The organism is Enterobacter sp. ku-bf2, from assembly GCF_001742765.1.
GTDB lineage: Bacteria > Pseudomonadota > Gammaproteobacteria > Enterobacterales > Enterobacteriaceae > Enterobacter > Enterobacter quasiroggenkampii.
On sequence record NZ_MDVW01000022.1, the window covers coordinates 115344 to 171577 of the forward strand.

The 56234-nt window shown below is 55.5% G+C and carries 54 protein-coding genes, 1 tRNA gene and 2 pseudogenes (1 of these 57 only partly in view); 37 read left to right on the forward strand and 20 right to left on the reverse strand.

Going from position 1 to position 56234, the window contains the following annotated elements:
* Positions 1–775, forward strand: the 3' portion of a protein-coding gene (locus tag BFG58_RS21095) for a divergent polysaccharide deacetylase family protein (RefSeq protein ID WP_069720508.1). 158 nt of this gene lie to the left of the window's left edge; the window shows 775 of its 933 coding nt (coding positions 159–933); its start codon lies beyond the left edge, outside the window; it ends in the stop codon at positions 773–775.
* Between the two features lie 11 nt (positions 776–786).
* On the opposite strand, the gene BFG58_RS21100 is transcribed toward BFG58_RS21095, so the two are convergent.
* From BFG58_RS21100 to kbl, 3 genes are all read right to left on the reverse strand, one after another.
* Complete coding sequence (locus BFG58_RS21100; RefSeq protein WP_045907904.1) at positions 787–1587, reverse strand: glycosyltransferase family 2 protein; 801 nt, start codon at positions 1585–1587, stop codon at positions 787–789.
* Between the two features lie 142 nt (positions 1588–1729).
* Complete coding sequence (tdh, locus tag BFG58_RS21105; protein ID WP_024906616.1) at positions 1730–2755, reverse strand: L-threonine 3-dehydrogenase; 1026 nt, start codon at positions 2753–2755, stop codon at positions 1730–1732.
* Positions 2756–2764: 9 nt separating this feature from the next.
* Positions 2765–3961, reverse strand: a complete 1197-nt coding sequence (kbl, locus tag BFG58_RS21110; protein WP_048028122.1) for a glycine C-acetyltransferase — start codon at positions 3959–3961, stop codon at positions 2765–2767.
* A 215-nt stretch (positions 3962–4176) separates the two neighbouring features.
* On the opposite strand from kbl, the gene rfaD reads away from it, so the two are divergent.
* Genes rfaD through BFG58_RS21135 form a run of 5 tightly spaced genes read left to right on the forward strand, consistent with a single transcriptional unit; the run spans position 4177 to position 9356 of the window.
* Positions 4177–5109, forward strand: coding sequence for an ADP-glyceromanno-heptose 6-epimerase (gene rfaD, locus BFG58_RS21115; protein WP_008502707.1), 933 nt, complete (start codon positions 4177–4179; stop codon positions 5107–5109).
* 2 nt (positions 5110–5111) lie between these two features.
* Positions 5112–6158, forward strand: a complete 1047-nt coding sequence (gene rfaF, locus BFG58_RS21120) for an ADP-heptose--LPS heptosyltransferase RfaF (protein ID WP_069720509.1) — start codon at positions 5112–5114, stop codon at positions 6156–6158.
* Positions 6159–6161: 3 nt separating this feature from the next.
* A complete protein-coding gene (rfaC, locus tag BFG58_RS21125; protein ID WP_069720510.1) occupies positions 6162–7148 on the forward strand; it encodes a lipopolysaccharide heptosyltransferase RfaC in 987 nt (328 codons plus the stop codon).
* Positions 7141–8250 (forward strand): putative lipopolysaccharide heptosyltransferase III, encoded by a 1110-nt coding sequence (gene rfaQ, locus BFG58_RS21130; protein WP_023618272.1) that lies wholly within the window; start codon positions 7141–7143, stop codon positions 8248–8250. The genes rfaC and rfaQ overlap by 8 nt, the downstream gene beginning before the upstream one ends.
* Positions 8247–9356, forward strand: coding sequence for a glycosyltransferase family 4 protein (locus tag BFG58_RS21135; RefSeq protein ID WP_069720511.1), 1110 nt, complete (start codon positions 8247–8249; stop codon positions 9354–9356). The genes rfaQ and BFG58_RS21135 overlap by 4 nt, the downstream gene beginning before the upstream one ends.
* Here the strand turns inward: BFG58_RS21135 and BFG58_RS21140 are convergent.
* Positions 9335–10438 carry a glycosyltransferase family 4 protein gene (locus BFG58_RS21140; protein WP_069720512.1) on the reverse strand — a complete coding sequence of 368 codons (1104 nt, stop codon included), beginning with the start codon at positions 10436–10438 and terminating at the stop codon, positions 9335–9337. The two genes, BFG58_RS21135 and BFG58_RS21140, sit on opposite strands and share 22 nt — an antisense overlap.
* 230 nt (positions 10439–10668) lie before the next feature.
* Here BFG58_RS21140 and BFG58_RS21145 point away from each other — a divergent pair, with 230 nt between their 5' ends.
* From BFG58_RS21145 to coaD, 7 genes are all read left to right on the forward strand, one after another.
* On the forward strand, positions 10669–12039 hold the full coding sequence (locus tag BFG58_RS21145; RefSeq protein WP_069720513.1) for an O-antigen ligase: 1371 nt from the start codon (positions 10669–10671) through the stop codon (positions 12037–12039).
* Positions 12040–12182: 143 nt separating this feature from the next.
* A complete protein-coding gene (locus tag BFG58_RS21150; protein ID WP_069720514.1) occupies positions 12183–13166 on the forward strand; it encodes a glycosyltransferase in 984 nt (327 codons plus the stop codon).
* 8 nt (positions 13167–13174) lie between these two features.
* Positions 13175–14146, forward strand: a complete 972-nt coding sequence (locus BFG58_RS21155; RefSeq protein ID WP_069720515.1) for a hypothetical protein — start codon at positions 13175–13177, stop codon at positions 14144–14146.
* 18 nt (positions 14147–14164) lie between these two features.
* On the forward strand, positions 14165–15799 hold the full coding sequence (locus BFG58_RS21160) for a sulfatase-like hydrolase/transferase (protein ID WP_069720516.1): 1635 nt from the start codon (positions 14165–14167) through the stop codon (positions 15797–15799).
* A 156-nt stretch (positions 15800–15955) separates the two neighbouring features.
* Positions 15956–17230 (forward strand): lipid IV(A) 3-deoxy-D-manno-octulosonic acid transferase, encoded by a 1275-nt coding sequence (gene waaA, locus BFG58_RS21165; protein ID WP_024906625.1) that lies wholly within the window; start codon positions 15956–15958, stop codon positions 17228–17230.
* A complete protein-coding gene (locus BFG58_RS21170; RefSeq protein ID WP_069720517.1) occupies positions 17230–18000 on the forward strand; it encodes a glycosyltransferase family 2 protein in 771 nt (256 codons plus the stop codon). Before waaA ends, BFG58_RS21170 begins: the two co-directional genes overlap by 1 nt.
* A gap of 3 nt (positions 18001–18003) precedes the next feature.
* Positions 18004–18483 carry a pantetheine-phosphate adenylyltransferase gene (gene coaD, locus BFG58_RS21175; protein ID WP_008502695.1) on the forward strand — a complete coding sequence of 160 codons (480 nt, stop codon included), beginning with the start codon at positions 18004–18006 and terminating at the stop codon, positions 18481–18483.
* A gap of 2 nt (positions 18484–18485) precedes the next feature.
* Here coaD and mutM read toward each other — a convergent pair whose 3' ends face one another.
* The 4 genes from mutM to radC form a co-directional block, all read right to left on the reverse strand.
* The gene (gene mutM / locus BFG58_RS21180) at positions 18486–19295 is read right to left on the reverse strand and encodes a bifunctional DNA-formamidopyrimidine glycosylase/DNA-(apurinic or apyrimidinic site) lyase (protein WP_069720518.1); all 810 of its coding nucleotides are present in this window, start codon (positions 19293–19295) and stop codon (positions 18486–18488) included.
* Between the two features lie 72 nt (positions 19296–19367).
* The gene (gene rpmG, locus BFG58_RS21185; RefSeq protein ID WP_003024094.1) at positions 19368–19535 is read right to left on the reverse strand and encodes a 50S ribosomal protein L33; all 168 of its coding nucleotides are present in this window, start codon (positions 19533–19535) and stop codon (positions 19368–19370) included.
* A 22-nt stretch (positions 19536–19557) separates the two neighbouring features.
* Positions 19558–19794 carry a 50S ribosomal protein L28 gene (gene rpmB / locus BFG58_RS21190; protein WP_002436699.1) on the reverse strand — a complete coding sequence of 79 codons (237 nt, stop codon included), beginning with the start codon at positions 19792–19794 and terminating at the stop codon, positions 19558–19560.
* A 218-nt stretch (positions 19795–20012) separates the two neighbouring features.
* Positions 20013–20681: a DNA repair protein RadC gene (gene radC, locus BFG58_RS21195; protein ID WP_032675724.1), complete on the reverse strand. Its 669-nt coding sequence runs from the start codon at positions 20679–20681 to the stop codon at positions 20013–20015.
* A gap of 171 nt (positions 20682–20852) precedes the next feature.
* Between radC and coaBC the strand changes: the two genes are divergently transcribed.
* From coaBC to slmA, 3 genes are all read left to right on the forward strand, one after another.
* A complete protein-coding gene (coaBC, locus tag BFG58_RS21200) occupies positions 20853–22064 on the forward strand; it encodes a bifunctional phosphopantothenoylcysteine decarboxylase/phosphopantothenate--cysteine ligase CoaBC (protein WP_086374967.1) in 1212 nt (403 codons plus the stop codon).
* Positions 22042–22500 carry a dUTP diphosphatase gene (dut, locus tag BFG58_RS21205; RefSeq protein WP_008502691.1) on the forward strand — a complete coding sequence of 153 codons (459 nt, stop codon included), beginning with the start codon at positions 22042–22044 and terminating at the stop codon, positions 22498–22500. The genes coaBC and dut overlap by 23 nt, the downstream gene beginning before the upstream one ends.
* Before the next feature lie 120 nt (positions 22501–22620).
* Entirely contained in the window at positions 22621–23217 is a 597-nt protein-coding gene (gene slmA / locus BFG58_RS21210; protein ID WP_008502690.1) for a nucleoid occlusion factor SlmA, read from the forward strand.
* Positions 23218–23299: 82 nt separating this feature from the next.
* On the opposite strand, the gene pyrE is transcribed toward slmA, so the two are convergent.
* The gene (gene pyrE / locus BFG58_RS21215; RefSeq protein ID WP_045907916.1) at positions 23300–23941 is read right to left on the reverse strand and encodes an orotate phosphoribosyltransferase; all 642 of its coding nucleotides are present in this window, start codon (positions 23939–23941) and stop codon (positions 23300–23302) included.
* Between the two features lie 66 nt (positions 23942–24007).
* On the reverse strand, positions 24008–24724 hold the full coding sequence (gene rph / locus BFG58_RS21220) for a ribonuclease PH (protein WP_006812424.1): 717 nt from the start codon (positions 24722–24724) through the stop codon (positions 24008–24010).
* A 125-nt stretch (positions 24725–24849) separates the two neighbouring features.
* Between rph and BFG58_RS21225 the strand changes: the two genes are divergently transcribed.
* The 3 genes from BFG58_RS21225 to BFG58_RS21235 all read left to right on the forward strand — a co-directional run bounded on the left by BFG58_RS21225 (position 24850) and on the right by BFG58_RS21235 (position 28302).
* Positions 24850–25713, forward strand: a complete 864-nt coding sequence (locus tag BFG58_RS21225) for a YicC/YloC family endoribonuclease (protein ID WP_008502687.1) — start codon at positions 24850–24852, stop codon at positions 25711–25713.
* A 205-nt stretch (positions 25714–25918) separates the two neighbouring features.
* Positions 25919–26536, forward strand: a complete 618-nt coding sequence (locus BFG58_RS21230) for a trimeric intracellular cation channel family protein (RefSeq protein WP_045907917.1) — start codon at positions 25919–25921, stop codon at positions 26534–26536.
* A gap of 113 nt (positions 26537–26649) precedes the next feature.
* Positions 26650–28302, forward strand: a complete 1653-nt coding sequence (locus BFG58_RS21235) for a phosphoethanolamine transferase (RefSeq protein ID WP_069720519.1) — start codon at positions 26650–26652, stop codon at positions 28300–28302.
* Here the strand turns inward: BFG58_RS21235 and ligB are convergent.
* Positions 28299–29969, reverse strand: a pseudogene (gene ligB / locus BFG58_RS21240) (NAD-dependent DNA ligase LigB). The gene BFG58_RS21235 and the pseudogene ligB sit on opposite strands and share 4 nt — an antisense overlap.
* 252 nt (positions 29970–30221) lie before the next feature.
* On the opposite strand from ligB, the gene gmk reads away from it, so the two are divergent.
* From gmk to recG, 5 genes are read left to right on the forward strand one after another with little or no spacing between them, the layout of a single operon-like run.
* Complete coding sequence (gene gmk / locus BFG58_RS21245) at positions 30222–30845, forward strand: guanylate kinase (protein ID WP_010426438.1); 624 nt, start codon at positions 30222–30224, stop codon at positions 30843–30845.
* Between the two features lie 54 nt (positions 30846–30899).
* Positions 30900–31175 carry a DNA-directed RNA polymerase subunit omega gene (gene rpoZ / locus BFG58_RS21250; RefSeq protein WP_000135058.1) on the forward strand — a complete coding sequence of 92 codons (276 nt, stop codon included), beginning with the start codon at positions 30900–30902 and terminating at the stop codon, positions 31173–31175.
* Between the two features lie 19 nt (positions 31176–31194).
* Positions 31195–33309 carry a bifunctional GTP diphosphokinase/guanosine-3',5'-bis pyrophosphate 3'-pyrophosphohydrolase gene (gene spoT / locus BFG58_RS21255; RefSeq protein WP_045907920.1) on the forward strand — a complete coding sequence of 705 codons (2115 nt, stop codon included), beginning with the start codon at positions 31195–31197 and terminating at the stop codon, positions 33307–33309.
* Positions 33310–33313: 4 nt separating this feature from the next.
* Positions 33314–34003, forward strand: coding sequence for a tRNA (guanosine(18)-2'-O)-methyltransferase TrmH (gene trmH, locus BFG58_RS21260; protein WP_048028145.1), 690 nt, complete (start codon positions 33314–33316; stop codon positions 34001–34003).
* 3 nt (positions 34004–34006) lie between these two features.
* A complete protein-coding gene (recG, locus tag BFG58_RS21265) occupies positions 34007–36088 on the forward strand; it encodes an ATP-dependent DNA helicase RecG (protein WP_069720520.1) in 2082 nt (693 codons plus the stop codon).
* A gap of 1 nt (position 36089) precedes the next feature.
* Here recG and gltS read toward each other — a convergent pair whose 3' ends face one another.
* Positions 36090–37292: a sodium/glutamate symporter gene (gltS, locus tag BFG58_RS21270; RefSeq protein WP_069720521.1), complete on the reverse strand. Its 1203-nt coding sequence runs from the start codon at positions 37290–37292 to the stop codon at positions 36090–36092.
* Positions 37293–37517: 225 nt separating this feature from the next.
* Here gltS and xanP point away from each other — a divergent pair, with 225 nt between their 5' ends.
* The 3 genes from xanP (at position 37518) to BFG58_RS21285 (ending at position 42082) form a co-directional block, all read left to right on the forward strand.
* On the forward strand, positions 37518–38909 hold the full coding sequence (gene xanP, locus BFG58_RS21275) for a xanthine/proton symporter XanP (protein WP_048028151.1): 1392 nt from the start codon (positions 37518–37520) through the stop codon (positions 38907–38909).
* Between the two features lie 119 nt (positions 38910–39028).
* Positions 39029–40723, forward strand: coding sequence for an AsmA family protein (locus tag BFG58_RS21280; RefSeq protein WP_048028153.1), 1695 nt, complete (start codon positions 39029–39031; stop codon positions 40721–40723).
* A 201-nt stretch (positions 40724–40924) separates the two neighbouring features.
* Positions 40925–42082, forward strand: coding sequence for an integrase core domain-containing protein (locus BFG58_RS21285; protein ID WP_069720522.1), 1158 nt, complete (start codon positions 40925–40927; stop codon positions 42080–42082).
* A gap of 78 nt (positions 42083–42160) precedes the next feature.
* On the opposite strand, the gene yicI is transcribed toward BFG58_RS21285, so the two are convergent.
* Together yicI and BFG58_RS21295 are read right to left on the reverse strand one after the other, a co-directional pair.
* Complete coding sequence (gene yicI / locus BFG58_RS21290; protein WP_069720523.1) at positions 42161–44479, reverse strand: alpha-xylosidase; 2319 nt, start codon at positions 44477–44479, stop codon at positions 42161–42163.
* A 12-nt stretch (positions 44480–44491) separates the two neighbouring features.
* Positions 44492–45883 carry a glycoside-pentoside-hexuronide family transporter gene (locus BFG58_RS21295; protein WP_069720524.1) on the reverse strand — a complete coding sequence of 464 codons (1392 nt, stop codon included), beginning with the start codon at positions 45881–45883 and terminating at the stop codon, positions 44492–44494.
* Positions 45884–46173: 290 nt separating this feature from the next.
* Between BFG58_RS21295 and BFG58_RS21300 the strand changes: the two genes are divergently transcribed.
* The 5 genes from BFG58_RS21300 to BFG58_RS21320 all read left to right on the forward strand — a co-directional run bounded on the left by BFG58_RS21300 (position 46174) and on the right by BFG58_RS21320 (position 48605).
* Positions 46174–46268 (forward strand) — tRNA-Sec (locus tag BFG58_RS21300).
* Between the two features lie 355 nt (positions 46269–46623).
* Positions 46624–46776 (forward strand): hypothetical protein, encoded by a 153-nt coding sequence (locus BFG58_RS24145; protein ID WP_175430184.1) that lies wholly within the window; start codon positions 46624–46626, stop codon positions 46774–46776.
* Between the two features lie 183 nt (positions 46777–46959).
* The gene (locus tag BFG58_RS21305; protein ID WP_139125336.1) at positions 46960–47319 is read left to right on the forward strand and encodes a hypothetical protein; all 360 of its coding nucleotides are present in this window, start codon (positions 46960–46962) and stop codon (positions 47317–47319) included.
* 211 nt (positions 47320–47530) lie between these two features.
* The gene (locus tag BFG58_RS21315; protein WP_023326420.1) at positions 47531–48010 is read left to right on the forward strand and encodes a type VI secretion system tube protein Hcp; all 480 of its coding nucleotides are present in this window, start codon (positions 47531–47533) and stop codon (positions 48008–48010) included.
* Between the two features lie 10 nt (positions 48011–48020).
* Positions 48021–48605 (forward strand): hypothetical protein, encoded by a 585-nt coding sequence (locus BFG58_RS21320; protein WP_254665212.1) that lies wholly within the window; start codon positions 48021–48023, stop codon positions 48603–48605.
* Positions 48606–48637: 32 nt separating this feature from the next.
* Here the strand turns inward: BFG58_RS21320 and BFG58_RS21325 are convergent, their stop codons facing one another.
* From BFG58_RS21325 to BFG58_RS21335, 3 genes are all read right to left on the reverse strand, one after another.
* Positions 48638–49081, reverse strand: a complete 444-nt coding sequence (locus BFG58_RS21325) for an acetyltransferase (protein WP_069720525.1) — start codon at positions 49079–49081, stop codon at positions 48638–48640.
* Positions 49082–49146: 65 nt separating this feature from the next.
* Positions 49147–50193 carry a class I SAM-dependent methyltransferase gene (locus tag BFG58_RS21330; protein ID WP_069720526.1) on the reverse strand — a complete coding sequence of 349 codons (1047 nt, stop codon included), beginning with the start codon at positions 50191–50193 and terminating at the stop codon, positions 49147–49149.
* Between the two features lie 78 nt (positions 50194–50271).
* Positions 50272–50796 (reverse strand): lipocalin family protein, encoded by a 525-nt coding sequence (locus BFG58_RS21335; RefSeq protein WP_008500115.1) that lies wholly within the window; start codon positions 50794–50796, stop codon positions 50272–50274.
* Positions 50797–50913: 117 nt separating this feature from the next.
* Between BFG58_RS21335 and BFG58_RS21340 the strand changes: the two genes are divergently transcribed.
* The 4 genes from BFG58_RS21340 (at position 50914) to BFG58_RS21355 (ending at position 54448) form a co-directional block, all read left to right on the forward strand.
* Positions 50914–51639: a MerR family transcriptional regulator gene (locus tag BFG58_RS21340; RefSeq protein WP_048030818.1), complete on the forward strand. Its 726-nt coding sequence runs from the start codon at positions 50914–50916 to the stop codon at positions 51637–51639.
* 99 nt (positions 51640–51738) lie between these two features.
* Positions 51739–52152 (forward strand): hydroxyisourate hydrolase, encoded by a 414-nt coding sequence (gene uraH / locus BFG58_RS21345; protein WP_048226512.1) that lies wholly within the window; start codon positions 51739–51741, stop codon positions 52150–52152.
* Positions 52153–52254: 102 nt separating this feature from the next.
* A complete protein-coding gene (locus BFG58_RS21350) occupies positions 52255–53214 on the forward strand; it encodes a DUF523 and DUF1722 domain-containing protein (protein WP_048030819.1) in 960 nt (319 codons plus the stop codon).
* 145 nt (positions 53215–53359) lie between these two features.
* Positions 53360–54448 carry an AAA family ATPase gene (locus BFG58_RS21355; RefSeq protein ID WP_069720527.1) on the forward strand — a complete coding sequence of 363 codons (1089 nt, stop codon included), beginning with the start codon at positions 53360–53362 and terminating at the stop codon, positions 54446–54448.
* A gap of 56 nt (positions 54449–54504) precedes the next feature.
* On the opposite strand, the gene BFG58_RS21360 is transcribed toward BFG58_RS21355, so the two are convergent.
* Positions 54505–54756, reverse strand: a complete 252-nt coding sequence (locus BFG58_RS21360; protein ID WP_069720528.1) for a hypothetical protein — start codon at positions 54754–54756, stop codon at positions 54505–54507.
* Between the two features lie 184 nt (positions 54757–54940).
* Positions 54941–55327, reverse strand: coding sequence for a hypothetical protein (locus BFG58_RS21365; RefSeq protein ID WP_069720529.1), 387 nt, complete (start codon positions 55325–55327; stop codon positions 54941–54943).
* Between the two features lie 186 nt (positions 55328–55513).
* On the opposite strand from BFG58_RS21365, the pseudogene BFG58_RS24380 reads away from it, so the two are divergent.
* Positions 55514–55662 (forward strand): annotated as a pseudogene (locus BFG58_RS24380) (AAA family ATPase); the annotation flags it as partial.
* A 38-nt stretch (positions 55663–55700) separates the two neighbouring features.
* Here BFG58_RS24380 and BFG58_RS21370 read toward each other — a convergent pair.
* Positions 55701–56156, reverse strand: coding sequence for a hypothetical protein (locus BFG58_RS21370; protein ID WP_069720530.1), 456 nt, complete (start codon positions 56154–56156; stop codon positions 55701–55703).
* Positions 56157–56234: the final 78 nt, after the last annotated feature.

Below are 56234 nucleotides of genomic sequence, written 5' to 3' on the forward strand. Positions count from 1 at the left end.
CGTCCTGCCAAATGCCCCCCATGCGCGTGAGATGGCGACCAAAGCCCACAGCAGCGGGCATCAGGTGCTGATTCACCTGCCCATGGCCCCGCTCAGCAAGCAGCCGCTGGAAAAAGATACCCTGCGCCCGGATATGAGCAGCGAGGAGATCGAGCGCATCATCCGCGACGCCTACAACAAGGTGCCGTATGCCGTAGGGCTGAACAACCATATGGGCAGCGCGATGACCTCCAGCCTGTACGGGATGCTAAAAGTGATGCAGGCGCTGGAGCGTTACAATCTCTACTTCCTCGACAGCATGACCATCGGCAACAGCCAGGCGATGCGCGCCGCTCAGGGAACGGGCGTAAAGGTGATTAAGCGCAAGGTGTTCCTGGATGACACCCAGAACGAAGCCGATATTCGTATGCAGTTCAATCGCGCGGTACAGCTGGCCCGCCGCAATGGTTCGGCCATTGCCATCGGTCACCCGCACCCGTCGACCGTCCGTGTCCTGCAGCAAATGCTGCCGACCTTACCTTCCGATATCACGCTGGTGCGCCCGAGCGATCTGCTTAACGAGCCGCAGGTGGATACCTCTACGCCGAATTCTGCGCAGCCCGTGCCGACTGCACCGCGTAATCCGTTCCGCGGCGTGAAACGCTGCGTACCGAAGCAGCCGCTTGAACCGGTCTACGCGACCCGCTTCTTCTCTGTCATCGGAGAAAGCATCAGTAACAGTACGCTGGTGAAATACGTCCAGCAGCAGTGGCAGGGATGGGGTAAGAAAGCCTGACCGCCTGACGCTTATTTCGCAATCTGAGAGTCCGTCTGCTCATTCGCAACGGGCTCTTTTTTCTCCTGATGCTGATACCAGGATTTGAAATACTTCAAAAAGCTGTAGGCTGTAGCATACAGACCCGTCACGACCCCAACCTTGCCCTGACGCCAGGCTCCGCTGAACAGATACCATTTGAAGAACGCCCCGATGGCGCTGATGATGCCGCGTCCGATCGAAGGGCGAGCCGGCTGGTACTTCACCAGCCGGGTGGTGTAGCTGTTGAGCTTGTTGAACACTTCATGAAGGTTATAAAACGTGTCGTGACGCACCCGCCCCGGCATTTTCATGGCGACAATCTTGCCTTCAACTTTGTCATCCACGGGTCGTTGGTTGAAGCGAGCCTGGGTACGATTGAACAGCCGCACCGGGAAATCAGGAGAGGAAACAGGGTAGATTGTACGCACCTCCTCACCCAGCACGTGCCAGTACCGGGCGATACGCCAGGCGCGATCGGCGGAAGGTTCATCCCCGGCTTTCAGGGTCAGAATAAAGTCGACAGTCTCCGCGTCCAGAATCTCGTCGCTATCCATGCAAAGCACCCAGTCATTGCTCGCCAGATCGATCGCATGGTTCATCTGCACGCCATGCATAGCATAGGGGTGATGATGAAGGGAGAGCCCGTACTCGCGGCAAATAGAAAGAGTGGCATCCGTACTGCCGGAATCCAGAACGACAATTTCATCTGCCACCGTCAGCAGCGGAGGAATCACCTCGCGCAGCAAACGCGCAGAATTACAGGTCAATAAACAAACGGTAAGCTTGAACATAGGCGCTGTAAACTTAAACGGATAATCAACAAACTTTATAAGTGTGCGGGTAAAAAAGCGAAGGAAAAATCGAAATAATCTGATTGCGGATGTAAGAAACGTGAAGAGGTCGTAAAAAAAGCGCCCGAAGGCGCTTTCTCTGTTACTCCCAGCTCAGGATCACTTTCCCTGACTGGCCGGAACGCATCGCGTCAAAGCCCTGCTGGAACTCATCGATGGAGAAACGGTGAGTAATAATCGGGGACAGATCCAGACCTGACTGGATCAGCGCCGCCATCTTGTACCAGGTCTCGAACATCTCGCGGCCGTAGATACCCTTGATGAACAGCCCTTTGAAGATCACTTTGTTCCAGTCGATGGACATATCCGACGGCGGGATACCCAGCATCGCGATACGGCCACCGTGGTTCATGGTGTCGAGCATGGTGCGGAACGCCGGCGGCGCGCCGGACATCTCCAGACCCACGTCGAAGCCCTCGGTCATGCCCAGCTCTTCCATCACGTCGGTCAGGCTCTCTTTCGAGACATCCACCGCGCGGGTGACGCCCATTTTGCGCGCCAGCGACAGACGGTATTCGTTCACGTCGGTGATCACAACGTTGCGTGCACCCACGTGCTTCGCCACGGCAGCGGCCATAATGCCGATTGGGCCCGCACCGGAGACCAGCACGTCTTCACCCACCAGATCGAAGGAGAGCGCCGTGTGTACCGCGTTGCCGAACGGGTCGAAGATGGAGGCCAGATCGTCAGAGATATTGTCCGGAATTTTGAACGCGTTAAAGGCCGGTATCACCAGGTATTCCGCGAAGCAGCCCGGACGGTTTACGCCCACGCCGATGGTATTGCGGCACAGGTGCGTACGCCCACCGCGGCAGTTACGGCAGTGGCCGCAGGTAATATGACCTTCACCGGAAACGCGGTCGCCGATTTTGAAGCCTTTCACTTCCTGGCCGATACCCACCACTTCACCGACATATTCGTGACCGACAACCATCGGTACAGGAATGGTTTTCTGCGACCACTGGTCCCAGTTGTAGATGTGAACGTCAGTACCGCAGATAGCTGTTTTACGAATTTTGATCAGCAGATCGTTATGACCGACTTCCGGTTCCGGCACGTCGGTCATCCAAATCCCTTCTTCCGCTTTCAGTTTGGATAACGCTTTCATCACACGTCCTCAGGCAATGACGCCCAGCTGTTTACCGATGCGGGTAAAGGCTTCCACCGCACGTTCAATTTGTTCAGGCGTATGCGCCGCAGACATCTGGGTGCGGATACGCGCCTGACCTTTTGGCACCACCGGGAAGAAGAACCCGGTGACATAAATCCCTTCTTTCTGCAGTTCGCGGGCAAATTGCTGCGCCACGACCGCATCGCCCAGCATCACCGGAATGATCGCATGATCGGCACCGGCCAGGGTGAACCCTGCTGCGCTCATTTTTTCACGGAACAGACGGGCGTTAGACCACAGACGGTCGCGCAGCCCGGCACCGGACTCCACCATCTCCAGCACTTTGATAGAAGCGGCAACAATCGCTGGCGCCAGGGAGTTGGAGAACAGATACGGACGGGAGCGCTGACGCAGCCACTCAACCACCTCTTTGCGCGCAGCGGTATAGCCGCCGGATGCGCCGCCGAGCGCTTTGCCCAGCGTACCGGTGATGATGTCCACGCGGCCCATGACGTCGCAGTATTCGTGGGAGCCCCGGCCGTTTTCGCCGACAAAGCCCACCGCGTGAGAGTCATCGACCATCACCAGCGCGTCATATTTATCTGCCAGGTCACATACGCCCTTCAGGTTGGCGATCACGCCGTCCATGGAGAACACGCCGTCGGTGGCGATCAGCACATGTCGAGCGCCCGCTTCACGGGCCTCTTTCAGGCGCGCTTCCAGCTCAACCATGTCGTTGTTGGCGTAGCGGAAACGCTTCGCTTTGCACAGGCGCACGCCGTCAATGATGGAAGCATGGTTCAGGGCGTCGGAGATAATGGCATCTTCTGCGCCGAGCAGGGTCTCAAACAGGCCGCCGTTGGCGTCAAAGCAGGAGGAGTACAGAATCGCATCTTCCATTCCGAGGAAGGTTGCCAGCTTTTGCTCAAGCTGCTTGTGGCTGTCCTGGGTTCCGCAGATAAAGCGTACGGAGGCCATGCCGAAGCCGTGGGTATCCATGCCGTTTTTGGCAGCGGCAATCAGCTCAGGGTGATTCGCAAGACCTAAGTAGTTGTTCGCACAAAAGTTGATCACATGGCTGCCGTCGGCAACGGTGATGTCCGCCTGCTGGGCAGACGTGATAATACGCTCTTCCTTGAACAACCCTTCCGCACGTGCGGTCTCGAGGTCGCTGTTTAACTGTTTGTAAAAATCACCACGCATTGCAATTCTCCAGACTCGGCAAATTTCGGGACATATTACCCAAACCTATAGTTCATGACGAGATGACACGTCATCTCTTGTCGTTTTTGCAGCATAAATCACGTGTACCCTTGCGCTATGTCGGTGAATGGCTGAAGGGCAGCCATACTAATGATATGATAGAAACATTAGCGTCCGGGATTGTCCCCGGGCTCCACACTTCAAAGGTTACAGTTATGATCATCGTTACCGGCGGCGCAGGCTTTATCGGCAGCAATATTGTTAAGGCTCTCAATGACAAAGGCATCACCGACATCCTGGTGGTTGACAACCTGAAAGACGGCACCAAGTTCGTTAACCTGGTGGATCTGAACATCGCTGACTACATGGATAAAGAAGACTTCCTTATCCAGATTATGGCAGGTGAAGAGTTCGGCGAGATCGAAGCCATCTTCCACGAAGGTGCCTGCTCGTCCACTACCGAGTGGGACGGCAAGTACATGATGGACAATAACTATCAGTACTCCAAAGAGATCCTGCATTACTGCCTGGAGCGTGAAATTCCGTTCCTGTATGCCTCTTCTGCTGCCACCTACGGCGGGCGCACCTCGGACTTCATCGAGTCCCGCGAATATGAGCAGCCGCTGAACGTCTACGGTTACTCCAAGTTCCTGTTCGACGAATACGTACGTCAGGTACTGCCAGAAGCGAACTCGCAGATCGTCGGTTTCCGCTACTTCAACGTCTACGGACCGCGCGAAGGCCACAAAGGCAGCATGGCGAGCGTGGCGTTCCACCTGAACACCCAGCTGAATAACGGTGAAAGTCCAAAACTGTTCGAAGGCAGCGACGGCTTTAAGCGTGACTTCGTCTACGTGGGTGACGTGGCCGCCGTAAACCTGTGGTTCTGGGAAAATGGCGTGTCCGGCATCTTCAACCTCGGTACCGGCCGCGCAGAGTCCTTCCAGGCGGTGGCTGACGCCACGCTGGCGTACCATAAAAAAGGCAGCATCGAGTACATTCCGTTCCCTGACAAGCTGAAAGGCCGTTACCAGGCGTTCACGCAGGCCGATCTGACTAACCTGCGCGCCGCAGGTTATGACAAGCCGTTCAAGACCGTTGCCGAAGGCGTAACGGAATATATGGCCTGGCTGAACCGCGACGCGTAAGTATGAGAATTCTGGTGATCGGCCCGTCATGGGTGGGCGACATGATGATGTCGCAAAGTCTCTATCGCACGCTCAAGGCGCGTTATCCCCAGGCGATAATCGACGTGATGGCACCCGCGTGGTGCCGTCCGCTGTTATCGCGTATGCCGGAAGTGAATGAAGCGATCCCGATGCCGCTCGGCCACGGAGCGCTGGAGATTGGCGAGCGCCGCAAGCTCGGCCATAGCCTGCGCGAAAAGCGGTACGATCGTGCGTATGTCCTGCCCAACTCCTTTAAATCCGCGCTGGTGCCCTTCTTTGCGGGCATCCCGCATCGCACCGGCTGGCGCGGCGAAATGCGCTACGGTCTGCTGAACGATGCGCGGGTGCTGGATAAAGCGGCCTGGCCATTAATGGTGGAGCGCTACGTGGCGCTGGCCTATGACAAAGGCGTGATGCGCAGTGCGAAAGACCTGCCGCAGCCGCTGCTCTGGCCCCAGCTTCAGGTTAACGACGGTGAAAAATCCCAGACCTGCAGCGCGTTTGGCCTTTCGTCTGAACGCCCGATGATTGGCTTCTGCCCTGGCGCCGAGTTCGGTCCGGCAAAACGCTGGCCGCACTACCACTATGCGGAGCTGGCGAAACAGCTGATCGACGAAGGCTACCAGATTGTCCTGTTCGGTTCGGCAAAAGACCACGAGGCGGGCAACGAAATTCTCGCCACACTCAGTAATGAACAGCAGGCCTGGTGCCGTAATCTGGCGGGCGAAACGCAGCTTGAACAGGCCGTTATTCTGATTGCCGCCTGTCACGCCCTGGTCACCAACGATTCAGGCCTGATGCACGTCGCCGCTGCACTCAACCGCCCGCTGGTCGCGCTGTATGGCCCAAGTAGCCCGGATTTCACGCCGCCGCTGTCACACAAGGCGCGCGTTATCCGTCTCATTACCGGCTATCACAAGGTGCGCAAAGGCGATGCGGCAGAAGGTTACCATCAGAGCCTGATCGACATTACGCCAGCGCGTGTTCTCGAAGAACTCAACGCACTGCTGTTGAGCGAAGAAGGATAACGAATGCGGGTATTGATCGTTAAAACCTCTTCGATGGGTGATGTTCTGCATACGCTGCCGTCGCTGACGGACGCCATGCGGGCCATCCCCGGCATTCGTTTTGACTGGGCGGTGGAAGAAGGCTTCGCGCAGATCCCCACCTGGCATGAAGCGGTTGACCGCGTGATCCCGGTGGCGATTCGCCGCTGGCGCAAAGCGTGGTTCTCCGCGCCGATTAAAGCCGAACGCAAAGCCTTTCGCGAGGCGGTGCGAGCACAGCATTACGACGCCATCATTGACGCGCAGGGGCTGGTCAAAAGCGCCGCGCTGGTAACGCGTCTGGCACACGGCGTAAAGCACGGGATGGACTGGCACAGCGCCCGAGAACCGCTGGCGAGCCTGTTTTATAACCGTCGTCATCACATCGCAAAGCAACAGCATGCCGTCGAACGTACCCGCGAGCTGTTTGCCAAAAGCCTGGGGTATGCGAAACCGGAAACCCAGGGCGACTATGCAATTTCCCGGCATTTCCTGCACGCCTCATCGCAGAAAAGCGACCCTTATTTGATTTTCCTTCACGCGACAACCCGCGATGACAAGCACTGGCCGGAAGCGTACTGGCGCGAACTGATCGGCCTGCTGGCAAGCGCGGGGCTGCGTATCAAACTCCCGTGGGGCGCACCGCACGAAGAGGCACGGGCCAAACGTCTGGCAGAAGGGTTTGATTACGTGGACGTTCTGCCGCGCATGAAACTTGACGGCGTCGCTCAGGCGCTGGCAGGCGCTACGGCTGTGGTTTCTGTGGATACGGGCCTCAGCCACCTGACGGCGGCGCTGGACCGTCCTAACATCACGCTTTACGGCCCAACGGACCCGGGCCTGATCGGCGGCTATGGAAAAAATCAGTATATCTGCCGCCCGGAACACTCATCGCAGTTGAGCGATCTCAGCGCCGCTGCGGTATTTGCGCAATTAGAGCCTTTGCTGGCAGCAGAGAGAGCCTATGTCTGATTTTTTCTCAGCGGAGCGCCCGCCAAAGCGCGTGCTGATTATTAAGCTGCGTCACCACGGTGACGTTCTGCTTACCTCGCCGGTGTTTACCGTGCTGAAAAAGAACTGGCCGAACGTGGAAGTCGATGCGCTGGTTTATGACGATACCCAGGCGATGCTGACCAGCCATCCGCATATCGACCAGGTGCATACTATTGGGCGCAACTGGCGCAAGAAGGGTTGGTTTGAACAATTCCGCCTCTACCGCGCCCTGCTGAATACCCTGAAAGGCCGTCAGTATGACGTGCTGATTAATCTGACCGAACACTGGCACGGCGCGCGTCTGGCGCGTCGCCTGAAACCGCGTGTCTCCGTCGGCTTTAAGCCGGATAAACGCGGGGGCCTGGCACGTCGTCGCTGGGTGAAATCGTTCACCACGCTCTACCCGGCCATTCAGGACAACAGCCGCCATATGGTGGAAGTTAATCTGGATGCCCTGCGCCGAATCGGTATTCATCCGCAGTCCGACGAAGACAAGCATACGCTTTTTGTGCCTGGTGACGCGGCAGAAGCCTCTGTGGCCGAAAAACTGGCCGGGTTTGGGCTCACGAGTAAATCCTACATTCTGGTTCACCCGACCTCGCGCTGGATGTTTAAGGCCTGGGATATCAAAAAACTGGCAGCGACCATTGATAACCTGGCGGCGCGCGGCCTGCCGATCGTCCTCTCCGCCGCACCGTCAAAAGAAGAGAAGGCCTACATGGATGAGCTGCGCGCAGCTCTCACCCAGCCGGTCTTTGATTTAAGCGGTCAGCTGAACCTGAAAGAGCTGGGTGCGCTGATGAAGCACGCCCGGGTGTACTTTGGTGTGGACTCCATGCCGATGCACCTTGCAAGCGCCGTCGGTACGCCGACCGTTGCTATCTTTGGCCCTACCGGTGCCATCAAATGGGCGCCGTGGGGGGTAAATTATCGTGTGATTGTGGCCGGGTTTACCTGCCAGCCGTGCGGCAAAGCGGGCTGCGGAGACAGCGGTGTCTCAGACTGCATTACGGCCATTACCCCACAGCAGGTGCTGAGCGCAATCGATACGATGCTTCTGGAAACGGAAACCCCTGCATGAAACTGGCCATTGTTCGACAGACCTACAACCCCAACGGTGGCGCAGAGCGTTTTGTCTCACGTGCGCTGAACGTGCTGGCGCAGGATACCTCCCTTGATGTCACGCTGATTGCTCGCCAGTGGGAGGATGCCGCAGGCTGGAAAACGTTGACGGTCAATCCGCCGTTTCGCAATCGCATCGCGCGTGAATCCGGTTTTGCCGTCGAAGCCGCCGCGCATTTTACGCAGTTTGATATTGTGCAAAGCCACGAACGCATACCGGGCGCCACCATCTTCCGGGCGGGCGACGGTGTTCACGCCACCTGGCTTGAGCAATATGGTCGTATTCTGTCGCCACTGGCGCGTTGGGCGCAGTCTCTGAGCCGTTATCACCGCTACATTCTGCAGGCCGAGGCGCAGATGTTTACCCATCCGCAGCTGCGCAAGGTGATCTGTAATTCGAAGATGGTTCGCGATGATATCGCCCGTCGTTTCGGACTGTCGGAAGACAAGCTGACGGTGATCTACAACGGCGTAGACACCGTTCAGTTTAGTCCTGAGGTCCGCGCCCTTTCGCAGCGTGATGCACTGGGTATTCCCCATAACGCACCGGTACTGGCGTATGTTGGGTCAGGCTTCAGCCGCAAAGGCGTCGCCACCGCGCTGCGCGCTATTGTGGCGCATCCTGACGTCTGGCTGCTGATTGCCGGCCGCGATAAACATGCGCGGAAGTTCGAAAAGCTGGCGCAGGCGCTGGGGATTTCCTCTCGAGTGAAGTTCCTGGGTCCCGTAGCCAACGTGCGTGAAGTGTATGGCACGGCTGATGCCCTTATCCTGCCGACGCTCTACGATCCCTTCCCGAACGTCTGCGTGGAAGCCCTGGCCTGTGGTTTGCCACTGCTCACCAGCCACGGTTGTGGCGCGGCGGAGTGGATAACCGAGGGTCAAAACGGCTGGGTACGCGATGCGCTGGACAGCGAAGGTTACCAGCAGGCCATCTCGCTGTGGCTAAAAGGCCGTGAACAGGGTGTCGATTACGCCGCTGCCGCGCGTGCGACTGCGGAGCCTTTCACCCTGGACAGAATGGCCCGAGAGCTACAAACGCTTTATCGCGATTTGCTGAGCTGAGCGGCATCGGAGAAGACCTTCTCCATCGCGTCCAGCATACATTCGCGGGTAAAGTGCGTGCTCAGGTAGTCATACCCCTGTTGCGCGAGCGTCTCGCGAAGGGCTGAGTCGGCATAGAGTTTCATTATGGCATCGCGCAGTGCGTTTTCGTCGCGCTGGGCGACCAACAATCCCGTCTGCCCGTTAATCACCGCATCCCCCGTTCCACCGGCATCCGTCGCAATGGTGGCAATACGGGTGGCTAACGATTGCAGGACGCCCTGCGGCACACCTTCCATGTCATGCGAAGGACTCAGCGCAATATCAAAGGCCGGAAACCAGCGTTCCGGATCGGGTTGATGTCCCGCCATGACCACGCGCTGCTGTAATCCCAGTGCGGCGATTTCCTGTTCCAGCGTCGCCTTGTGCGGGCCTTCGCCAACAATCGCCAGCTTGATGTGTGGATTGTCGATTTTCGCCAGGGCGCGCAGCAGTACGCTATGGCCTTTGTTCGGGCGCAAATGCGATACCACGCCCAGCCAGAAATCGTCCTGCGACAAACCACAATGAACCCGGGCCTGGTGCTTATCTCCCGGATGGAAACGCTGCGTATCGACACCGCTTGGCACCGACGTACTCTGGGACATAGGCACGCCGATATTTGCCACCTGATGGCGCAGCGCCTCACCGGTAGTCACGATGTGCGCGCAGGCGGTGCGGAACAGCCAGCGTGTCGTCCAGTTGTTACGCGGAACGCCGGACGCATGACGGGTTCTCACCAGTGGTACGGGGTTGGAGAGCGTCAGATTCGCCAGCGCCACCAGCCAGGTATCGGCAGAGTTATGGCTATTGATGACGTCAATCGACTGACGGTTATCCTTCAGCCAGCGACGCAGCAGCTGCAGGTTTTTAAGGTTCTTACGCTTCAACGGCATCGTGACCACCGTCAGACCGGCATTGCGTGCCAGCGCGTGAAGCGGCGCAGTTTCCGGACAAAGGAGAGTCACCTGATGGCCACGCTGAATCATCCCAAGCGATTCGTTGATAATGCGCAGAGGCTGCCCGCCTTTGCCGCCGTCTGCTTCAGTGTGAACAATGTGCATATATTTCCTGTCGTTTAGCTGAAACCGCTGTCCAGGCTGCCGATTATATACGTGGGTATTACGATAATGCACAGGCGGATTAATCTTGCTTACAAACAATGTCCTTCTGTAGTTATGGCTTCTGTGGTAATTTTCTCAGGCTTTTATTCCACTCAAAATCAGTGGAATCTGCGTATGGCATTGTTAACTAACCGGTATTAACGCCGAGATCCTTTACCAGTACCAAAATTATGACAAATACTCGTAACATCCTGACAGGTCTTTTAGTGCTGTCTGTACTGGCTTTATGTTTTATCTGGCCAATCCCAAACGATCAGCTACCTTTTCATCGTAATGGACTGATTTATCCTAATATTGTGGTGGCGCTCGGTCTTTTCTTTAGCTCCTCAGTGGCGAGAAAAGCGCTGGACTTAAACAAAATTAAGTTCGTGCTTATTGTGCTCTGGGCATTGACCTTCTTTATCCTGATTAACGGCTTTTTTGTCGCGCCAGATATTAAAGAAATGGTGTCGACCTGGGATGGTCAGTGGCTACGTCCGGTATTACTTTTCTGTGCGGGTCTGGTGTTATTACCGGTGATTCAGGAGCGCTTCCCCTCTTTATCGGCAGCCCGTTTCTTTACTCTCGTCGTCCTTTTTTTCTGGGGCGTCGTCTGTATCCATCTCCTTGATACCGTCTGGCTTTACTGGCGAGACGGCGTGATCCACTGGGGCGAAACGCGGATTGTTTATAACCGCACGCGCATGAGCTTCCAGGTCAATATGATCACCGGTTTCCTGCTCGCTGAACTGCTTGCACGCGGCCTGCTTCATCAGCGTTTCTTACGCCTGAAGACACCGTTCCTCGCCTTTATGCTGCTGTGTAACCTTGTCTGCACGGCATTAGTCGATACCCGCTGGGGAACGATCGGCCTGGTTGGCAGCCTGTTCTCCACCTTCATTCTGCTCAGCCTGCACAGCATGCGTCGCAGCCGGGTGTTGCTCACAGGCGGCATTCTTTTGGGCATTACTATCGCTTCTGCGCTTCTGGGCTATGCCTCCTGGAAAACCGATCCGCGCTGGCAAAGTCTGGAAGATGATGCCGTAACCGGCTGGAACGCGCCTTTCACCAGTTTTTGCTATAACAAAACCAACGGAACAGTACCGACTAACGATCTCGGTCGTCCAATGAACCACTCCAACGGCTGTCGCGCGAGTTTCTTCCATCAGGGCTGGAAACTGGTGGGTGAACATCCTGCAGGAATGGGACCTCGCAAAGAGGCCTTCCGTTATGTGCTGCGTCGCGACACGCAGGACAATCGCATTGATATTCCACACAGCCACTACGGCCTGATTGAGTTTGGTATCCAGAACGGGGTTGTGGGCATTGCAGGCTGGCTGATTCTGCTGGCAGGCTGCTGGTACATCGGCTGGCGCGAGTTCCGCCATGGCAATATGATGGCAGGCATGTTCCTGCTGCTGTTTACGGTTGGTTTCTTCTCCCGAACCATGGTTGACCATAATCTGAAAGATCACTACCTGGAACAATATATGCTGTTAACCGGGTTACTTGTGGGAATGTGCGCGTTACGACCCGCTAAACGGACAGAAACAACCTCCTGATCGCGTATATTGCGCCGATGATTACAGGCATCGGCGCAACGTTACCCATCAGAACTCTTTTGCCTGCCGGCTGTCGAAAAGCCATTGCACATTGCTGTATCGCTCGTTAGCCGCATCTCACCGCGTTAAATTACGGAGTAAGCATGTCTGGAACGCCTCAATTAAGCCTCGTTGTCGCCGTCTATAATGGCGATAATTTCCTGAGCGCTTTTTTTGACAGCATAAAGAAACAGAATCTGCCCAGCCTGGAACTTGTTATTGTTAATGACGGCTCAACCGACGGCTCCGCAGATATCATCGCCCGCTACGCCAGTGAATTCAGTCATTTTAACGTCATCAACCAGCCCAATGGGGGTGTCTCTGCGGCCCGTAATACTGGCCTGGCCGTGGCTACGGGCGAGTACGTCGCGTTCCCGGATATTGATGACGTTATCTATCCGGGTATGTATCCGCGCCTGCTGGAGATTGCACTCGCCGGGCAGTTGGACGTCGCGACCTGCAACGGTACCTATATTTATGATGACGGACGCCCGTCGAAGAAGATTTTCCCTTCAGATAAACTTGCGTCAACCGGCGTGCTGGACGGCCCGACCTGGCTGCAGATGGCGCTCGAATCACGCAAGTTCCTGCACGTAACGTGGCTGAATATCTATCGACACGCCTTTATCAAAGAGCAGGGCTTCAGCTTTGAACATGGTCTGCGCCATCAGGACATCCCCTGGACTACGGAAGTGCTGCTCACCGCCAGACGCGTGCAGTATATTGATGAGGTCTATTACGATTACCTGATCCATTCCGCTTCCGTTTCCCATACGCCAGGCACGGACGACACGCGCATGCGCTCTTCGCGCCATTACATGAAGATTCTGGAGATGCTGGACGCCATCAACAAACGCTATCCGGAACAGGTGAAACGCGTACCCGCCTGCCGCTGGCAAATCGCCAAAGAGGGTCTGGGGATCCTGCATAGCATTAACAACATTGACGATATGGCCAAAAAACGCGAGATCACCCGTGAGCTTTTCGATCGCGGTATCTGGACGCTGATTTGGCAAAATGCGCGCGGCTTCCGCCAACGGTGGCGTCTGGGACGTCGCTACTTCCGTCTTAAAAAACTCGTCAAATGAGTGGAATTATGAGCAAGCTTAAACTGCATGTTGTTTCCCGCCCTGAGTTTATCGCGACGAATTTTGCCGATTTTCAGGAACTGATTGATCAGAAAATCAATCCGGATGATATTCCGCATCGTTTTTACTGTGGGGGAAGAGGCGTCTGGACATTTCAGACGATGCTCAGCCTTAACTATTACTATAACGGTCAGATTGAATGTTCATGGGGCACTGAATGCCGCCCGGACGCAATTAATCTGATGCACAACGATCACTATGGTTCCCGCGTAAAACCCTGGGTCGGCGTGACCGTTGTTGCTCGTGCCGATCGTCCGCCGGTTATCGGCGCGGATTACGTCGTCGAACAAAACCCTGAAGTTGCTAACATCCCAGGGCGTATCTTTATTCCTAACTGGCCACAGCCGGGCGTAAAACCGCGTGAGCGCAACGACGAGACAATCAAAACCGTCGCATTCTTCGGCCGTGTAGACAGTTTCCCGGACCAATACCGCGAAGGGAACTTTAAGCAACGCCTTGCCGAACAAGGTATCGAGCTACGCATCTCGTTCGATAACTGGACAAACTACCAGGACGTGGACGTATGCATCAGCTTCCGCAAATCACACGATCATAAACTGGCGCGTAAGCCTGCCAGCAAGCTCATTAACAACTGGCTGGGGAAAACGGTGATGGTCTGCGATGACGAGCCGTCTTATCGCGCGATCCGCGAAAGCGAGCTGGACTACCTGATCGCCAAAAACCCTGATGAAGCCTTCGATGCCATCATGCGTCTTAAAAATTCCCCTGAACTGTATCGTCAGATGCGCGAACAGGGTGAAAAACGCCTACAGGTCTATTCCCGCGAAGCGGTCGCCGCACGCTGGTACGCCCTGTTTGAGGATATCTGGCGTAAAGGATTGCACAATCGTCCTACGGTAGTTCGCGCACTGCGCTTTGGTTTTGGTAAAGCCATTCGCCCGCTGACTAAAAAGTTCTGATCGGAATAGAGCCCTTCCATGTTCAAAACAACGACACACTCTTCGTTCACCCCACGCAGCAATCTGTTGCGCACCCTGGGGTTAACGCTGGCATTCTTGCTGCTGTTCTCGCTCTCAGAAATCATCATTCTGCTGAAAGATCATGTCTACCAGCCGAAATCCGGTGATATCTCGCTGTATCTGATCATCTCCCTGCTTGCCGCGGCCAGTGCGCGTTTCTTCCTGACTCGCCTGCTGCTGGCCGTCACGTTTATCGTTCAGATATCGGAAGCGGTGTACTACCAGTTCTACGGTCAGTTCTATGGCCCGAGTGAAGTCTGGCTGGCGTTCGTGGAAACGAAAGATATTGCCAGTGGGATCACCGACAGCCTGGGTTCACTGGGCATCTACTTCGCCATCATGATTGTGGCGGTCGTGTTTGCGCTGGGCTTTGCGCGTCGTCTGGCGCCGCTTTGGCACAAATGGATTGCGCTTCCTTGCCTGCTTGCCATCGTCGTGATGTTTGTCGGCCAGTTCTACAAAGCGGTCGACGGGCAGATGTACAAGTTCAACCCGGACCTGCGTCACTCACTGCTGCGTAACGGCCTGTCTGCGATGAGCTTCAGCGCCATACGCCTGATCCCGGAAGCGATGTCAGGAGAAAACCAGAATCTGACCCATTACGATCCCTACCAGGTCAAACCTGTTAAGGATACGCGTGCGGGCAAATATTCGATTATTCTGGCGATAGGTGAAAGCCTTAACCCGCACCACGTCAGCGCCCTGGGCTACGAACGCGATACCACGCCCGAGCTGAAAGCGCTGCTCCAGCAGTATCAAGGTACGGGCCGTCTGATTGTCTCCAACGCCGTATCCACCCGCGTGGCCATCCCGATGCTGGTGAATAATCTGCGCGAGCCGGATAACTACGGGGCCTATAAATCGAAATCCACCAATATCTTCGCCAACGCGAAGAAACAGGGTTATCAGACCGCCTTTATCTCCGCCCAGGGACTGGAAGGGCTGAGCAACTGGATTGGTATCCATGATATTGATCTGTGGGAAGATACCCAGATCCGCCCGGCACCGGATGTCGGCGCGGACGTTGTTCTGACGCCATCCGTTGAGAAAGCAACGCTGGACTGGAACAAACCGTTCCTGATGGTGCTCAACAGCCGTGCTCCACATATCCCGTACGAGCGTAATATCCCGCAGGGCTTCGCGAAGTTCTCTACACCGCGTCTGAGTGATGATGTGGCGCAGAAGAAAAATGAGTATGACGATGCGGTCCGCCTGTATGACAAAGAACTCGCGTCCGCGATTCGCACCGCGCTGGCAAAATCCAAACTGCCGGTGCTGGTGTTTATCACCTCCGATCACGGGGAACGCGTGGGCGATAACGGTCTGTTTGGCCATTCGGTTGTAGAAATGCCAATTGCTCAGGTACCGTTCCTCTACTTCAGCAACGATCCAGCTTACGCCATGAAGGAGATCAGCCCGCAGATGCCGCTCAACCATTATCAGGTGGCAACGCTCATCAACAAGATGCTGGGCTACGACGTCAGTAATCCAAATCAAAAAGATGACAGCTTCTTCATCACTGGCGGTGACATTCGCGGGCTTTCGGAGCGCGTAACCTACCATCTGAACGCCCTCCCCGAAGCGGAGCGCTAAACGGTGAGACAAGAAACGGGCAAGAAATTGCCCGTTTTTTTTCAGGCGAATGAGCGTAACGCAGCCAAATGGGTGTCTTAAAACACCAAAGAGATAGCTTTAGACGGCTCAAATGCTTAGAATTTGCCCGCCGAAACTAAAAAAACGGATAATCGCTTGGAATTGTTGTATACCGCTCTGCTCTACATCATTCAGCCACTGGTGTGGCTGAGACTGTTGCTTCGTAGCCGTAAAGCGCCTGCGTATCGTAAACGCTGGGCTGAACGCTATGGCTTCTGCCGCAATAAAGTCGCGCCGGACGGTATTTTGCTGCATTCCGTTTCTGTCGGTGAAACGCTGGCGGCAATCCCGCTGGTTCGCGCCCTGCGTCACCGCTACCCGTCGCTGCCGATTACCGTCACGACGATGACGCCAACCGGCTCGGAGCGCGCGTTATCCGCTTTTGGCAAAGACGTTCATCACGTCTATCTCCCTTACGACCTGCCCTGCGCCATGAATCGTTTCCTGAATACCGTTCGCCCGAAGCTGGTGATTGTGATGGAAACCGAACTGTGGCCGAACATGATTTCCGCCCTGCATGCCCGTAAAATTCCGCTGGTGATTGCCAACGCGCGCCTGTCAGAGCGCTCGGCGAAAGGTTACGGCAAGCTGGGTAAATTTATGCGCCGCTTGCTGAGCAAAATCACGCTGATCGCCGCGCAGAATGAAGAAGATGCGGCACGCTTTGTCTCTCTGGGCCTCAAACGCAACCAGCTTGCAGTGACGGGCAGCCTGAAATTTGATATTTCGGTTACCCCGGAACTCGCCGCCCGCGCAATCACGCTGCGTCGCCAGTGGGCGCCACGTCGTCAGGTATGGATTGCGACCAGTACCCATGACGGTGAAGAAGAGATTATCCTGCAGGCGCACCGCAAGCTGCTGGAAAGCTTTCCTGATTTACTGCTGATCCTCGTGCCCCGCCATCCGGAGCGTTTCAAAGATGCCCGTGAAATGGTGCAGAAAGGCGGTTTCAGCTTCACGCTGCGCAGCAGCGGGGAGATCCCGTCTGGCAGCACCCAGGTGGTGATTGGCGACACGATGGGCGAGCTGATGCTGCTGTACGGCATTGCTGACCTCGCGTTTGTCGGCGGCAGCCTGGTGGAGCGCGGCGGTCATAACCCGCTCGAGCCGGCCGCCCATGCGATTCCGGTGCTGATGGGGCCACATACGTTTAACTTCAAAGATATCTGCGCGAAATTACAGCAGGCCGATGGTTTAATTACCGTGACCGATGCGGATTCGGTAGTCAAAGAGGTATCGACCCTTCTGACTGATGAAGATTATCGCCTGTGGTACGGGCGTCATGCCGTTGAAGTGCTGCATCAGAACCAGGGCGCCCTGACCCGTCTGCTGCAACTTCTGCAACCTTACCTGCCCCAGCGGAGCCACTAATGCCAACGCGTCTGTCGGTCGTGATGATCGCCAAAAACGCCGCCGACCTGCTTCCGGACTGCCTGGCATCAGTTGCCTGGGCTGACGAGATCGTCATTCTTGACTCCGGAAGTACGGACAGCACGGTGGACGTTGCCCGGGCAGCGGGTGCAAAGGTGTTTACCGACGCTGACTGGCAAGGCTATGGCATCCAGCGCCAGCGCGCGCAGGGGTTTGCCACCGGTGATTATGTCCTGATGCTCGATACTGACGAACGTATTACGCCAGAACTTCAGCAGGCCATTCAGGCGGTGCTTTCCTCGCCTCAGCCTGGCGCTGTATACAGCATTGCCCGTCGTAACTATTTCCTTGGCCGATTTATGCGCCACAGCGGCTGGTATCCAGACCGCGTGACGCGCCTTTACGAGCGCGAGCGCTATCAGTACAACGACAGCCTGGTTCATGAATCTCTGGCCTGCGATAGCGCCCGGATCATCCCCCTGACGGGCGATTTGCTACACCTGACCTGCCGGGATTTCGCGAGCTTCCAGCGTAAACAGCTCAACTATGCCACGGCTTGGGCGCAGGAGCGTCACCAGCGCGGCAAGAAGGCCTCACTGACCGGTATCTTCACCCACACGCTGGGCGCGTTCCTGAAAACGCTCCTGCTGCGTGGTGGCGTGCTGGACGGTAAGCAGGGCTGGTTACTCGCGGTAGTGAATGCCCAGTATACTTTCAACAAATACACCGAGCTGTGGGCGCTCTGCCGCGGCTACTCAGAGAAAACGTGAGCCATGAGCACAAAAGCGATTTATCCGGGTACCTTCGATCCGATCACCAACGGTCATCTTGATATCATCACCCGTGCGGCGTGCATGTTTGACAAGGTGATCCTGGCCATTGCCGCCAGCCCCAGCAAAAAGCCAATGTTTGACCTCCACGAGCGCGTGCAGCTTGCCACCGATGCCATTTCGCACCTGCCGAATGTTGAGGTGGTCGGGTTTAGCGACCTGATGGCTAACTTCGCCCGCGCCCAGCAGGCGAACATTCTGATCCGCGGCTTACGCGCGGTGGCAGACTTTGAGTATGAGATGCAGCTGGCGCACATGAACCGCCACCTGATGCCGGAGCTGGAGAGCGTGTTCCTGATGCCCTCCAAAGAGTGGTCGTTTATCTCGTCCACGCTGGTAAAAGAGGTGGCGCGTCATCACGGGGACGTTACCCATTTCCTGCCGGTTAACGTCCACCAGGCGTTGATGGAAAAGCTAAAGTAGCCCTATTTCTGGCACTGACGGCAGTAGAACGTGGCGCGCTGGGCGTGCTTCGTGGCAATAATGGGCGTACCGCACACTCTGCACGGTTCGCCTTTACGGCCATACACCTGCAGCTCCTGGGCAAAATAGCCCGGCTTGCCGTCACTTTGCAGGAAGTCCTTCAGCGTTGTTCCCCCCTGTTCAATCGAGCGCAGCAATACGGCTTTAATCACGCGGACCAGCAGCTCACACTCCTGCGCCGACAGCGAAGAGGCCAGCCGATCGGGATGGATCCCGGCGGCAAACAGCGATTCGCTGGCATAGATATTCCCCACGCCGACCACCAGCTTGTTATCCATCAGCCACGGCTTAATCGGGCTTTTCTTTTTCGCGCACTTCGCTTTCAGGTATTCCGCGTTAAACGCGTCTGAGAGCGGCTCCGGGCCCAGATGCGCGAGCACGTTATGCCCTTCCAGCTCTTTCGTCCACAGCCATGCGCCAAAGCGCCGTGGGTCGGTATAACGGAGCACTTTGCCGTTACTCATCACCAGATCGACGTGGTCGTGCTTTTCCGCAGGCAGTTCTTCGGTAAGAACGCGCAGGCTCCCGGACATCCCCAGGTGGATAATGATCCAGCCCTCGGGCAGTTCCAGCAGCAGGTATTTCGCGCGACGCTGCACGCTAAGGACGGGTTGATCGCTCAGGGCGTGGATCTCATCGGACACCGGCCAGCGCAGACGCCCGTTACGGACAACCGCGTGAAGAATCGTCGCGCCGACCAGATGGGGCTCAATGCCGCGACGGCTGGTTTCTACCTCAGGTAATTCAGGCATGGTTCCTCCGTTGAGATACAGAATGCAAAAAACCCCGCAGTTGCGGGGTTTTTCGATACAAGGAGACTAAAATTATTTGATTTTAGCTTCTTTGTACAGTACGTGCTGGCGTACAACTGGATCGAATTTTTTCAGTTCCAGTTTTTCCGGCTTAGTACGTTTGTTCTTCGTGGTGGTGTAGAAGTGACCTGTACCAGCAGAAGAAACCAGCTTGATTTTCTCGCGAATACCTTTAGCCATGATTTATTTCCTCTTTAAGTACTTAGTACTTTTCGCCACGGGCACGCAGTTCGGACAGAACTGTATCGATGCCTTTCTTATCGATTACACGCATACCTTTAGCAGATACGCGCAGGGTGACAAAACGCTTCTCGCTCTCAACCCAGAAACGGTGAGAGTGCAGGTTCGGCAGGAAACGGCGTTTAGTCGCGTTCAGTGCGTGGGAACGGTTGTTACCGGTCACCGGACGCTTGCCAGTAACTTGGCAGACTCGGGACATGTCTATTCTCCAAAAATCAAATTAGCTCGAGCTTCGTATGGGGTATCGGCGCCTCGTCAGGCTTTACAGCCCGGTCATCGCATAGTTCTAAGTGAACTCTCGATTGCCAGGCCCAAATGCCAAACCCGAGATTCTCAAAGGTGGCGTAGTATACGCTGACTCGGCGGTGTGCTCAAGTCCCGAACAGACAAAGATCCCGATGGATCGCGAGAAATAGCCTAAATCCAGCCATGTTCTGCAAAAGAAATGTACTCTCCGCGGCCAATTATCAGATGGTCCAGCACACGAATGTCCATGAATTGACAGCATTTGATAATGCGCTCGGTGATTTCTTTGTCCGCTCTGCTCGGTTCTGCACAGCCAGAGGGGTGATTATGCGCGAGGATCACGCCCGCTGCATTCACTTTTATCGCTTCCCGCACAATTTCACGCGGATGCACCTCAACGTGGCTTAACGTGCCGGCAAAGAGGCAGCTATGTTTCAGTACCCGGTTTCGGTTATCGACAAAGATCACCATAAAGATCTCGCGCTCGATATCGGTTAACTGGCTTTGCAGATATTCACGCGTCATCGCTGGCGTCAGGATCGGATCGTCCTTCTCCATGCGGACATTGTAAAAACGGCGGGCAAGTTCGGCAATGGCCCTCAACTGGGCATATTTCGCCACGCCGATCCCCTCAACATGCTTAAACTGCGCCAGCTCGGCGGTCAGTAAACCGTACAGCGAACCGAAACGTGCTATCAGCTCTTTTGCCAACGTAAATACCGTTTTGCCGGGCGTTCCGGTACGTAAAAAGAGCGCCAGCAGTTCATCATCTTTTAACAGGGTGACGTCGTAGCGCAGCAGTTTTTCACGCGGCAGCAGCTGCTCATCCTCTTCTTCCATGCTCTTTCTCCCTTTTTAACCGCATGCTGCCACAGGCCCATCCGGCGCTCGACGGCCACGTTGCGTTCTTGCGTAGCGTCTCGCAAAGTGGTCGAAGGACAAAATCACCCCGTTTTGGGGATTGTGATAAAATGCCCGCTCTCTGGTGAAACCCAACAGGAAAGAATCATGATGAGCCTGGCCGGTAAAAAAATCGTTCTTGGCGTGAGCGGCGGTATTGCTGCCTACAAAGCGCCGGAGCTGGTGCGTCGTCTGCGCGAGCGCGGGGCAGATGTGCGGGTCGCGATAACCGAAGGCGGTAAAGCCTTTATCACTCCTCTGAGCCTGCAGGCCGTTTCAGGATACCCGGTATCTGACAGCCTGCTCGATCCGGCTGCCGAAGCCGCGATGGGCCATATTGAGCTTGGGAAATGGGCAGACCTGGTTATCCTCGCCCCCGCCACCGCGGATTTAATCGCTCGGGTGGCGGCCGGTATGGCAAACGATCTGGTTTCCACCATTTGTCTGGCTACGCCTGCCCCTGTTGCCGTCGTTCCGGCCATGAACCAGCAGATGTACCGTAATGCCGCCACTCAGCATAATCTTGAGACGCTGGCCTCACGCGGCCTGCTTATCTGGGGTCCGGACAGCGGCAGCCAGGCCTGCGGCGATGTTGGTCCGGGCCGCATGCTCGATCCGCTAACGATTGTTGATATGGCCGCAGCCCATTTTTCGCCTGTCAACGATCTGCAACATCTCAACATCATGATTACCGCGGGTCCCACGCGCGAGCCGCTGGATCCGGTGCGCTACATCACCAACCATAGCTCCGGCAAAATGGGCTTTGCGATTGCCGCCGCCGCTGCGAAGCGTGGCGCGAACGTCACGCTGGTGAGCGGCCCGGTCTCTCTGCCTACCCCTGCGTTTGTGAAGCGAATTGACGTTACCACCGCGCTGGAGATGGAAGCCGCCGTGCAGGCACATGCTCAAAACCAGCAGATTTTTATCGGCTGTGCGGCCGTTGCAGACTATCGCGCCGAGACGATCGCCGAGGCTAAAATTAAAAAGCAAGGCGATGAATTAACACTAAAAATGGTGAAAAATCCGGACATTGTTGCCGGTGTCGCCGCACTAAAAAGCCACCGTCCATACGTTGTTGGGTTTGCCGCAGAAACGAATAATGTGGAAGAATATGCCCGGCAAAAACGTACCCGCAAAAACCTCGATTTAATTTGCGCGAACGACGTATCGCTGGCCACACAAGGATTTAACAGCGACAGCAACGCACTGCACCTTTTCTGGCAGGATGGAGATAAAGTCTTACCGCTTGAGCGCAAGGAACTCCTGGGCCAACATTTACTCGACGAGATCGTTACCCGTTATGATGAAAAAAATCGACGTTAAGATTCTGGACCCGCGTGTTGGCGAGCAATTTCCGCTGCCAACCTATGCCACCTCCGGCTCTGCCGGTCTTGACCTGCGCGCCTGTCTCGATGACGCCGTAGAACTGGCTCCGGGTGCCACGACCCTGGTTCCGACTGGCCTGGCGATTCACATCGCTGACCCGTCGCTGGCGGCGGTGATCTTGCCGCGTTCTGGCCTGGGCCATAAGCACGGCGTTGTGCTGGGTAACCTGGTGGGCCTGATCGACTCCGACTACCAGGGTCAGCTGATGGTCTCCGTCTGGAACCGTGGTCAGGACAGCTTCACCATTGAACCGGGCGAGCGTATCGCACAGATGGTCTTTGTACCGGTGGTACAGGCAGAATTTAACCTGGTGGCAGACTTTGATGCCACCGACCGTGGCGAAGGCGGCTTCGGCCATTCCGGGCGCAAATAACTGCCCGACAGACACGTATCCCACAGCGTCATAATGCAATAACAAACCGCAAACGTCCGTTTGCGGTCGCTGTGTGGATGCCAGCCTGGCAAGTGCTTATTTTCAGGGGTATTTTGTAACATGGCAGAAAAACAAACCGCGAAAAGGAATCGTCGCGAAGAAATACTTCAATCTCTGGCTCTGATGCTTGAATCCAGCGATGGCAGTCAACGCATCACCACCGCTAAACTGGCCGCCTCCGTAGGCGTGTCTGAGGCGGCGCTGTACCGTCATTTTCCGAGCAAGACCCGGATGTTCGACAGCCTGATCGAGTTTATTGAAGACAGCCTGATCACACGCATCAACCTGATTCTGAAAGACGAAAAAGACACCACCGCGCGTCTGCGTCTGATTGTGCTGTTAATCCTGGGCTTTGGTGAACGCAATCCGGGCTTAACCCGTATCCTGACCGGCCACGCGCTGATGTTTGAACAAGACAGACTGCAGGGCCGCATTAACCAACTTTTCGAACGCATTGAAGCGCAGCTGCGCCAGGTGCTGCGCGAGAAGAAAATGCGTGAAGGTGAAGGATACAGCATTGATGAAACGCTGCTGGCGAGCCAGATTCTGGCGTTTTGTGAAGGGATGCTCTCCCGCTTTGTGCGTAGCGAGTTCAAATACCGCCCAACGGACGATTTTGACGCCCGCTGGCCGTTAGTCGCAGCACAATTACAGTAACGCCATCGCCGGATGGCGGCTTCGCCTTATCCGGCCTGCGAACGGGTAGGCCCGGTAAGCGTAGCGCCACCGGGCAATGCAATTAAACCCCAAACGCTTCGCGATACGCTTTTACCGCTGCCAGATGGTCCGCCATCTCAGGCTTCTCTTCCAGATACACAATCAGCTCTTTCAGGGTGATAATCGACGTCACTTTGCAGTTGTAGTCGCGCTCCACTTCCTGAATGGCGGAGATTTCTCCACGACCACGCTCCTGACGATCCAGCGAAATCAACACGCCAGCCAGCGTTGCACCGTTGGCCTGGATAATCTCCATTGATTCGCGGATCGCCGTGCCTGCGGTGATCACGTCGTCCACCAGCATGACGCGGCCCTGCAGCGCGCTGCCGACCAGATTCCCGCCTTCACCGTGGGTTTTAGCCTCTTTGCGGTTAAAGCAGTACGGCACGTCGCGGTCATGGTGTTCCGCCAGCGCCACCGCGGTGGTAGTCGCAATCGGAATGCCTTTATAGGCCGGGCCAAACAGCAGGTCAAAATCAATCCCGGAATCTACCAGCGCTTCGGCATAGAAACGGCCTAACAATGCCAGATCGCGCCCGGTATTAAACAGCCCGGCGTTGAAGAAATAGGGACTCTTACGCCCGGATTTCAGCGTAAATTCGCCAAACTTAAGTACCTGCTTGTTAAGCGCAAACTCAATAAACTGGCGCTGATACGATTTCATGGATTTGCTCCTTTGGTTTTCTGTCTTACAGGCAAAAAAAAGGCGACTCATTGGTCGCCTTTAAAATCAATTTTCTAACGCCGCTTTCTGCGTCGTGACAATGGATTCGATTCCCCCTCGGGCCAACGCCAGCAGGGAGAGAAGTTCTTCGTGAGTGAACGGCTCGCCTTCTGCCGTGCCCTGCACCTCAATGATGCGACCATCTTCGGTCATCACCACGTTCATGTCTGTCTCTGCCGCGGAATCTTCAACGTATTCCAGATCGCAAAGCGCTTCACCGTTAACGATGCCTACGGAGACCGCCGCAACCATGCCTTTCATTGGGTTGGTTTTCAGCTTACCGGCTGCAACCAGCTTGTTCAGGGCATCCGCCAGCGCGACACAGGCGCCGGTAATAGAGGCCGTACGCGTACCACCATCGGCCTGAATCACGTCGCAGTCCAGAGTAATCGTGAATTCGCCGAGGGTTTTCAGGTCAACGGCGGCGCGCAGCGCACGCGCGATCAGACGCTGAATTTCCATAGTACGACCGCCCTGCTTACCCTTCGCCGCTTCACGGGCATTACGGGTATGGGTCGCACGCGGCAGCATGCCGTACTCGGCGGTGATCCAGCCCTGGCCCTGACCTTTCAGGAAGCGCGGAACGCCTTCTTCGATGGAGGCGGTGCACAGCACTTTAGTGTCACCAAACTCAACCAGCACGGAGCCTTCAGCGTGTTTTGTATAGTTACGGGTCAGGGTGACGGGACGCACCTGATTGGCGCTACGACCTGATGGACGCATGATGGATTCTCCGGCTTGAAACGAATGTGGCTGCGCATTATACGGATAAAGGACGCTTATTCCTATCCTGAGAAGCCCCCGAAAGCTATAATCCCCCCATCTCTCCTTTAAAAACGGGAATGTCTATGATCCGCAGTATGACCGCCTACGCCCGGCGTGAAATCAAGGGTAGCTGGGGTAGCGCCACATGGGAAATGCGCTCGGTAAACCAGCGTTACCTGGAAACGTATTTCCGTATGCCGGAGCAGTTCCGCAGCCTTGAGCCTGTTGTACGCGAGCGTATCCGTACGCGCCTGACGCGCGGTAAAGTGGAATGCAACCTGCGCTTTGAGCCTGATGCCAGCGCACAGGGCGAGCTGATCCTTAACGAAAAACTGGCGAAACAGCTCGTCAATGCGGCGAACTGGGTCAAAATGCAGAGCGATGAAGGCGAAATCAACCCGGTTGATATTCTGCGCTGGCCTGGCGTCATGGCCGCCGGTGAGCAGGATCTGGACGCCATTGCCGCTGAAATTCTGGCCGCTCTCGACGGCACGCTGGATGACTTTATCGTTGCCCGCGAAACCGAAGGTCAGGCGCTGAAAGCGATGATTGAGCAGCGCCTTGAAGGCGTCAGCGCTGAAGTGGCTAAGGTTCGCACCCATATGCCGGAAGTGCTGCAGTGGCAGCGCGAGCGCCTTGTCGCCAAACTGGAAGAAGCAGAAGTTCAGCTGGAAAACACCCGTCTGGAACAAGAGCTGGTGCTGATGGCGCAACGTATCGATGTCGCTGAAGAGCTGGACCGTCTGGAAGCGCACGTTAAAGAGACCTACAACATTCTGAAGAAGAAGGAAGCGGTGGGCCGCCGTCTGGACTTTATGATGCAGGAGTTCAACCGTGAGTCGAACACCCTGGCGTCTAAGTCTATCAATGCAGAAGTCACCAACTCCGCGATTGAGTTGAAAGTGCTGATTGAGCAAATGCGCGAGCAGATCCAGAATATTGAGTAATGCCTTTCCGGGTGGTGTCGACGGTGCCACCCATTATTATTTCTAATCCATCCCAACACCTGATTTTGCGTTTCACCGCCGCTCATCAAGCTCATTCAACTTAACTTGATAAAAATATATAGGGCAAACCCTGTCGCCTTAGAAAAACTCAATCGTGATCTTGCGCACAAATCGCTAACCTCCCCGCATTCACACCGGAGGGTATATGCTGCTTCACATTCTTTATCTCATTGGCATCACCGCAGAAGCCATGACCGGCGCACTTGCCGCCGGACGTCGCCGTATGGACACCTTCGGCGTGATCATTATTGCTACAGCGACCGCGCTGGGCGGCGGTTCGGTACGAGATATCCTGCTGGGACATTATCCGCTCGGCTGGGTAAAAAACCCTGAATACATTGTTATTGTCGCGATTGCCGCCGTGTTGACCACCATCGTGGCGCCCGTTATGCCCCACCTTCGTCGTCTTTTTTTAGTCCTTGACGCTTTAGGTCTGGTGGTTTTCTCCATTATCGGGGCGCAAATCGCGCTGGATATGGGCGAAAGCCCGGTCATAGCCACTATCGCCGCGGTCGTAACAGGTGTATTTGGCGGCGTACTGCGCGATATGTTCTGTAAGCGCATTCCACTGGTTTTCCAGAAAGAGCTTTACGCTGGAATATCCTTTGCCTCTGCCGTTCTGTATATTGCTTTACAACATTATGTTTCGAGCCATGATGTTGTGGTCATTGCCACGTTATTATTTGGTTTTACGGCTCGCTTGCTGGCGCTGCGCTTAAAACTGGGATTGCCCGTTTTTCATTACACGCAGGACACCCATTGAATTCTCAACAAAACCACAACAAAGTAGTAAAAAGCACCTTTTGTTATCCCATATAACCGGGCCAAACGCGATAAAATGTCGCCACTTTGTCCCCATAAACTTGCGTTAAAACAATGTCCTTTGCCAAAACGTCAGCACTGATTATTAATAAAAAACTCAGCAGCCATTTTTTAATTTTGCTGCTCGTTTCCGTGCTGATTCAGTTATGGCCAGTATTTTTAACACAACCTGCGCGATTCGCAGTGCGCATTGCGATTTGTAATGCGCTCTTACTGGTCTGCGCCGCAGCGATCTATCGCACGCTTCCCGGTAAGATCGTCGCATTTGTTTTAACCGCCCTGCTTACGTTAAATTTTGCGGTTGCTTACAGCACATGGAGTGTCTACCAGAGCGAATTTAACACCGTATTTGCGATGAGTATTCTCGGCACTCACGTAGCCGAAGCGAAAAGCATGTCAGGTTTATACCTGCACTGTTTACCAGCCGCGGTTGCTTACTTTGTTGTCACCTGGTACGCAATCAAATCGACGAGCGAGCATGTTTCTTCCCGTGTGAGAACTGTCGGCTTCGTTCTGCTTGCCGTTTATTTGGGCTGGTATTCAACGGCGAACTGGCTAAAAAAACGCCACGATCTTGAAGTTTATTATCCGCTCAGCTCGCGGATTTTAACCAATACGCCTTTTTACACCGGTGCAGAGTTCATTATTGCCCATCGCGATAACGCGCTGGCCGAGAAAATTAGCCAGCACAGCGTCAATTATCCTGCATTGCAATATCATGATACGGGCATCGAAAACTATGTTGTTATCGTGGGTGAATCCGCACGTCGCAGCAATATGAAGCTCTACGGTTTTCACCAGGATACCACGCCTGTGGAATCCAGGCTGGCGAAGGACGCCCTCATCTTTAGCAATGCTATTGCCCCCGCGTCAGCCACCGTGCTTTCCGTGCCGATGATTTTAAGCAAAGCTGATCCAGACCACTTCACCACCGATAAGCTTGCTGACAATATCGTTAGCGTCGCTAAAAAAACGGGCTATCACACCGAGTGGATTAGCGCCCAGGGTAACACAGGCAAGAGCAATAACTACATTGTGGCCATTGCCTCTATCAGCCATAAAGCCCAGTGGATTGATACCCGTTATGACACCGAGCTTTTACCGGCACTGGATGAGGCGCTTAAAGCCCCCGGCAAGAAGTTAATTTTCCTGCATATCAACGGCAGCCATGAGATGGCCTGCGATCGGTATCCGGCATCAGCGAATATTCTGCATACCGGCAACAAATATGAAGATTGCTACAATAACGCGATTCTGTTTACCGACTACTTCATTGGCGAAGTGGCTAAACGTCTGCAGGGCAGCGCATCCTCTCTGCTCTATTTTTCAGACCATGGGCTGGAAAAAAACCCGCAATTGAATTCCATCTATATGCATGGCTCACGCAACCCAAGCAAAGAGGCTTACCAGGTCCCCCAGTTTATCTGGTATAGCCAGCAAGCCCTGAATGCCCAAAAAAGAGCGGTAGGGTGGGTACATGAAGCGTGGCCCACAGCAAGCAATTATGAGTTGATGTTAACGTGGCTTGGAATCACAACGGGTGTTGATCAATGCGGCTCGGTGCTTGCACCGTGCTATCAGGCTCCTACACTTATCCCGGTAATTGATGGCGGCCGCCACATCTATGACTACGATCAGCTTCGCGAAACCTTCAGTTCACCAGACAGACATACCCCCTGGCGCAAAGCTAAAGCAAGCTCGCTCTAAAATCCGGGCAGACCCTGCTTGCCTAGCCAGGAAGCCAAGCCGGCAACGCCAGGGTCATGGATGAATGCAACAATTTGTCGCGCCTTCTTCTCTCCCGTTCCCGGCAGGCTCTGCCAGTCTTTTGCGTTACGTCCGCTCAACGTTTGCCACGTTACGTCCCCCATCGCCTTCAGCGAAGCCTGTGTCAGCGGAACACCCAGTGCCATAAGCCAGCGGATAAAAGGCTTCTCGCGCACCAGATTAAATCGATGCCAGAGCGCCAGCCCGCGCGCGGAGGAAAATCCAGGCGTAGCCTGCATTTGCGCCTGCGTTAATAACAGCCACGAAAAGAGATGTTCAAAATGATGCGCCTGCTAGAGGGTCCGCCAGCCTGACTCACCTAATCCTTCAATATCAAATACTTGCTTTGAGCTGAGCCATGCCAGTCGGGCAATAAACTGCTCCATACATTCCGGCGAAGCATAGAAACAGCTAAGCGCATGATACCGTGAGGCGGGAGGCTCAGGTTTATGTCTGTCCGTCCCGCGCCAGACCACCTTATCAAACCGGGGAATACCCTGCCCGGCCAGGCTGACCTGGATCTGATCCCCCGGGGCAATATCCAGCCGCTGCCAGCGCTCAACTGAGCCCAGACTCACCCGCTGCACCTGTTTATCATCCAGTTGCACGGGTTCCAGCGCGGCTACAACGGACATTTTGCCCGTTCGCCCCACGGAAAAATGAATATCACTCACCTCGGCTACCTGGGCTGCTGGCATATATTTCCACGCAACCACCCAGTTGCCTTCGCCCGGCAACCAGCCTTCCCCCGCGGGCGCATCCTCCGACCGCACCACAATGCCATCCGTGGCAAAGGGTAATGCAGCTACGTGCCAGGCCGCGCGTTGTTTCTCAACGGCGTCAACAGATTCGGCGGGTAGTGTATACCCTGCCGACAGCGTAAAACCGGCCTGAGACAGTTCAGCTAAAGATGTCTGCATATTTTTCGGCCCATCCGGCCAGGCCCAGATGAATACGCCAAGCTTATTCAATAGCGCGTTATCGTTTTGGCGCATCATCGCACCTGCCACCTTTGCGCGAGCGTTCATCCCACCCATCTGCCGCTGAATGTGACTGTCGCTTAGCCAAAAAAGCTCGCCCTGTAAGACGCTGTTCGCCAGCTTGCCGGTGAGCTTTTGCGGAACAGACGGGATTAAACGTACCTTCCCGGTCCAGTCCTCCCCTTTCAGGCCATCACCGCGACTGATGGCCTGGATTAACTTTCCGTCACGGTAGACCAGCGTTACCGCCACACCGTCAACTTTGGGCTGCATCCACAGATGTTGCCGCGCACGCATCCATTGTTTCAGCTCCTCTTTGCTGGCCACCTTATGTACGCCCGTATGGGCAACAGGATGTTTGACGCTCCCGGTCAGCGGAGGAAGTTTCTCTCCTGAGAGTTCAGTGCCAAAACAGCGCTGCCACTGCGTTAACCGCCCGTTAAGCTGATCGTAAACCTCGTCGTTAACTTCGCTCACGCCTTGCTTCCAGTAAGCGTCATCCCAGCGTTTGATTTGCGCGCTTAATGACGCCATCTCTTTCTCTGCTTTTGCCTGCGACCAGACCGGGCATACCGCCGCGCCATAGCCACACCACAACAGCATTAACCCGCTTATCCATCGCCACATCGCTACCCCTCCTTTGCGTTGCAGGAGGTATACACCGATGTCTGAAACAACGCTAACGGCAACGGTTCACACTGCGAGACGCTATCCGGTATTTCCTGGGGGTTGCTGAAAACCACGGATAAAACCTGAAAACGGCACGCAAAATTCAATAATCCGGGGGAAAAAGTGTGACAAAGGCTACGTCACACGGCAGTGACGTGTATAATAAGCCCGTATGTAGGACTTCTTCGTTAACACATACAAAAGACTCTCATGGCTCAAGGCACGCTTTATATTGTTTCTGCCCCTAGTGGCGCGGGTAAATCCAGCCTTATTCAGGCACTGTTAAAAACCCAACCGCTGTACGACACACAGGTTTCTGTTTCTCACACCACGCGAGCGCCGCGTCCGGGTGAAGTGCACGGTGAACACTATTTCTTTGTGGATCACGACGAGTTCAGAGCGATGATCGGCAGAGATGCGTTTCTTGAACACGCTGAAGTATTCGGTAATTACTACGGTACCTCGCGTGAAACCATTGAGCAGGTTCTGGCCACGGGCGTGAATGTGTTCCTGGATATCGACTGGCAGGGTGCACAGCAAATTCGCAAGAAAATGCCTGACTCGCGCAGTATCTTTATTTTACCGCCATCGAAAGATGAGCTGGATCGCCGCCTGCGTGGCCGCGGTCAGGACAGCGAAGAAGTCATCGCAAAGCGTATGGAACAGGCTGTTGCAGAAATGAGCCATTACGCGGAATATGATTACCTTATTGTGAATGATGATTTTGATGCCGCGCTGAGCGATCTCAAAACCATTCTTCGTGCAGAACGTCTGCGTATGAGCCGCCAGAAGCAGCGACATGACGCATTAATCACCAAACTGTTGGCAGACTGAACCCACTTTCAGTATCATGCCCAGTCATTTCTTCACCTGTGGAGCATTTTAAGTATGGCACGCGTAACTGTTCAGGACGCTGTAGAGAAAATTGGTAACCGTTTTGACCTGGTGCTGGTCGCCGCGCGTCGCGCTCGTCAGATGCAGGTAGGCGGTAAAGATCCGCTGGTACCGGAAGAAAACGATAAAACCACCGTTATTGCACTTCGCGAAATCGAAGAAGGTCTGATCAACAACCAGATCCTCGATGTGCGTGAGCGCCAGGAGCAGCAAGAGCAGGAAGCCGCAGAACTGCAGGCCGTAACCGCTATTGCTGAAGGTCGTCGTTAATTAAACCTGCGGGTCGCCCTTGTATCTGTTTGAAAGCCTGAATCAACTGATTCAAACCTACCTGCCTGAAGACCAGATTAAGCGTCTTCAGCAGGCGTATCTCGTTGCACGTGACGCTCACGAGGGCCAGACACGTTCAAGCGGTGAACCCTACATCACGCACCCGGTAGCGGTGGCCTGTATTCTGGCCGAGATGAAACTCGACTACGAAACGCTGATGGCCGCGCTGCTGCACGACGTGATTGAAGATACCCCTGCCACTTACCAGGACATGGAACAGCTGTTTGGCAAAAGCGTTGCCGAACTGGTGGAAGGGGTCTCTAAGCTTGATAAGCTGAATTTCCGCGACAAGAAAGAGGCGCAAGCCGAAAACTTCCGCAAGATGATTATGGCGATGGTGCAGGATATCCGCGTCATTCTCATCAAACTCGCTGACCGCACCCACAACATGCGCACGCTGGGCTCACTTCGCCCGGATAAACGTCGCCGCATTGCCCGTGAAACCCTCGAAATCTACAGTCCGCTGGCGCACCGTTTAGGTATTCACCACATTAAAACCGAGCTGGAAGAGCTGGGTTTTGAAGCGTTGTACCCGAACCGCTATCGCGTGATTAAAGAGGTGGTGAAAGCCGCACGCGGCAACCGTAAAGAGATGATTCAAAAGATCCTCTCTGAAATCGAAGGGCGTTTGCAGGAAGCGGGGATCCCGTGCCGCGTCAGCGGTCGCGAAAAACACCTGTACTCCATCTACTGCAAAATGGTGCTCAAAGAGCAACGTTTTCACTCGATCATGGATATCTACGCCTTCCGCGTGATTGTCCACGATTCAGATACCTGTTATCGCGTGCTGGGGCAGATGCACAGCCTCTATAAACCGCGTCCAGGGCGGATGAAAGATTACATCGCCATTCCAAAAGCGAACGGCTATCAATCTTTGCACACCTCGATGATCGGGCCGCACGGCGTGCCTGTTGAGGTGCAAATTCGTACCGAAGACATGGACCAGATGGCAGAGATGGGTGTGGCCGCGCACTGGGCCTATAAAGAGCACGGTGGCGAAAGCAGCACGACCGCACAAATCCGCGCCCAGCGCTGGATGCAGAGCCTGCTGGAACTTCAGCAGAGTGCGGGTAGCTCGTTTGAATTTATCGAGAGCGTGAAATCCGATCTCTTCCCGGATGAGATTTACGTTTTCACCCCAGAAGGCCGCATTGTCGAACTGCCTGCGGGCGCAACACCGGTCGACTTCGCTTACGCCGTGCATACCGATATCGGCCATGCCTGCGTGGGCGCGCGCGTCGACAGACAGCCTTACCCGCTGTCTCAGCCGCTCTCCAGCGGCCAGACGGTGGAAATCATTACCGCGCCGGGCGCACGTCCAAACGCGGCCTGGCTGAACTTTGTCGTGAGTTCTAAAGCACGCGCCAAAATTCGCCAGCTGCTGAAAAACCTCAAGCGTGATGATTCCGTCAGCCTTGGGCGTCGTCTTCTCAACCACGCGTTGGGCGGCAGTCGCAAGCTGGCTGAAATCCCGCAGGAGAACGTCCAGCGTGAACTGGAGCGCATGAAGCTCGCGTCGCTTGATGACCTGCTGGCAGAGATTGGCCTCGGCAACGCCATGAGCGTGGTGGTGGCGAAGAACCTGCAGCAAGGCGACACGACAGCCGTGCCTGCAGCTACGCCAGGCCACGGACATCTGCCGATTAAAGGCGCGGACGGGGTGCTGATCACCTTCGCAAAATGTTGCCGTCCAATTCCTGGCGACCCGATTATTGCGCACGTCAGCCCGGGTAAAGGGCTGGTTATCCACCATGAATCCTGTCGTAACATCCGCGGCTACCAGAAAGAGGCCGAGAAGTTTATGGCGGTCGAATGGGATAAAGAGACCGCGCAGGAATTTATCACCGAAATTAAGGTGGATATGTTCAACCATCAGGGTGCCCTGGCGAACCTGACGGCAGCGATCAACACGGCGTCTTCCAATATTCAAAGCCTGAATACGGAAGAAAAAGATGGCCGCGTGTACAGCGCCTTTATTCGTCTGACCGCCCGCGACCGCGTGCATCTGGCGAATATTATGCGCAAGATCCGCGTCATGCCGGACGTGATTAAAGTCACCCGTAACCGAAACTAGCGGCATGAATTCACAACGTTACGCGCGGATATGCGAAATGCTCGCCAGGCGTCAGCCTGACCTGACGGTCTGCATGGAGCAGGTCCATAAACCGCATAACGTCTCTGCTATCGTTCGTACCGCCGATGCCGTCGGTGTGCATGAAGTGCACGCCGTCTGGCCGGGTCACCGGATGCGAACCATGGTCTCTGCCGCGGCAGGCAGTAACAGCTGGGTTTCCGTCAAATCTCACCAGACAATTGGCGAAGCCGTATCGCACCTGAAAGGACGCGGGATGCAGATCCTTGCCACTAACCTGTCCGCTAAGGCCGTGGATTTCCGCGAGATCGACTACACCCGCCCGACCTGCATTTTGATGGGTCAGGAGAAAACCGGGATCACCCAGGAAGCACTGGATCTGGCGGATCGGGACATCATCATTCCGATGATTGGCATGGTCCAGTCACTCAACGTCTCCGTGGCCTCCGCGCTCATTCTGTATGAAGCGCAGCGCCAGCGTCAGAACGCCGGCATGTACGAGCGCAGCAACAGCATGCTGCCGGAAGAGGAACAGCAGCGCCTGTTGTTTGAAGGTGGCTATCCGGTGCTGGCTCGCGTTGCGAAGCAGAAAAAATTGCCTTACCCCCACGTCAACGCGCAGGGCGAAATTGAAGCCGATGCCGAGTGGTGGGCCACCATGCAGTACGCCGGGTAAGCGATGAAAGGCCGCCTGCTGGATGCCATCCCGCTCAACAGCCTGACGGGCGTGGGCGCGGCGCAAAGCAATAAGCTGGCTAAAATTGGCCTGCACACGGTGCAGGATCTCCTGCTTCACCTCCCCCTGCGTTACGAAGACCGCACCCAGCTTTACAAGATTGGCGATCTCCTTCCCGCCATTTACGCCACCGTTGAAGGCGAAGTTCTGAACTGCAACATCACCTTCGGCGGACGCCGGATGATGACCTGTCAGATCAGCGACGGCACCGGCATTCTCACCATGCGATTTTTCAACTTCAGCGCGGCGATGAAAAACAGCCTGGCAACGGGCCGCAGGGTGCTGGCCTATGGCGAAGCCAAACGCGGAAAATATGGCGCAGAGATGATCCACCCGGAGTACCGCGTGCAGGGCGATCTCAGCACGCCAGAGATGCAGGAGACGCTCACCCCGGTTTACCCGACGACCGAAGGCATCAAGCAGGCGACGCTGCGTAAGCTCACCGATCAGGCGCTGGAGCTGCTGGATACCTGCACCATTACCGAGCTGCTGCCGCCCGAGCTGGCACAGGGCATGATGAGCCTGCCCGAGGCGCTGCGTACCCTGCACCGCCCGCCGCCAACGCTGCAGCTCAGCGACTTAGAAAGCGGCAAACACCCCGCTCAACAGCGTCTTATCCTTGAGGAATTACTGGCCCATAACCTGAGCATGCTGGCGCTGCGCGCCGGCGCGCAGCGTTTCCATGCCCAGCCATTAAGCCCGCGTGATGAGCTCAAAGATAAGCTGCTGGCCTCCCTGCCGTTTAAACCCACCGGCGCACAGGCGCGCGTCACCGCCGAGATTGAACGCGATATGGCGCTCGACGTGCCGATGATGCGCCTGGTGCAAGGCGACGTGGGGTCCGGTAAAACGCTGGTTGCCGCCCTGGCCGCCCTGCGCGCAATTGCCCACGGCAAACAGGTCGCGCTGATGGCACCGACCGAACTGCTGGCGGAACAACACGCCAACAATTTCCGCGCCTGGTTTGCACCGCTCGGGATTGAAGTCGGCTGGCTTGCCGGAAAGCAAAAAGGCAAAGCGCGTCTTGCGCAACAGGAGGCCATCGCCAGCGGGCAGGTGCAGATGATTGTCGGCACGCACGCTATCTTCCAGGAGCAGGTGCAGTTCAACGGCCTTGCGCTGGTGATTATCGATGAACAGCACCGCTTCGGCGTGCATCAACGTCTGGCGCTGTGGGAAAAGGGACTGCAGCAGGGCTTCCACCCGCATCAGCTGATCATGACCGCCACGCCGATCCCGCGCACCCTGGCGATGACGGCTTACGCCGATCTGGATACCTCCACCATCGACGAACTCCCCCCGGGCCGTACGCCGGTCACAACGGTTGCCATTCCTGACACGCGTCGCAGCGATATCATCGATCGCGTGCGCAACGCCTGCACCCACGAAGGGCGTCAGGCCTACTGGGTTTGTACGCTGATAGAAGAGTCGGAACTGCTGGAAGCGCAGGCTGCCGAAGCCACGTGGGAAGAGCTTAAGCTGGCGCTGCCGGAGCTGAACGTAGGCCTGGTTCACGGACGCATGAAGCCTGCCGAAAAGCAGGCGGTGATGCAGTCGTTTAAGCAGGGCGAGCTGCATTTGCTGGTCGCCACGACGGTCATTGAAGTGGGCGTGGACGTCCCGAATTCTAGCCTGATGATTATCGAAAACCCGGAACGCCTGGGCCTGGCCCAGCTCCACCAGCTGCGCGGACGCGTTGGCCGTGGCGCGGTAGCGTCCCACTGCGTCCTGCTCTACAAAGCCCCGCTCTCGAAAACCGCCCAGATGCGTTTGCAGGTGCTGCGCGACAGTAACGACGGTTTTGTGATTGCGCAAAAAGACCTTGAGATCCGCGGCCCCGGTGAACTGCTGGGCACGCGTCAGACGGGGAACGCGGAATTCAAAGTCGCGGATTTGCTGCGCGATCAGGCCATGATCCCCGAGGTTCAGCGCCTCGCCCGCCACATTCATGAACGCTACCCCGAACAGGCGGCAGCGTTAATTGAGCGCTGGATGCCGGAAACCGAACGCTATTCCAACGCCTGATTCAGGCAAACATCGGCAGCATCAGGTACAGCTTAATCACCAGCGCGTTGACGATATCAATAAAGAACGCCCCGACCATCGGGACCACCAGAAACGCCATGTGCGATGGCCCGAAGCGTTCGGTGATCGCCTGCATGTTGGCGATAGCCGTTGGGGTGGCCCCCAGACCAAACCCGCAGTGACCCGCCGCCAGCACCGCCGCATCATAGTTTTTGCCCATCATCCGCCAGGTGACAAACATGGCGTACAGCGCCATAAACAGGGTCTGCACCGCCAGAATCGCCACCATTGGCAGCGCCAGCGAGGCCAGCTCCCACAGCTTGAGGCTCATCAGCGCCATCGCCAGGAACAGCGACAGGCAGACGTTGCCGAGCACCGACACCGCCCGTTCAAATACGCGGTAGAAGCCCATCAGCGCCAGACCGTTGCTCAGGATCACCCCGATAAACAGCACGCAGACAAAGGTCGGCAGTTCAAACGCTGAGCCCGCCAGCAATTGCGCAACCACTTTACCCACGGTCAGGCAGATGGCGATCATCGCGATGGTTTCAATCAGCACCAGCGAGGTAATACTGCGCCCGACGTCCGGCTTTTCGAATGCTGTCGGCACCAGCTCATCGTCCGGCCTGCCGTCCGGCGTGGTGGAGTGCTTCACCAGATAGCGAGCCACCGGGCCGCCAATCAGGCCCCCCAGCACCAGACCAAAGGTCGCGCAGGCCATCGCCACTTCCGTCGCGTTTTCAAACCCGTAGCGCTCGATAAACAACTTGCTCCACGCGGCCCCGGTACCGTGGCCGCCTGACAGGGTAATCGACCCCGCCAGCAGCCCCATCAGCGGATCCAGTCCCAGCAGCGACGCCATCCCGATACCAATGGCGTTTTGCATCAGCAGCAGCCCCACCACCACAATCAAAAATACACCGAGCACCTTACCGCCCGCCCGCAGGCTCGCCAGGTTGGCATTCAGGCCGATGGTGGCAAAGAAGGCCAGCATCAGCGGGTCTTTCAGGGACATATCAAAATCGATTTCCCAGCCCATGCTTTTTTTCAGCACCAGCAGGGTCAGCGCCACCAGCAGACCACCGGCGACAGGTTCAGGAATGGTGTATTTCTTCAGAAGGGAAACGCTATGTACCAGCTTACGACCAAGCAGTAAGACCAGCGTTGCGGCAACAAGGGTCGACAACGTATCGAGATGAATCATAGAAGGCTCCTTTTTTGCGCGTGTTCCCTACACACGCGGCGTTATCCTGGGCCGGTTTGCGCTCTTCATGAGCCCCCGGCGCAAAAAGTGTAATTTTTTTTCCCGATGCGTTGTAGAAAACCTGCTCACAGCGGCAGATTTTCTTGCCTTTTTTTGCTGGCAATCGTTTGCTTTTACCAGGTGGTCAGATAAAATGCCCGCTTTTCCACCGTGGGATTGCCGCCGATGTCCATTAACACCATAGAGTCGCCTGATGCGCAACCGATTGCGCAGAAGCAAAATAGCGAACTGATTTACCGCCTTGAAGATCGCCCGCCGCTGCCGCAGACGCTTTTCGCCGCCTGCCAGCATCTTCTGGCGATGTTTGTTGCGGTGATCACCCCGGCGCTGCTGATTTGCCAGGCGCTCGGCTTACCGGCGCAGGACACGCAGCACATTATCAGCATGTCTCTTTTCGCCTCCGGCGTGGCCTCGATTATTCAAATTAAAGCGTGGGGTCCGGTGGGATCGGGATTATTGTCGATTCAGGGCACCAGCTTTAACTTCGTGGCGCCCCTGATCATGGGCGGTACGGCCCTGAAAACCGGCGGCGCGGATGTCCCGACCATGATGGCGGCGCTGTTCGGCACCCTGATGCTGGCCAGCTGTACGGAGATGGTGATCTCCCGCGTTCTGCATCTGGCTCGCCGCGTTATCACCCCGCTGGTTTCCGGCGTCGTCGTGATGATTATCGGCCTGTCGCTGATTCAGGTGGGCCTTACCTCCATCGGTGGCGGCTATGCCGCGATGAGCGACCACACCTTCGGCGCGCCGAAAAACCTGCTGCTGGCAGGCGTCGTGCTGGCCATCATTATTCTGCTTAACCGTCAGCGTAACCCTTACCTGCGCGTCGCCTCGCTGGTGATCGCCATGGCGGCGGGTTACCTGCTGGCCTGGGCGCTGGGTATGCTGCCGGAGAACACCGCGCCGACCAACAGCGCGCTGATCACCGTCCCCACGCCGCTGTACTACGGTCTGGGCATTGACTGGGGTCTGCTCCTGCCGCTGATGCTGGTCTTTATGATCACCTCTCTGGAGACCATCGGCGACATCACCGCCACCTCCGACGTCTCCGAGCAGCCCGTTTCCGGTCCGCTGTACATGAAGCGCCTGAAAGGCGGCGTGCTGGCAAACGGCCTCAACTCGTTTGTCTCTGCGGTCTTCAACACCTTCCCGAACTCCTGCTTCGGTCAGAACAACGGCGTGATCCAGCTGACCGGCGTGGCCAGCCGCTACGTCGGCTTCGTGGTGGCGCTGATGCTGATCGTCCTCGGCCTGTTCCCGGCGGTGAGCGGCTTTGTGCAGCACATCCCTGAGCCGGTGCTGGGCGGTGCAACGCTGGTGATGTTCGGGACGATCGCGGCCTCCGGCGTGCGTATCGTCTCCCGCGAGCCGCTGAACCGCCGCGCGATCATGATTATCGCGCTGTCGCTGGCCGTCGGTCTGGGCGTTTCTCAGCAGCCGCTGATCCTGCAGTTTGCCCCGGACTGGGTGAAAAACCTGCTCTCTTCCGGCATTGCCGCAGGCGGTATCACCGCTATCGTGCTGAACCTCGTTTTCCCGCCTGAGAAAAACTGATTTCTCTCACGGCAGGCAGTCAATGCCTGCCGTGACATCTAATTACACCATTCCCGCCTTGAGGATTGCGCATAAATCGTGCATAACTCCCTTATGTGCGTTTTGCGGGATGGAAGACCATGAAATTTATTGGAAAGCTACTCGTCTATCTTCTGGTAGCCCTGCTCATTGTGATGCTGGCGCTCTATATTCTGCTCCAGACCCGCTGGGGTGCGGCTCAGGTCAGCAGCTGGGTAACGGTGAATACCGACTACGAACTCAGTTTCGACAAGATGAATCACCGCTTTTCGTCGCCTTCCCACCTCATTCTGGAAAACGTCACCTTCGGTCGGGACGGAAAACCCGCCACCCTGGTTGCCAAAAAAGTGGATATCGGCCTGAGTAGCCGCCAGATAACCGATCCGCTGCACGTGGACACCATCACCCTGTTCGACGGCACGCTGAACCTCTCCCCACAGACCGCGCCGCTGCCTTTCCAGGCCGATCGTCTGCAGCTGAACAACATGGCGTTCAACAGCCCGAATACCGAATGGGATCTGAGCGCGCAGAAGGTGACGGGCGGCGTCAGCCCATGGCAGCCGGAAGCGGGCAACGTGCTGGGTAATCACGCGCAGATCCAGATGAGCGCAGGCTCGCTGACCCTGAACGGCGTACCGGCCACCAACGTGCTGATCGAGGGTCAGCTTAACGGCAAGGAGGTGGTGCTGAACACGATTGGAGCCGATATGGCCCGCGGCTCACTCACCGGCTCCGCCCTGCGCAACGCCGACGGGAGCTGGATTATCGACACCATGCGCCTGAACGAAATCCGCCTGCAGAGCGATAAAACGCTGACCGCGTTCTTTGCGCCGCTGGCCACTATCCCCTCTCTGCAGATTGGTCGTCTGGACGTGACCGACGCCCGGCTTCAGGGCCCGGACTGGGCGGTGACAGATCTCGATTTAAGCCTGCGCAACCTGACGCTAAGCAAAGGCGACTGGCAGAGCCAGGAGGGCCGTCTGTCGATGAACGCCAGCGAGTTTATCTACGGCTCCCTGCATCTGTTTGACCCGATCCTGAATGCGGAGTTTTCCCCGCAGGGCATGGCGCTGCGTCAGTTCACCTCCCGCTGGGAAGGCGGCATGGTACGCACCTCCGGCAACTGGCTGCGCGACGGTAAAGCGCTGGTGCTGGACGATGTCGCCATCGCCGGGCTGGAGTACACCCTGCCGCAGAACTGGAAAACGCTGTGGATGGCGCCTCTGCCGGAATGGCTGAACAGCGTCACGCTGCAAAAATTCGGCCTGAGCCGCAACCTGGTGATCGACATCGATCCTGCCTTCCCGTGGCAGATCACTTCTCTGGATGGCTATGGCGCAAACCTGCAGCTGGTGAAAGATCGCCAGTGGGGCGTCTGGGGCGGCAGCGCGACCCTGAACGGCGCGGCGGCGACCTTTAACCGCGTCGACGTACGTCGTCCGTCGCTGGCGCTGAATGCCAACGCCGCCACGGTGAATATTACCGACCTGAGCGCGTTTACCGAAAAAGGCATTCTGGAAGCGACGGCGACCGTTTCACAACTCCCGCAGCGGCAGACCGCGGTGAGCCTGAACGGGCGCGGCGTACCGCTCAATGTGCTGCAGCAGTGGGGCTGGCCTGCGCTGCCGATTGCAGGCGACGGCAATATTCAGCTCACCGCCAGCGGCAGCGTGCAGGCCAGTGCGCCGCTGAAGCCAACGGTGAATGGGAAGCTGAGCGCGGTGAATATGGATAAGCAGCAGGTAGAGCAGACGATGACGGGCGGCGTGGTGTCGGCGGTGGCGCCGGCACAGTAAAAAGCCGGGTGGCGGTTTCGCCTTACCCGGCCTACGAGGTTTTGGTTCCCTCTCCCTGTGGGAGAGGGTCAGGGTGAGGGCATCAGAGCGCATAATTACCGTAGGCCCGGTAAGCGAAGGGTATGAACCGGAAACATGGGTAACACTTTAGACCGGATACATGGGTAACAGTTATAACTGGCATAGAAGAGGAGACTCGCTATGCCCTGGACTGAGACCCGACCTATGCAACGCCTTGATTTTATCCGTGCCTGCCATGCAGGTACGGACTCCTTCTCCGCTCTTTGCCGTCTTTTTGGTATCAGCCGCAAAACCGGCTACAAATGGCTTCAGCGTTTTGACCCTTCTGACCTGTCCTCTCTCTCTGACCGGTCGCGCGCACCACGCTCCCACTCCCGGACGGTTCCTGATGAGGTCGTCGGACACCTGACTGCCCTGCGGCAGAAACACCCTGACTGGGGCCCGAAAAAACTGCGGATGTGGCTGCTCAATCATCACGTCGATTTTACCGTTCCTGCTGCCAGCACTGTCGGCGATATCCTCAAACGTGAAGGCCTGGTACCTGACAGAAAGAGAAAGCGCAGAACACCGGGCAATCGCCAGCCCCTGACCAGCATCAGTGAAAACAATCAGGTCTGGAGCGCTGATTTTAAAGGCAGGTTCAGGCTGCTGAGCAGAGAGTACTGTCATCCCTTCACCCTGACCGACAACCACAGCCGGTATCTGCTGAGCTGCCGTGGAACGGACCGTGAGAGCRAGCCCTTCGTCAGGCACTGTCTGACGGAGGCGTTCCTGGAGTACGGTCTGCCGGACGTTCTGAGAACCGATAATGGTCAGCCCTTCGCAGGAACGGGTATCGCCGGGTTAAGTCGTCTTGCCGTCTGGCTGATAAAGCTGGGCGTCAGACCGGAACGAATCCGCCGGGGCCATCCCGAAGAGAACGGGCGGCACGAACGCATGCACCGTTCCCTGAAAAGTGCGCTGGCGCAGGGCAACACCTTCATGACGATGGAAGAACAACAGCGGTGGTTCAGTGACTACCGGGAAGAATTTAACTACGAAAGACCGCATGAAGCCCTGGCGGGTGCAACGCCCGGAACAGTGTGGCAACCCTCGAAGCGACAGTGGGATGGCCGTGTTCCTGACTATGTCTATCCGTCAGGAGGAACGGTCTACAGGGTGAAATCGAGGGGGACACTCTATATGGGGAAAAAGGGGACGGTGTTCCTGAGTGAAGCGCTGACTGATGAGTACATCATGCTGGAAGAACAAGATGATGGCCTTGAGGCCATCATCTTTAACGGAATAACGCTTGCGTACTACGACCGAAAAACCCAGAGTGTGCTCCGGATAGACTAAAAGTGTTACCTATGTTCCGGGTCTGATCTGTCACCTATGTATCCGGTCATACAGAAGCGCCACCGGGCATTTTCCACCTCAGAGCTGAACCACCACCTCATTCCCTTCGGCTTTCACCACCACGCCCCATTCGCTGCCCGCCTGCGAACCGCCCTTCACGCCGCTCACCGTCTGCACGTTGCGCAAACACACCGACCAGTTTTGCGCGTCTCCCGTGCCGGTAAAGGTCACGATGTCGCCCTGACGCGATGCCTTCAGCGTAAACGCCACCGCGCCGTTCGCAGAAGGCACTTCGCTCACTGCCGTTGCGCCATCATCCAGGTTAAACAGCTGGAAGGCCGTCCCCTCGTGCCATGCGTAGTCGGGCTTCTGGTTATTATTGCCCAGCGCCAGCAGCGTGTTGTCGCGCACGTAGACCGGCAGGCTCATGAAATCGTGCTGCTGCTTATGCCAGCGGCTGCCCTGGATTTCGTCGTTGTGCCACAGGTGCGTCCAGCGCCCTTCCGGCAGGTAGAACTGCACGTCGCCCGCCTCGGAGAACACCGGCGCCACCATTAACGAATCCCCCAGCATGTACTGACGGTCGAGGTAATCGCACGCCGGATCGTCCGGGAACTCCAGCATCATCGCCCGCAGCATCGGCGTGCCGAACTCGCGCGCCAGCGTCGCCTGACGGTACAGATACGGCATCAGCTGGCACTTCAGCTGCGTGAAGTGGCGCACCACGTCGCAGGACTCGTCATCGTACGCCCACGGCACGCGATAAGATTTGCTGCCGTGCAGGCGGCTGTGGCTGGAGAACAGCCCGAACGCGCACCAGCGCTTGTAGACGTGCGCCGGGGCGGTGTTTTCGAACCCGCCGATATCGTGGCTCCAGAATCCAAAACCGGACAGGCCAATCGACAGCCCGCCGCGCAGGCTTTCCGCCATTGATTCGTAGTTGGCGTAGCAGTCGCCGCCCCAGTGCACCGGGAACTGCTGTGCCCCCACGGACGCGGAGCGGGCAAACAGCACCGCCTCTTCTTCCCCCACCGTCTCTTTCAGCACGTTCCACACCAGTTCGTTGTAGATGTAGGCGTAATGGTTGTGCATCTTCTGCGGATCGGACCCGTCGAACCACTGCACGTCCGTCGGAATACGCTCGCCGAAGTCGGTCTTGAAGCAGTCGACGCCAATGTCCACAAGGCCTTTCAGCTTGTCAGCATACCACCGGCACGCGTCCGGGTTGGTGAAGTCGTAAATCGCCAGCCCCGGCTGCCATTTGTCCCACTGCCACAGGGAGCCGTCAGGGCGCTTGAGCAGGTAGCCATTCGCTTTCAGCTCCTGGAAGATCGGCGACTTCTGGCCAATGTACGGGTTAATCCACACGCAGACCTTCAGCCCTTTCTCCTTCAGGCGGCGGATCATTCCTTCAGGGTCCGGGAAGGTCACCGGATCCCACTCGAAGTCACACCACTGGAAGGCCTTCATCCAAAAGCAGTCGAAGTGAAAGACGTGCAGCGGCAGGTCGCGCTCGGCCATACCGTCGATAAAGCTGTTCACCGTCGCTTCGTCGTAGTTGGTCGTGAACGAGGTGGTGAGCCACAGGCCGAACGACCAGGCAGGCGGCAGCGCCGGACGCCCGGTGAAGCGGGTATAGCGGTTCAGCACCTCTTTTGGCGTCGGGCCGTCGATCACGAAGTACTCGAGATATTCGCCTTCAACGCTGAACTGCACCTTAGAGACCTTCTCAGATCCCACTTCGAACGAGACATTTTCCGGGTGATTCACCAGCACGCCGTAGCCGCGGTTGGTCAGGTAGAACGGGATATTTTTATAGGACTGCTCGGTGCTGGTGCCGCCGTCGCGGTTCCAGGTTTCGACCGTCTGGCCGTTGCGCACCAGCGCGGTGAAGCGCTCGCCCAGACCATAGACCGTTTCCCCCACGCCCAGATCCAGACGCTCAAAAACGTAATTGCGGTGGGTATTGCTGTACTGCACGTAGCCGTTATTTTTCAGCTGGCTGCCGGTAATACGCTGACCGTTGCGCAGGAAGTCCAGCGCCCAGAACTCGCCTTTGGTGACGCGCACGCTGACGCTGCCACTTTTCAGCTCGGCAAATTCGGCGTTGTTTTCGATCTCAACCTTCACGTCTTTCAGGACGTTCAGCGGATAATGTGGACCATTGTTCAGCGCGCCCTGGAAGTGCTCGATGCGCACCCCGACAATCCCTTCCTGCGGGGCAAACAGGCGCACCGTGAACATCAACGTGTCGAGCTGCCAGGTGCGTTCGCGCACGTCACGCGGCGCCACATACACCACCAGGTCATTACCCTGCTGCTCCACGTCGAACACCTGAACCGGATAGGTCACATTCAGGCCCGGTTGAATAAGCCAGTTTCCATCACTGATTTTCATGCTTTCGTCCTCTTAGTTCTGCAATTCTTTGCTGACCGGCAGGGTTTCAAATTCCTGCTGATTACGGCGCGCGCCCTGTGCCAGCTCGCCCAGGATTTTGGTCAGGAAGGGGGTTTTCAGCGTGTAGTAGCGTTTGGCGATGATGGCGCTCAGCACATAGCAGACCGCCGGGGCCAGGGTAAACAGGCCGATAATGATGCTGATGGTCGTGCTGTTCTGGGTTTTGGCCGCCGCGTCGTAGCCGCCGCCTGCCAGCATCCAGCCGATCATCGCCCCACCCAGCGCCAGACCCAGCTTCAGCACGAACAGCGTGCCTGCAAAGCTGATGCCGGTCAGGCGCTTGCCGTTGGTCCATTCACCGTAGTCGACGGTATCGGACATCATTACCCACTGGATCGGCGTCACCAGCTGGTGCAGCACGCCAATGACGAAGATAAAGGCGAACATCACCACGGTGGCATGCATCGGGACGAAGAACATCGCCACGCTGACCACCGCCAGCGCGGCGTTGGTCCACCAGAAGATGCTGACCTTGCACTTCCGGTCGGTGAGCGGTTTCGCCAGCGCGGAGCCAATCAGGTTGCCGACGCAGTAGGTGGTGAGGAACGCGACGAACACTTCCGGCGAGCCCATGATCCAGGTGCAGTAGTACATCATCGCGCCGCCGCGCACGCAGACGGCAAGGATGTTGAGGATGGTCAGCACGCCCACGATGCGCCACTGGTCGTTTTGCCAGATATCGCGCAGGTCTTCGCGCATGGAGGTGGTGCTCGGGGGCACCTGGATACGCTCTTTGGTGGTGAAGAAGCAGAACGCCAGCATCAGGAACGCGACCACCGACAGCACGGCGATGCCGCCCTGGAAGCCGAACGCCTTATCGTCGCCGCCAATCAGCTTCACCAGCGGCATCATCAGCACCGTGGAGAGCATGCCGCCCGCGGTCGCCAGCACAAAGCGCCAGGACTGAAGGGAGATACGCTGCGTCGGGTCACTGGTGATCACGCCGCCCAGCGCGCAGTAAGGAATATTGACCACGGTATAGAGCAGGGTCAGCAGCGTGTAGGTCACGGCGGCATAAACCATTTTGCCGTTGAGGCTGAGGTCCGGCGTGGTGTAGGCCAGCACGCAGATGATGCCGAACGGGATCGCGCCGAACAAAATCCACGGTCGGAACTTGCCCCAGCGGCTGCGGGTACGGTCGGCAATCAGCCCCATGCACGGGTCGGAGATCGCATCCAGCGCGCGCGCCAGCAGGAACATGGTGCCGACGAACCCGGCGGGAATGCCGAAAATATCGGTATAGAAAAACATCATGTACAACATGACGTTATCAAAAATGATGTGGCTGGCGGCGTCTCCCATGCCGTAGCCAATCTTCTCTTTTACTGACAATACTTCGCTCATCTTTTTTTATCCTTCACGCTATAGGGGGCGCTGAGACCGGTTACAGTGTTTTTAAACCATTGTTTCTTGAGCGGGTATTGCGTTTTCTGGTTAGCAGATTACGTTTCTTGTTTTTTGTGATCGCGGTAAATATTGGAGAGCACGAAGGGCTAACATGAGGATTTTCTTAGGAATTAACTGAAACAGGGGGGTACAGGTCAAAAGAGAGGTGAAAAAAGTGGTGTGGGGTATGTGGTAAATGCCTGAAAGTAGCTATAATGCGCCCCGCCTCCATGTAGCAATGCAGGCGCGGAAGATCGTCATCTCCGGTGAGGTGGCTGGACTTCAAATCCAGTTGGGGACGCCAGCGTTCCCGGGCAGGTTCGACTCCTGTGATCTTCCGCCAAAAATGCCATTCGCTTCAAAAAAACAAATTCATGAGTAAATAGATTCTCTCATTACAGTCGTCCCGGGTGAGAATGATCGCTGATTCGTTTTAATATTTAGTTTCATCCTCTTTTTATTGCAAAATTCCGGCATCACTGGACATACAGATAATGAAGTCATCCACAAACAGGTGATACCCGCATACCCGTGAACATACAAAATACAAATTGATAATCAGCTATTATTCATAATACCTATTTTATACTGATGTACACCCTATCCTTCCTAACAAAAATACTATTGAGACATTCATCACAGCAAAACGCTAATATTAATAGAATATTGTTCTTTCATCTCCTAACAAAGGGTGCAATATGTATTATAGCGACTCATTAATAACATCAATAGATGCACATAAAATATTGGCTTTAAAGTTAGAACATGCCTTAACTGGCGTAAAAGATGAAGTATTAAAGCAAGCACAACTGTTAGATGATGGGGCAACACGATTAAGCTATCAGCTTTAGTGCTTTACTGAAAACTACCAGGACGTATGTTTACGATTACGCAAAGAAGACTCAAGATTTTTGACAAGTATCGTCCAGTTAATAAAACACAGAGAAGTTATCTTTAAGATGATCTATATTTATATCAAGAGCCTATTAAGCAACAAGAGTGAAAAAAGAATACATAACATACAACGAAATCTTATGTATTTAGGCATATCAATTTCATCATCGATGCTCTCCAGCCAGGCTTTTATATATTCGGCAACTATTGCAATTTGTAGTAGTGTTCATACCAACATTTGGATGAAAGAAAAGATCACATCGTTTTCTACTTATGCTGTCCTTGGTTTAAAAGTTTATGGCATCGTTGAGCAGGCATCCAGAAGCGCCAACCATCTAAAAAACTATAATGCTTATTACTATAATCTCCTTTATCAGGAAGAGCTTGAAATGATGTTTTTCTTGATTGAGCCCATAATAATGAGGTCCCCCATACTTAACCAAGCCTATGCTTCAGACAGCGACATTGCATACGCGATTTCAAGGATGATAAAGGTATGATTAAAGCTATTAAAGACTGGCTAAAAGGCCAACTCATATTTTTCCTGAGAGGCGCAACTCCCCTTTTATTCGTCATAATATTTGCACTATTTGCCGTAACCTGGCTACCCGAAAAAATCGCAATGAATGCAACATGGTCAGTTGTAGTTATTGTAGGCCTCTATATCCTTTTACGTAAAAAAAGATAATTACTATTTAACAGGAGTAAATTATGTCAATTCCCGCACATCTGTGGTTGTTTGATGAAAATGGCTCGCCCATAGTTGGTCCATCCTTACTGCCAGCGAGATTAGGATCGTTTGAAATCCGTTCAGTTATCCATCAGGTATGGATCCCTGAGAGCTCGCATACTGGTCGTTTGACAGGCACGAGAGTTCATTCCCCCTTAAATTTGCATAAGGAATTTGATGCTGCAACGCCTGTTTTATATCGTGCTATGTGTGAAGGAAGAACATTAAAAAAAGCAGAATTGAAAATGTATCGAATTATTGACCAGGGCGTTGAGAGTGAGTATTTCAATATGATAATGGAGAACGTGAAGATCACCTCTATATCACCCCTGCTGCATCCCACCGGCTTGACGAGCACGCATCTCGAAGATATTCAACTCCGGTACGAGAAGATTACATGGAAGCATTGCGATGGGAACATTCTCTACACTGACGAATGGAATAACCGAGCTACGTATTAGGGTATCTAAAATGAAAGTACTGTTAATTTTGGCTGCACTTCTATTCCTGGTTCAAAATACATCAGCAGCCCAAATGTCCGGCTTCGCAGCCAGGTATTATCAGGATGATGGAACAACGTCGGAAGAACCCACAGAAGTGCCCCTCTATCCCACTATTACCATCGGTAAGAAAACCGTGCAAATGGAGGTTACTCATCTGGCAGAAATCTCCAGCACACCAGTCAACAAAGACAGTTCCTCACGCTGGATCTGCCTCCATGACGACGATGGCACGAATTACTGGTTCATCTCGGATAACGAAATGGGTGCAGGATTGTTAACGGCACTAGCCATAGCCAGGGATGGGATTCATAAAGAGTGTGCAAAAACAACGGAACCTGTCAAAGTCTCAGTCGCTAATGTTCCGTTGTTGAATGCTACTCACGGGAATTTAGTTAAACTGTTCGGTAATAAGGAGATCGCCAAAAAGAAAGCGATGCTCTTTTATCATGAGACACCGGTGCAGGATGGATTCATCCAGAGTAATACGGTTTCTTATTCCTTCGATGGCGAAAAAATGCTTGGCGTAATCATCGGGCAAATTACCAGTAACTAGCTTGCAGACTTCCTCTCCAGAGGGAGGGGGAGTTAAGCCTGCCCACCCAACCGCATATGCAGCAACGGAAACGGATTCCCCTGCCCGTCCAGTTCCGAGCGCCCGACCTGCTCAAACCCCATATGGCGATAAAACGCGACGCCCTGCGGATTCTGCTCATTCACATCCACTTCGTTCGCGCCGAACACTGCGATGGCGTGTTGCAGCAGCAATTTCCCGACGCCCTTACCCCGGCTCGCATCGTCAACAAACAGCATTTCAATGCGGTTTTCATCCACGCCTAAAAAGCCGTGAATAATGCCTGCGTCATCCTGGGCCATCACGACGGTGAGGTTTGGCAAATACGCGTTAAGCAATAACGGGCGCAGCGCCGCGATATCACTTTCCTGTAAAAAGTGATGGGTGGCGCGGACGGAGGATTCCCAGATCGCAACCAGACGTTCGAAGTGTGTGGGGAGTGCGGTTTCAATTTTCATGGGGGGATCATGTGCGGTTTAGGACGTTAATTCAAGTCACTCCTTGCGCTCTGTTCCCCCTCACCCTAGCCCTCTCCCTCAGGGAGAGGGAACTGACCGTGCGGTTTTTCATCCCCTACCCTGATCTCCATCACCGCATACACCCCGTCCTTCGGCACGATCACGGTGACGTTTTCCACCGGCACGCCCGCCGCGAGGTGAATGTCCTGCAGCTGCTGCAGCGTCCTTGGGTGAATATCCTCCCAGCCGATACCGCGCAGCACAAAGTCAATGTGCGGGCTGCTGGTCAGCATGTTCGACACAATCACCGCGCCGCCGGGCTTGACCAGACGTAGCGCGCGCTGAAGGAAAATCACCGCATCGGTATCGCTGAAGTATTCGAAAATCCCCAGCGCGTCGACCAGTTCGGCCTGATGCTCGCCCAGCTCCAGCAGCAGATCCTCGTTACGCACCAGCGTATGGAGCAGGTTGCGCCTGAGCAGCGTCAGCTGTTCACCCACCACAATGCCTTCCTGCGCCGCCATGGTTTCCGCCCAGCTCAGCGCTACGGGGTCTTTGTCCACCAGCGTGAGATAGACCTGCTGGCCATCAAGCTTTGCTTCACGCAGCGCCTCCAGCACCGGGATGGCGGCGCCGCTCGCCAGGCTGACCCAGTTGTTCTCGCTCTCATTGTGAATGTACTTATCCACCAGCGCGGCCAGCACCCGGGCGCGGGAACGCACGCCGATGGCATCATTTGCGTGGATAAACCACTGGCGGCTGTCGCTGTCCATTTTTGTTCCGTCGGGCAGGCGGTCTTCCAGCGGGTTTTGCACCACAAACAGCGCCAGCGCGGAGGGGACCAGCCGGGTGCGCCACGCGGTGAGGGCCGGGCGGTTACGGAAGGCCTGTTCGGAATAGCGGTTCTGGGGGACAAGCACGGCCTGCCCGCCTTCGTCGTATTCCACCCGCGGCGGCCGGAGCGCTGGCTCGGCTTTCAGGGCGCGGTCAAGGGAGGCGATCTCCCGGGCAGCATCGTCTTTCATCGGCCACTGGTCGCTGACGTCGGGAAATGACGCGCTGAAAATCGTCATATTTTCCGGCGCATCGCCGCGAAAAGGCTGCCAGTTCATGTCGTCTTCTCCCCGTTAGGCTTTTAACGGAAGTCTATCCAGGCGAGCCAGTAATGCCCCAGGAAGAAAGCACGATTTTTATTGCTTCACCCACACCAGTTGGTCAACCCGGAAGCCCAGACTGCGCGCGGTATTCAGGTAATCCTGCTTCACCGCATCCGGGATGGTCGGCGTGCGCGACAGGATCCACAGGTAATCGCGGTTCGGGCCGCTGACCAGCGCGTACTGGTACTTGTCATCCAGTCTGATCACGTTATAGCCGCCGTAGAACGGGCCGAAGAAGGAGACCTTCAGCGCAGCGGTGGTCGGCTCGCCGGTGAAGTACGCTTTCCCCTCGCTCTCGTTCCACTTGTTCTTCACCGGATCGTAGCCCCGGTTGAGCACGCTAATACCGCCGTCGCTGCGCTTGCCGTAGGTCGCCGTCACCTGCTCCAGGCCGCGTTCGAAGCGGTTTTCCAGACGGGCGACTTCGTACCATTTGCCGAGATAGCGGCTGGCTTCGAAGTTGGTAATAGGCTGCACGCCTTTCGGCGGCGTGGGGGATTTACAGGCGACCAGCGTCAAAGCAATCGCAACACCGGTCACAACAGGCCATAGCTTCATGAGAATTCCTTTCATTTGCACGGTTGGATGTTAAGTGTAGTGCACCGTTTCGGCGCTTCATCCCGTTCGGGAAAATTCGTAGTATATTGAGAGTATTCCTCCACTCTGGACACGGACATGGCTTACTCCATCGGCGAATTCGCCAGACTCAGCGGCATCACCGCCACCACCCTGCGGGCGTGGCAGCGTCGCTATGGTTTACTCAAGCCACAGCGCACGGAAGGCGGCCATCGCCAGTACAGCGATGAGGATGTCCAGCAGGCGCTCAAAATCCTCGACTGGGTAAAAAAAGGCGTCCCGATCGGCCAGGTCAAGCCGCTGCTGGAACGCCCGACGCCGGGCCGGACTAACAACTGGCAAACCCTGCAGCAGAACATGCTGCAACGCCTGCAGGACGGCAAAGTCGAGTCCCTGCGCCAGATGATTTACGACGCCGGACGCGAGTACCCAAGACCCGAGCTGGTCGCGAACGTGCTGCGCCCGCTGCGCAGCCAGGTATCCGCCAACGTGGCCGCCGCCATGACCCTGCGCGCAATCCTCGACGGCATCATCATCGCCTACACCTCGTTTTGTCTCGAGGGTGATAAAAAAGCGCCGGGCGATAATATTCTGCTCAGCGGCTGGCACCTGAACGACGCCTGCGAGATCTGGCTCGAAGCCTTAACGCGCACCGGACAGGGACACCGAATCGACATTCTGCCCTCGCCTCCAGCCGCGCTGGCCCCGGAAATTTTCCCGGAGCGCAAATGGCTTCTGGTCACCAGCGGCAAGCTCACCGCCGCGCGGAAAAAGCAGGTGGAGCAGTGGCAGCAGCAGGTATCGCTTGAAGTGATTATCCTCTGATCATTTTCTCCTGCGGGAATCTTCACGAAAAGTTGAATATTTTCCCGCGCCGCAGATGCTAACGTTTTCCTGTGACGATTAACTCCACAGGAAAACACCATGAAAAAAACTACCCCTCTGCTGATGCTGGCCGCGATGGCCTTTACCCCTGCCGCCTTTAGCGCCGCTCCTGCTGGCACCCTGAGCGTACACATCCTCGACCAGCAAACCGGCACGCCTCCACCGGGCGTCACCGTCACGCTGGAAAAGCAGCAGCAGGACAAATGGACCCCGATCGCCAGCGGTAAAACTGACCAGGATGGACGCATCAAATCGCTCTATCCGCAGGACCAGGACATGCAGCCTGGCGTGTATAAAGTGACCTTCAAAACCGCAGAGTACTTCCACGGTAAAAAGCTCGACTCCTTCTTCCCGGAGATCCCGGTGCTGTTTACCGTGACGCGCACCAACGAGAAACTGCACATCCCGCTTCTGCTGAGCCAGTACGGTTACTCGACTTACAAGGGCAGCTAAGACGCATTGATTCTAAAGGAATAAAAAAAATAGTTCCGCTAATACTTGGACAAATTAGTCATGTTGTGTAAGTTTTAATTATATGAACGGGAGGACGACACCATGACGACGAAACCAGTGCTGGGTATTAGCGGATGTTTGACCGGATCCGCCGTTCGCTTTGACGGCGGACACAAGCGTATGGGCTTCGTCATGGATGAGCTGGCCCAGTGGGTGAATTTCAGGCCCGTCTGCCCGGAAATGGCCATCGGCCTGCCGACCCCTCGCCCGGCGCTGCGTCTGATCGTGACGGAACACGGTGAAACGCAGATGCGTTTTAGCCATGCGCCTCACGAAGACGTTACGCAGAAAATGGCGGACTTTACGGCAGATTTTTTGCCGAAAATCGGCGATCTCGCCGGTTTTATCGTCTGCGCTAAATCCCCAAGCTGCGGCATGGAACGCGTGCGTCTGTATGATGAAAACGGCAACCGGGGCCGCAAGGAGGGGGTCGGGCTGTTCACCGCCGCCCTCCTTGAAACCTGGCCGTGGCTGCCCGTGGAAGAGGATGGACGCCTGCACGATCCGGTGCTGCGGGAAAACTTTGTCGAACGTGTTTTTGCCCTGCACGAACTGAACACGCTGCGTAAAAATGGCCTCACGCGCCGCGCGCTGCTGGACTTCCACAGCCGTTACAAACTCCAGCTGCTGGCGCACCATCAGGCGGGTTACCGTGAAATCGGCCCGTTCGTTGCCTCGCTGCACGAGTGGGAAGATCTGGACGCTTTCTTCGTGGCGTACCGGGAAAAGCTGATGACCATCCTGAAAAAACCCGCTTCGCGTAAGAATCACACCAACGTGCTGATGCATATTCAGGGCTATTTTCGTAACCAGCTGAACACCCGCCAGCGCGGCGAGCTGCGCGACGTGATCCTGCATTATCGCAACGGACAGTTGCCTATCCTCGCCCCGATCACGCTGCTGAAGCACTACCTGGCCGAATACCCCGACCGGTATCTGATGACGCAAAACTACTTTGATCCCTATCCTGATGATTTGGGTCTGCGTCTGGCAGTCAAGTGATCATAAAAATGCGAAGGCCCCATTGACCCGTAGAGGCCCAAAGCAGTACCCCGTTTAGACGACATCCTCACTGTCGTCTCTTTTTTGCATTTCATCTCAAAGACTGTGATTATATACAGGTTTATTCTGCGAAAGGGGCCTGCCTGTGATCCACACCCTGCACATTCAAAACTACCGCTCCATCCGCGAGATGTCGCTGGAGCTGGAGCAGCTCAATATCGTCTTCGGACCGAACGGGACCGGAAAATCAAATATCTACAAGGCGATACACCTGATGCACAGCGCCGCGCAGGGGCAGTTTTCCCAGGCGCTGGCGAACGAGGGCGGCATTCTAAAGGTGTTCTGGGCAGGCAAAACCCGTAGCGACCAGCTACGGCGGATGAACCTCGCGGTGGAAACAGAGAGCTACGAATACGAGCTGCAGGTCGGGTTTGTGGAGAAGCTGCCCTACCCCTCGCAGTTTCAGCTCGACCCGGTGATCAAAGAGGAGTCCATCTGGCTGAGCGGCCAGCACCGCCGCCCCTCGTCGCAGCTGATGAAGCGTAAGAACCAGGCGGTGTTTCTGAACAACGTGCATCACGAGAAGGTGACCCACAGCGGCACGCTGTACGAGAACGAATCGGTATTCGGACAGCTCGGCGAACCACACCTTTACCCGGAAGTGTCGCAGATGCGCGAGTCCCTGCGTAACTGGCGCTTTTATCATGAGTTTTCTGTATCAATCGGCTCGGCGATGCGCGCCCCGCAGGTCGGTTTCCGCTCCCCGGTGCTGGCCAGCGACGGCGCTAACCTGGCGGCCGCGTTTCAGACCATCGTCGAGATTGGCGACGAGCTGCTGCTGATGCGCATCCTTGACCAGGCCTTCCCCGGCTGCGTGTTTTACAGCGACAACACCGGCGGACGTTTTCGCATGATGATGCAGCGCGAGGGGCTGAGCAGACCGCTGGAACCAGCAGAGTTCTCCGACGGTACCCTGCGCTTCCTGTGCCTGGCGGTAGCGCTGTTAAGCCCGCGCCCACCGGCGTTTATCGCGTTGAACGAACCGGAAAACAGCCTGCACCCGCAGATGCTGCCCGCCCTGGCGAGCTTAATCGCCGAGGCCAGCCGCTACTCGCAGATCTGGCTCACCAGCCACTCGCCGGAGCTGGCAAAGTTGATTGAGAAGCAGCGATCGTTTTCGCTGTATCAGCTGTTGATGACGGAAGGGGAGACGCGGGTGGAGAGGCTGGGGTAAGCCGCATTCTCTTCCCTAGAAGCCCAACAAAAAGAAACACAGTCCCAAACTCGCCATTACTCCGGGGGCTTCTTTCGTATCTTGCGCTCATCGAGTAAGGCATATAACCACGATCTGACGCCTGCCGCGGTTGCTGCAATAGCGCTTACAACGACAACCTGCTTAATATCTGACCGGTCAAAAACAACGTCATGGCTGATGATGAATTTAACGACAATCAGGGTCAGAGAAAAAAACGCCAGGCAGCAAACAAACAGGTATGCAATGCTGAACAATAACCTGGCGAGAGTAAGTTTATTTTTTGTCATTTTGTTCACATCATCTTTATCGGCATTATCGAAAACGCCCTTCTCAGAGAACCCAAAATATCATCAATATATACCTTTCCCGAGTCTGGTATAGGGCTAAACAGTGGTTGATATGAAAGGCCTGCAAATGTACGAACAGGGCTATAATTTTTATCTTTCCGATAGCAATGTGTGGTTAGTGAATTTAAGTTCTCTGCCCTGATTTATACACAGCAGATTCATTTTCTGCAGCTGCAAACCACGCGTTAAAGTTAGCTGCTGTACCATGGTCCTCCCACCCCGGTGATGCAAAAGCATGAACATAGTAAACTTTAGGATCGCCTGATGTAGAGTGGCCGTCAAAACAAGCAACATCGTCAGAGTCACTCTTTTTTGCAAACGGTATCAAATTTCGTTCCGGGTATAGCTTTTTAATTTCATCAAACCACTGCTGAGAATATCCCTCGAACTCGCACAGGAACCACCAAGGTTCCAGATCAATAAGATCGTCTTCATCTATAACATTCAGAAAGCTCTGTGGATACTGAAACCCATTCTCAAAAGTCGTTACTGGGCACAAAAAACGTTTCATCTCTCAACCTTTTGGTTTGCCTGTTACTCTAAGGGGGCATTTCCCCCATACGGATTTCAATGCTGAAACCCCATGACAACCTCTTAATTCGACCAGTGGTCGCCTCACCCATGTTGTTGGTGCTAAACCTTTTTTTTAGGCTGTAGTAATGGAATATTTCAGCCACTTTTAGTTTATCAATTAAATATCACGTTGAACGAACCGGAAAATAGCCTGCACCCGCAGATGCTGCCCGCCCTCGCGAGCTTAATCGCCGAGACCCGCCGCTACTCGCAGATCTGTCTTACCAGATATCGATGGCGGAGGGGGAGACGAGGGCGGAGAGGCGGGGGTAGTCTCCCGAGGCACGGAGACACTTTTTTCGCATCTCGCTTCAGTGAAGCATGCCAATAAAGAACCCCAGATACCCGGCCCTGCTTAACCATATAAAGGGGCTGGTGAGGCCGGATCGCCGAATATTTATCAATTCTCTCATGGGGGCCAGACCATCATTTTTGATGATGACATTTTTTGCACAATAGCGGCAATGCATAATCAGAAATAAAATCCCGAGGATCGCAAAACCAAAATAACTTTCGCGACTTCCCCAAAAATGAGTGCTTAACTTTAAATAAGTTAATCCCCAGATACTGACTAAGAAGACGATAAATGAACATGCTGCAATGTTCATGTCTCGCTTACTACCCAGACCAAAAAAGAGCGCGTCAAAGAAAAACATCGTGGTAAGAGGTGACTGAACGCTTCTTCCCGTCACTTTACTAAAACGGACAAACACGACAGTTCCGATGAAAAATGCGAACAGCGCAATTCCTAACAGCAGATAAATCATTTGATTAGTCCTTTTTGAAGGGCCAGGATATGAGGTCGGGACTGTTAGAGCCGTTAAGTTTTGAGAGAAATGGCTCAG

Excerpts from the sequence above, each read along its gene's own strand:
- BFG58_RS21100 (WP_045907904.1), bottom strand. The coding sequence starts at position 1,587 with ATGTTCAAGCTTACCGTTTGTTTATTGACCTGTAATTCTGCGCGTTTG.
- tdh (WP_024906616.1), bottom strand. The coding sequence starts at position 2,755 with ATGAAAGCGTTATCCAAACTGAAAGCGGAAGAAGGGATTTGGATGACC.
- kbl (WP_048028122.1), bottom strand. The coding sequence starts at position 3,961 with ATGCGTGGTGATTTTTACAAACAGTTAAACAGCGACCTCGAGACCGCA.
- rfaD (WP_008502707.1), top strand. The coding sequence starts at position 4,177 with ATGATCATCGTTACCGGCGGCGCAGGCTTTATCGGCAGCAATATTGTT.
- rfaF (WP_069720509.1), top strand. The coding sequence starts at position 5,112 with ATGAGAATTCTGGTGATCGGCCCGTCATGGGTGGGCGACATGATGATG.
- rfaC (WP_069720510.1), top strand. The coding sequence starts at position 6,162 with ATGCGGGTATTGATCGTTAAAACCTCTTCGATGGGTGATGTTCTGCAT.
- rfaQ (WP_023618272.1), top strand. The coding sequence starts at position 7,141 with ATGTCTGATTTTTTCTCAGCGGAGCGCCCGCCAAAGCGCGTGCTGATT.
- BFG58_RS21135 (WP_069720511.1), top strand. The coding sequence starts at position 8,247 with ATGAAACTGGCCATTGTTCGACAGACCTACAACCCCAACGGTGGCGCA.
- BFG58_RS21140 (WP_069720512.1), bottom strand. The coding sequence starts at position 10,438 with ATGCACATTGTTCACACTGAAGCAGACGGCGGCAAAGGCGGGCAGCCT.
- BFG58_RS21145 (WP_069720513.1), top strand. The coding sequence starts at position 10,669 with ATGACAAATACTCGTAACATCCTGACAGGTCTTTTAGTGCTGTCTGTA.
- BFG58_RS21150 (WP_069720514.1), top strand. The coding sequence starts at position 12,183 with ATGTCTGGAACGCCTCAATTAAGCCTCGTTGTCGCCGTCTATAATGGC.
- BFG58_RS21155 (WP_069720515.1), top strand. The coding sequence starts at position 13,175 with ATGAGCAAGCTTAAACTGCATGTTGTTTCCCGCCCTGAGTTTATCGCG.
- BFG58_RS21160 (WP_069720516.1), top strand. The coding sequence starts at position 14,165 with ATGTTCAAAACAACGACACACTCTTCGTTCACCCCACGCAGCAATCTG.
- BFG58_RS21170 (WP_069720517.1), top strand. The coding sequence starts at position 17,230 with ATGCCAACGCGTCTGTCGGTCGTGATGATCGCCAAAAACGCCGCCGAC.
- coaD (WP_008502695.1), top strand. The coding sequence starts at position 18,004 with ATGAGCACAAAAGCGATTTATCCGGGTACCTTCGATCCGATCACCAAC.
- mutM (WP_069720518.1), bottom strand. The coding sequence starts at position 19,295 with ATGCCTGAATTACCTGAGGTAGAAACCAGCCGTCGCGGCATTGAGCCC.
- rpmG (WP_003024094.1), bottom strand. The coding sequence starts at position 19,535 with ATGGCTAAAGGTATTCGCGAGAAAATCAAGCTGGTTTCTTCTGCTGGT.
- rpmB (WP_002436699.1), bottom strand. The coding sequence starts at position 19,794 with ATGTCCCGAGTCTGCCAAGTTACTGGCAAGCGTCCGGTGACCGGTAAC.
- radC (WP_032675724.1), bottom strand. The coding sequence starts at position 20,681 with ATGGAAGAAGAGGATGAGCAGCTGCTGCCGCGTGAAAAACTGCTGCGC.
- coaBC (WP_086374967.1), top strand. The coding sequence starts at position 20,853 with ATGAGCCTGGCCGGTAAAAAAATCGTTCTTGGCGTGAGCGGCGGTATT.
- dut (WP_008502691.1), top strand. The coding sequence starts at position 22,042 with ATGATGAAAAAAATCGACGTTAAGATTCTGGACCCGCGTGTTGGCGAG.
- slmA (WP_008502690.1), top strand. The coding sequence starts at position 22,621 with ATGGCAGAAAAACAAACCGCGAAAAGGAATCGTCGCGAAGAAATACTT.
- pyrE (WP_045907916.1), bottom strand. The coding sequence starts at position 23,941 with ATGAAATCGTATCAGCGCCAGTTTATTGAGTTTGCGCTTAACAAGCAG.
- rph (WP_006812424.1), bottom strand. The coding sequence starts at position 24,724 with ATGCGTCCATCAGGTCGTAGCGCCAATCAGGTGCGTCCCGTCACCCTG.
- BFG58_RS21225 (WP_008502687.1), top strand. The coding sequence starts at position 24,850 with ATGATCCGCAGTATGACCGCCTACGCCCGGCGTGAAATCAAGGGTAGC.
- BFG58_RS21230 (WP_045907917.1), top strand. The coding sequence starts at position 25,919 with ATGCTGCTTCACATTCTTTATCTCATTGGCATCACCGCAGAAGCCATG.
- BFG58_RS21235 (WP_069720519.1), top strand. The coding sequence starts at position 26,650 with ATGTCCTTTGCCAAAACGTCAGCACTGATTATTAATAAAAAACTCAGC.
- gmk (WP_010426438.1), top strand. The coding sequence starts at position 30,222 with ATGGCTCAAGGCACGCTTTATATTGTTTCTGCCCCTAGTGGCGCGGGT.
- rpoZ (WP_000135058.1), top strand. The coding sequence starts at position 30,900 with ATGGCACGCGTAACTGTTCAGGACGCTGTAGAGAAAATTGGTAACCGT.
- trmH (WP_048028145.1), top strand. The coding sequence starts at position 33,314 with ATGAATTCACAACGTTACGCGCGGATATGCGAAATGCTCGCCAGGCGT.
- recG (WP_069720520.1), top strand. The coding sequence starts at position 34,007 with ATGAAAGGCCGCCTGCTGGATGCCATCCCGCTCAACAGCCTGACGGGC.
- gltS (WP_069720521.1), bottom strand. The coding sequence starts at position 37,292 with ATGATTCATCTCGATACGTTGTCGACCCTTGTTGCCGCAACGCTGGTC.
- xanP (WP_048028151.1), top strand. The coding sequence starts at position 37,518 with ATGTCCATTAACACCATAGAGTCGCCTGATGCGCAACCGATTGCGCAG.
- BFG58_RS21280 (WP_048028153.1), top strand. The coding sequence starts at position 39,029 with ATGAAATTTATTGGAAAGCTACTCGTCTATCTTCTGGTAGCCCTGCTC.
- yicI (WP_069720523.1), bottom strand. The coding sequence starts at position 44,479 with ATGAAAATCAGTGATGGAAACTGGCTTATTCAACCGGGCCTGAATGTG.
- BFG58_RS21295 (WP_069720524.1), bottom strand. The coding sequence starts at position 45,883 with ATGAGCGAAGTATTGTCAGTAAAAGAGAAGATTGGCTACGGCATGGGA.
- BFG58_RS24145 (WP_175430184.1), top strand. The coding sequence starts at position 46,624 with ATGTATTATAGCGACTCATTAATAACATCAATAGATGCACATAAAATA.
- BFG58_RS21305 (WP_139125336.1), top strand. The coding sequence starts at position 46,960 with ATGTATTTAGGCATATCAATTTCATCATCGATGCTCTCCAGCCAGGCT.
- BFG58_RS21315 (WP_023326420.1), top strand. The coding sequence starts at position 47,531 with ATGTCAATTCCCGCACATCTGTGGTTGTTTGATGAAAATGGCTCGCCC.
- BFG58_RS21320 (WP_254665212.1), top strand. The coding sequence starts at position 48,021 with ATGAAAGTACTGTTAATTTTGGCTGCACTTCTATTCCTGGTTCAAAAT.
- BFG58_RS21325 (WP_069720525.1), bottom strand. The coding sequence starts at position 49,081 with ATGAAAATTGAAACCGCACTCCCCACACACTTCGAACGTCTGGTTGCG.
- BFG58_RS21330 (WP_069720526.1), bottom strand. The coding sequence starts at position 50,193 with ATGAACTGGCAGCCTTTTCGCGGCGATGCGCCGGAAAATATGACGATT.
- BFG58_RS21335 (WP_008500115.1), bottom strand. The coding sequence starts at position 50,796 with ATGAAGCTATGGCCTGTTGTGACCGGTGTTGCGATTGCTTTGACGCTG.
- BFG58_RS21340 (WP_048030818.1), top strand. The coding sequence starts at position 50,914 with ATGGCTTACTCCATCGGCGAATTCGCCAGACTCAGCGGCATCACCGCC.
- uraH (WP_048226512.1), top strand. The coding sequence starts at position 51,739 with ATGAAAAAAACTACCCCTCTGCTGATGCTGGCCGCGATGGCCTTTACC.
- BFG58_RS21350 (WP_048030819.1), top strand. The coding sequence starts at position 52,255 with ATGACGACGAAACCAGTGCTGGGTATTAGCGGATGTTTGACCGGATCC.
- BFG58_RS21360 (WP_069720528.1), bottom strand. The coding sequence starts at position 54,756 with ATGACAAAAAATAAACTTACTCTCGCCAGGTTATTGTTCAGCATTGCA.
- BFG58_RS21365 (WP_069720529.1), bottom strand. The coding sequence starts at position 55,327 with ATGAAACGTTTTTTGTGCCCAGTAACGACTTTTGAGAATGGGTTTCAG.
- BFG58_RS21370 (WP_069720530.1), bottom strand. The coding sequence starts at position 56,156 with ATGATTTATCTGCTGTTAGGAATTGCGCTGTTCGCATTTTTCATCGGA.